We start from the raw sequence: 56605 nt of genomic DNA on the forward strand, positions 1-56605 counted from the left end.
GGCTCCCTTGAGGGGCCAAAGGAGCCCGGCACGTTCTGGGGGATGAAATCCTCCTTGGCGCCCGGCACGCTGTAATCATAGGCCCAGCGATAGACGATCGGCAGGTCCTTGCCGAAATTGCCGTGGGCCGGCGGTGTTTGCGGGGTCTGCCATTCGAGCGTCGTGGCCCGCCACGGATTGCCGCCGGCCTCGCGGCCATGGCGGATGCTCCAGATCAGATTGAACAGGAACACCATTTGGGCAAAGCCGACGATGAAGGCCATGATGCTGATGAACGAGTTCAGGTGGTGGGCCGACTCCGTCATGATGGTCATGTCGGTCAGTTCAGCGTAGCGCCGCGGCACGCCCATCAGGCCGAGATAGTGCATGGGGAAGAAAATCAGGTAGGCACCGAGGAACGTGACCCAGAAATGGAACCGGCCCAACGTCTCGTCGAGCATCCGGCCGGTGACCTTCGGATACCAATGGTAGATCGCGCCAAAAACCACGACGATGGGGGCGACACCCATGACCATATGGAAATGGGCGACGACGAACATCGTGTCGGACAGCGGAACATCGACGACGACATTGCCGAGAAACAACCCAGTCAGCCCGCCGTTTACAAAGGTGACGATGAAGGCCAGGGCAAAGAGCATCGGTATGGTGAGATGGATGTCGCCGCGCCATAGGGTCAGCACCCAATTGTAGACCTTGATGGCGGTCGGAATGGCGATGATCAGCGTCGTGGTGGCGAAGAAGAAGCCAAAATACGGATGCATACCGCTGACATACATGTGGTGCGCCCACACCACGAAGCTCAGCGCACCAATGCCGACGATGGCCCAGACCATCATCCGGTAGCCGAAGATGTTCTTGCGTGCATGGGTGCTGATCAGGTCGGATACGATGCCGAACGCCGGCAGCGCCACGATGTAGACCTCGGGGTGGCCGAAGAACCAGAACAGGTGCTGGAACAGGATCGGGCTGCCGCCATTGTGCTGCAGTTGCTCGCCCATCTCGGAGATTGCCGGCATGAAGAAGCTGGTGCCGAGGGCGCGGTCGAGCAGCATCATCACGCAGGCGACGAACAGCGCCGGAAAGGCGAGCAGCGCCATGACGGTCGCGGTGAAGATGCCCCATACGGTCAGCGGCAAGCGCATCATCGTCATGCCGCGCGTGCGGCCCTGCAGCACCGTCACCACATAGTTCAGGCCGCCCATCGTGAAGCCGATGATGAACAGGATCAGCGAGGACAGCATCAGGATGATGCCCCAGTCCTGGCCGCCTGGTGTGCCGCTCATGATGGCTTGCGGCGGGTAGAGGGTCCAGCCGGCGCCCGTCGGTCCGCCGGGCGCAAAGAAGCTCGACACCAGAACCAGCACGGCGAGCAGGTAGATCCAGTAGCTCAGCATGTTGACATAGGGAAAGACCATGTCGCGCGCGCCGACCATTAATGGAATCAGATAGTTGCCGAAGCCGCCGAGGAAGAGGGCGGTGAGCAGATAGATCACCATGATCATGCCGTGCATGGTGATGAACTGGTAGTAGGCTTCCGGGGTGATGAAGTCGAACGTGCCGGGGAAGCCGAGCTGCAGCCGCATCAGCCAGGAGAGCACCAGGGCGACCAGGCCGATTGCCGTTGCTGTCGCCGAATACTGGATGGCGATGACCTTGGCGTCCTGCGAGAAGACGTATTTCGTCCACCAACTGTGCGGATGGTAGAGCTCCACTTCCGCGACTTCGGCCGGCGGGATGCCATCTGCAGGCGTGATGTCGACCATAGGAACACCTCCGTGTCCTTTTCAGCGAGACCCGACCGTTTCGAGCTTTGCTGCAATTTTCAAACCTGACGCCATCGTGTTGCCAGGCGCCTGGTCTGCCGAGCCCGTTTGCTGGGGTGCCGACAGCTGCGCGAAAGTCTGCTGCTGGCCAAGCCAGGCCAGGTAGTCCTGCTGTGTGTCGACCATAACCACACCGTGCATCAAAGGATGCCCTTGGCCGCAAAGTTCGGCGCACAGGACCTGAAAGGTCCCGGTCTTGGTCGGTGTGAACCAGAAATAGGTGACCGAGCCCGGGATCATGTCCATCTTGGCGCGGAATTCCGGCACATAGAAATCATGCAGCACATCGATCGAGCGAAGCAGCATCTTGACCGGTTTGCCGACCGGCAGATGCAGGTCAGCCGCTTCGACCACGACATCGTCCTGACCATTGGGATCGCTGGCGATCACGCCCAGCGGATTTTCAGCGGTGACGTCGCGGGTATCGGATGTGCCAAGCTTGCCGTCCTTGCCGGGCAGACGGAAACTCCACTGCCATTGCTGGCCGACGACTTCGACGTCGGTTGCGTCGCTCGGGACGTTGACAAACCGGCTCCAGACGAACAGGCCGGGAACCAGCAACGCCGTGACCCCGACCGCGGTGGCGATCGTAAGCCACGATTCGAGCCGCTTGTTCTCCGGTTCGTAGGCAGCCCGGCTCCCGTCCTGATGACGGAAGCGGAAGACGCAATAGGCCATGAATAGAACCACGGCGGCGAAGACGACGCCCGTGATCCAGAAGGTGATAATGATGGTGTTGTCGATATAGTCCCAGTTCGAGGCAATCGGAGTCCACCACCATGGGCTCAGGAGGTGAAACAACACCGAGCCCACGACGATTAAAACGAGTACAAGCGCTACGGCCATGTCCCGTTCCTCCCGGCATTCGAGGGCGCGTGAAGCTGTCCCAGGAAAAACCAAGCGCATCATGCTTGATTTGCGATCGAAATTCCAGAGCCGACTATGGGAGGGGAAAAAAAGCCACTTTTGGTTCAGGATCACGCCAGATCAGCCGCAGGCCTTCATGCTGGAATGGCCTTCCAACCGATGATGATGATGATGATGTGGTCGTGCACGGCGACGCCGAGGCATTGTCCATTCGCCCCGTCGTGTTGCCGCCGTTAGCGGCACCATTTCTCGACGGCGATTGCAATCGCCTTTGTGCAATCGACGAGATCACGCACCGAGACGCGCTCGTTCGGCTGATGCGCCTGCGCCGGATCGCCGGGACCGAAGTTGACGGTCGGGGTGTTGCCAAGGCCGGTCGGCAGGCCGATGTCGCTATGCGCGCCAAAGCCACTCAGGACCGGCGACAGGTTGGCTTGCTTGACGGCCTGCTGGAAGACGCCGACGAAAGGATTGTCCGACGGGATCTCGGCGCAATCCGCATCGAGGATCCACTCGACCCGGGCAGGATGCTGGCGCAGATAGGGATCTGCCTGGCAGACATTGGCGATATGCTCTTCGATTTCGCGCTTGACGTTGCCGCCCAGTTTGAACTCGTCATGCTCGCTTGGCAGATACTGCGCGTCGATGATGATCTCGCCGCGGCCCGCCATGGAGGAGGGATGTTCGCCAGCACTCATCTGGGTGACGATGATCTGGTTCGGCAGATCCATCAAAGGATGGTTCTTCTTCGGATCGAACATCCAGCGCCGGTTGAGAATGTCGATGCCGTCGAGAATTTGCCGGCAAAGCTGGACAGCATCGACCGGACCGCTCGAATACCAGGCATTCGGCGTCAGTTCCGCATGCCCGCCTATGCCGTCGATGATGATCTTTCCCCACAGAATGCCATGACAGAGCGGCGCGATCTTGTTCGCCGTCGGTTCTGTCATGATGCCGGCGTCGGCATGAAAGCCGCGATCGACCATGGCCAGCGACCCCATGCCACCGATTTCCTCATCGACGACGGTGGTGAAGACGACGTCGCCGGAGAGAGGAATGTCGAGTTCCCTGAGGATCTCGACGGCCATCAGCATACAGGCGACGCCACCTTTCATGTCGACCGTGCCGCGACCGTGCAGAAATCCGTCCTTGAGGACTGGTTGGAACGGGTCGGTCATCCAATGGCTGGCGGCGCCCGGCGGGACGACGTCGATATGGCCGGTCAGCATGATGGAGCGTCCGCCGCCGGTGCCCTTCAGGACGCCGCCGAGATTGGGCCTGCCGTCGAACGTCCTGCCCTTGTTGGCGCCGGCGCGCCCCTTGTATTTTTCATAGAGCGCCGGGCCATCCGGATCCCACAGATCGGTCGAGAAGCCGAGCGCCTCCAGGCGCTTTTGCAGATACAGCTGGCAATCACGCTCGCCGGGGCCGGCGTCCTTGGGATTGGATTTCACGATCGAGGGGAAGGCAACGAGATCGCTCAACGTTTCGACGATGCGATCGGCGGTTGCCTCGACGCGCGCGGCAATGATCTCTTCCATGGACGGCATTATGATCTCCAACGTTGGGAAAGTCGGTCGGCGAGAAGGACGAAAACCAGAAGGGCGCCGACAATTCCCACCTGCCAGACCGTGTTGATGTTCAGTTGCAGAAGACCGGTCTTCAGCGTGACCAGCAGCAGGACGGCCGCGAACACGCCACCAACGCCACCACGTCCGCCGGTGATGGCGATGCCCCCAAGCATGGCGGCAGTCAGCGATTCGAGTTCGAGGTTCTGGCCGATATTGGGCCTGCCGCTGCCGAGCCAGGCGATCGAGACGAGACCGGCGGCGCCGGCCAGTGCACCGCTCAGGGAGTAGAGAATGAAGCGAACGCGGTCGACCGGAATGCCGACCAGTCTGGCGGAACGTTCGTTGAAGCCCATCGCGTAGATCCAGCGCCCCCAGGCCGTCGAGAGCAGCACCAGGCCGGCAAGTGCGAAGCACGGAATGGCAAGGGTGAGAAAAGGCACCGGAATGCCCATCACGACGCCGCGCCCCCACAGGAGCAGCCAGGCGGGCACGCCCGCCTGCGCCGCGCCGCCTGTGATGGCGAGCGCTGTACCGGAATAGACGAAGAATGTGCCGAGTGTCGCGATGAAGGGCAGGAGGGCGAGCCCGTTGACCAGCCATCCGTTCAATGCGCCGAGCATCGCGCCGGCCAAAATGCAGACGACGGGCAGCAGAACGGGTGGCAAGCCCAGCTTGAGGGAAAGCATTGCAACGATGGCGGAGAGCGAGACCGCGCCGCCGACCGACAGGTCGATGCCCGCGCCACCGGCCAGGATGACCAACCCTTGTCCAAGTCCAACCAGGGCCAGGATGGTCGAGAATTGCAGGATGGTGGTGACGGTGCCGAGATTATAGACCGAAGGCTTGAGCACCAGCAGGCCCAAGACCACGATCAACCACAGCCCGCACAGCAAGGCCAGGGTGAGGGCCGGGCCCTGCAGCTTCCCGAGCGTCTTCATGCGCGGGCCTGCAGCAGTTGGACCAGAGGGAAGCGGTTGGAAACGGCTTCGAAGCCAAGCACTCCGATGATGAGAATGCCGGTGACGACGGGCTGCCAGAGGGATGGGACACCAATCAGAAGCAATCCGTTTTGGAGAATTCGCAGGAGAAGCACGCCAAGCACGGTGCCGATCAGGCTGCATCTACCGCCCAATATGCTTGTGCCGCCGAGAATGACCGCGGCAATGGCATCGAGCGCCAGCGTGCTGCCGATCGTCATTTCGACATTGCGGTAGGTGGCGACATAGAAAGTGGCGGCAATGCCGGTCAGAACGCCGCTGATGACAAAGGTCATGAAGCGGGTCTTGATCACCGGGATGCCTGACAGCCGCGCCTTTTCCTCCGAATTGCCGATCGCCAGCAAGTGCAACCCATAAGGGGTTCGCCGCAACGCCAGCCAAACGGCCAGATAGGCAATCGCAATCACCAGGGCGGGGACGGGGACGCCAAGCACGGTGGTTGCCAACAGATCGGTGAGGCTCGAGGGCAGGCCGGAAAGCCATTGCCCGCCGAGGAGAACAAAGACAGCGGTGCGGTAGACGCCGAGCAGGCCGAGCGTCCCGACAATCGCCGGAACGCGGCTGATGACGACGACGGTGGCGGTCACACACCCCAGCAGTGCACCGACCAGGGGGCCTGCAACAAGCGCCAGCAGCGGATTGCCGCCGGCACCAAGCACGCGACCGATGGCGATGGCCGCAAGACCCATGACGATGCCGATCGACACATCGATGCCGCCCATGGCGAGCAGCAAGGTCATGCCCAGGCCGATCAGCAGCAGTTCGACGCTGTTGCGCAGGACCGTGGCCGCATTGCCAGAGGTCGCGTAGTGGGGCGATGCGACAGAAAAGAGGATGATCGCCAGCAGACAGGCGACAAGCAGAGACCATTCCCGCCCGTTCATGGAGAAAATACCGTTTCCAATCTGTCGCACCGCGTTCATGCCGGAGCTCAGAAGTTGAACTTGTCGACATTGTCCTTGGTGAAGACGGCCGGCGGCCCGAGCAGCAGAATGCCCTTTGTGGCGTCGTAGGTGACCGGTTTGTCGAGGCCGGCAATCTTGTTTTCCGCCTCGAAGGTCTTGCCGTCGATCAGCTGCTTGCCGGCCCAGACGGTGAGATAGCCAAGCTGCTCGGGATCCCACAGCACGGTGAAGCCAAAGGCGCCGCTCTTGAGGTAGGAGCGTGCTGTGTTCGGGCTGCAATAGCCCGCGCCGATGACGGAGCCGATCTTGCCGGCGGTTTCGATTGCCTGGGCAACGCCCGGGCATGTCGAGGATGCGACGGCGATAATGGCCTTGATATTGGGGTTGGCGGCCATGAGATCGCCGGAGATCTGCGCGGCACGCTCGGCGGTGCCACCGGCGAACTGCGGCGCGAGCAGCTTCAGTTTCGGATACTTGGCGGCGGCTTCTTTCTGCATGAAGCCGATCCAGGCATTGAGATTGGATGCCGTCGCTTCGCCGGAAACGATGCCGATCGTTGCGTCCTCGCCAACGCGCTTGACGAGCTCGTCGACGATGGTCGTGCCGAGGCCTTCGTCGGTCGCCTGGGCCACATACACCGCGCGGCCGCTGTCGGGCGCATCGCTGTCGCTGGTGAACAGCTTGATGCCCTTTGCCTTGGCGCTCTCGACAACGGGGGCGATGCTGGAGGCATCGAGGACGCTGACCGAGATCGCCTCGACGCCCTGATCGATCAGGTTCTGGACGATCTGCAACTGGTCGACCGGATTGGTGTCGACCGGACCGGAATAGATGAAGTCGACGCCCAGATCCTTGGCGGCGCGATTGCCGCCGGCTTCCATGGCGTTGAAATAGGGGATGCCGATCAACTGCGGGACGAAGGCGACCTTGTGCTTGTCCGCGGCGTGCGCTGCCGTCGCAACAACGAGTGACAGTGCGGAGGCTGCGAGCACTTTCTTGACCTGTGAAAGCATTGTGGTTTGATCCTCTCTGGAAATGACGTGCGTTTCAGTTTGTTTTTTCGAGCGCCCGCACGTCGGGATGGGCGCCTGTTATGAGCGAAACGACTTCCTCGTGATTGGTCTCGGCGGCCAGCCGTTCGGCCACCTTGCGGCCGCGCCGGAACACCACGATGCGGTCGGCAACCTCGAAGACTTCGGAAATGTTGTGGCTGATGAGAACAACGGCACAGCCGCGCGCGGCGAGCCGCCGGGTCAGCGCCAGAACCTTGCGTGTCTCGGCGACGGCAAGGGCTGCCGTCGGCTCATCCATGATGACCAGCCTGGCATTGAGATTGAGCGCCCGGCAGATGGCCACAGCCTGGCGTTGGCCGCCCGACAGGCTGCCGACGGGTGCTTCCGGATCGGAAATATGGGCGTCGAGTTCTTTCAGCAGGCAATCGACGCGCTGCCGCATTTCCTTACGCTTGAGAAAAGGAATGCCAAAAATGGAGCGTTTCAATTCGCGGCCGAGAAAGACATTTTCGGCAATCGACAGGTTCTCCGAGAGCGCCAGTTCCTGGAAGATCGTGGCGATCCCCGACGACGCTGCATCCTTGGGCGAGGAAAAAGCCACCGGACTGCCCTCGATGACGAGTTCGCCATCGCTGGGCGGATGAGCGCCGGCCAGGATCTTGATGAAGGTCGATTTGCCCGCGCCGTTGTCGCCGAGCAGCGCCAGCACCTCGCCGGAGCGAATTTCCAGGTCGACATTGGCAAGCGCAGTCAGCGCGCCAAAGCGTTTGGCGATGTTCCTTGCCACAAGAAACGGTTCGGTCATGGCGGTTCCCCGGCGACTACGGTTGGCTAGACGGCCTTGCTGACCCAGCGAAGCACGTTGGTCCACAGGCGGGCGTAGCCGGGCCATTCGACAAAGCTGTTGGGCAGCCAGTGCGGGCCGATATCCGACGTCCAGACCAGCGTGCGCCCTTCGCCATGACGTCCGGTGACCAGCAGGGGATGATTGCCCTGGTCCTGCGGCAGCCGCGCCAGAACCTCGATATCGTCCCGATCGCGGGCAATGACCTCGTTAGCGCCGAGCAGCAGCGGCCAGTCACCTTCGATGCCGGCAAAAATCGGATGATCCCTGGGGCCAGTGATCGAAGGCCGGAACCCTTCGGGAATTTCAAGCCGGTCATCGTTGGGAAGGCAGGTCACCGGCAAGGCATCCTCCACAGCCGTGCGATGCCAGCGGGCCTTGCCGTCGATGCCCTGGAAGCTGAAGTAGCCACCGATCATGATCAGACCGCCGCCAGCCAGCGTCCAGTCGCGCAGCAGCTTGAGCCGGTTGGGGACGGTCTTGCCGTGCAGCCAGACATCGGGATGGAGCAGGAGCGAGTTCGCACCAATGTCGGACAGGATGATCGCCTTGTATTGCGACAGGCCCTCCATGGTGAAAGGCAGCTTCTCGACAGCCTCGTGGGCGGGCATGTAGTCGAGATCGAATTCACTGTCTTTCAAGGCGTCGACCAGAGGCGTTGCCCCGAGATGAAAGGTGACGCTGCCGAACTGATCGAACCCCTTGTAGTGGGTCGCCGAACTCACCCAGCTCTCGCCGACCAGAAGGACCTTTGTTTTCGCCATGATCATATTCTCCTGATGTCGTCACTGGGACGGCTGTCTGCGGATGTCTAAGCGTCAATAAGCCATTGATTCAGCTTGCCATCATGGCGTTGTTCGCCAGGGCGGCAGCCTTCAGTGTCGCAAAGTCCGCGATGTATCCCTGCGCGCCTTCGACCGTTGTCGTCAGGCTTGCGCCAATCGCCGCATGGCGGGCGGCATCGGCCAGCGGCGCGCCATGCAGCCACAGGCTGAGGAAGATGCCGGCAAAGCTGTCGCCGGCGCCCGTGGCATCGACGCGATTGACGGGCAGTGCCGGCACCTCGATCTGCGGGCCGCCGTTTGCCGGAAACACGACCGCGCCAAATTCGCCGAGGGTGAGCACAACCGTTCCGCGCCGCTTGATGCGTGACAGCATCAGCCGCACCTCCTCGATCATTGTCGCCATCCGGGAGCGGAAGTCGAAAATCTCCCGCATCATCACGTCGTTGATGAAGGTCAAGTCGATCTGCCTGACCATCTGCGTGAAGGTTTCCGGCGTGCGCGCGCTTTTGGGCAGGCCGGCCGAATGCAGGCTCACCTTCCATCCGGCATGGTGAAAGCGCCCGATGGAAGCGGTCATCGTTTCATAGTGAAAGCCCTCGATGTGAAGGCAGGCCGGACGTTGCTCGGGCTGGATATCCAGATTGGCGGTCAAATCGACCTCGCCAAGCTCAAACGGTTCGCTGATGATCGTGCGGCTGCCATTGCGCTCGATGATCACGATCGCCTGCGAGAGGCGGTTGTTGGGCGTGCTGCGGATCGGCAGGGCGTGGACGCCCAGTTTCGAAAGCGCGCCGAGCGCCCAGTCGCTTTCGGCATCCTCGCCGACCGCTGTCGCCAACTCGACGTCAAGAGCGTAGGGCGCTCCGACACCGGCGGCAGCAACAGCGAGATTGGCCGCAGGCCCGCCCAACGCCTTTTCGATATGGCTGGCGGTGATCCGGTCGTCGCGATGCGGCAATACGTCGACCCGGCACAGGAAGTCGACGCTCACCCGGCCAGCAACGAGAAGCCTTGGCAGATGGTCGAGATTTTTTGGCCTGCGCGGCGCGCGGCCCGGCAGCGAGCGCGCAAACGAGCTCGGCCGGTACATCAGCGTGGCAACCGCCTTCTCGATGCGGTCGCGCGTGCCGTCCTTGAGGCCGGCCGTCCCATTGATGAAGTTCGACACCGTTCCGATGGAAACACCGGCGGTTCGTGCGACATCCGCTATGGTTGGGCGCTTGCGTTGCAATTGCCTGGTTCCGATTGAAGCGTTTCAAACGGTAACAGCGGAAATGCCGCCCCTCAACGAAACTGTCTTCTAAAGAATGGGAGATTGTTCCTCTTTATTAGAAGATTGTCCCGAATGATGGCTTATTCGGAGATCGTTCTTTCCGAAGTTGAACAATTTTCAAATTTTCGGCAAAAAAGATTGTGCATGCGAATTTTCTGCACCTTATTCAATCGGCGAGGCCCGTTCGGGCATTGGCGCAGGTCCGATTGTCGCGCAATGGATCACGCCGGGTGGGCGCGTTGGCGACCGGCTTTCTTCTCAATGGCCTGGAAACAGCAATGCCGCCGGGCTAGCCCGGCGGCATTTTCTTTGACTGCAGTCGTTCGGGACGCGATGCCTACGGCGTCGCCTCCGCTTGAAGTGCGGCGGCCGCTTGGTCAATCTTGTCGGCAAGGACGCCCTCGGCCCAAGTCGTGACCTCGGCGTCGACGGGCTTGTTGGCCATCTCCGTCAGCGCCGCGTTGAGCGACGCCGGATCGGTGCCGACCGTTGCCGCCTTAGCGTCCGCCTCGGCCTGGGCCGCCTTCGCATCGGCGGCGTCGACAACGTCCTGCTGAGCGGTGATCTGATCGTTCAGAGCCTGGATTTGTGCAGTCGTGGCGGACGGATCCGCCTGCAGCTTGGTCAGATCTGCCTTCAGGCCATCCAGTTCGGCCTGGGCGGCTTCTGCCGTCGCGTCAGCCGCGGCAGCTGCGGCCTCGGCGTTCTGGGCTATCGCGGACTGCGTCACGAAGGCCTGAATGGCAGCGAACTTCTTGCTCTTGGAGTTCATGTAGGCGTTGATGTTGCGCTGCAGCGAGTTCAGCCGCCCAAGCTTGGCATGGATGTTCTTGTCCTTGGGCACGGACTTCGTATTGACCGTGATATCGGTCGTCGTGTCCGTTTCCGCCTTGGCCACCTTTCCTCGGGCCGACGCAGACTTGCCATGCGAGGCCCCGCTCTTGCCATTGCCGTTGCCGCCGGCGTTGCCATTGCCACCGCCATTGCCGTTGCCGCCAGCATTGCCGCCGCCGTTGCCGTGCCCGTTGCCGCCTCCGGCGAGCGCCGGAGACGCCAGAAGCGCCAATGCGGCAAGCGCCGCGAAAAGAGTTTTTCGGTTTGTCATGGTGTCTCCTCGGGGAATCGCCACCTGCGCCCAACCGCTAGAGCAGCGTCGTATGAGGAATTACTAAATGTGCGGAGTAAACTTTAGACAAAAGCGGTTTCAATCCGCGAGCCTGGCACTCGCGTTGGCCTTAACTATTTGATATTGCATATAAATATACCGCCTCGGCACTGAAGTCCCATGCCGGCCAGACCATGGTCCTAGTTGCCAACCAGCGGTACTACAGCGGTCGTCGACTGATTTGTCGGAAAGGGGCGTTGAAAACCAGGGAAGTCGGTGACGAAAGCACAGGTCCCGGCCAGATGCGCGATGCTGAAGCCGCCGCTTTGCGGATCGGTGGCAGTCCGGAGACCGCTGCGATTTCTGCGTCGCCATCGACTGGATGTCGGCCTGGTCAGCGTATTCTGGAGCAGCGGCGGTCGCCGCCCTAGATCAGCAGCAGGCCTTTCATGCTGGAATGGCCTTTCCGCCCGATGATGATGTGATCATGCACGGCGATGCCCAGTCGCTTGGCCGCGTCGACAATCTCCTTGGTCATCTCGATGTCGGCGCGCGATGGCGTCGGGTCGCCCGACGGGTGGTTGTGGACCAGAATGATCGCGGTCGCCGAGAGGTCGAGCGCGCGCTTGATCACCTCGCGCGGGTAGACAGGCGTGTGGTCGACGGTGCCGACCTGTTGCACCTCGTCGGCGATCAGCGCGTTCTTCTTGTCGAGGAACAGGATGCGGAACTGCTCGCGCTCCTCGAACGCCATTGCCGAGCGGCAATAGTCGAGAAGCTGCGTCCATGAGGAAAGGACTTCGCGGCCACGGACCTCGCCGCGCGCCATGCGCTGCGCGGTCGCCGCGACGACCTTAAGGTCGAGCGCCACAGCCGGGCCAATGCCCTTGACCTCCTGCAGCAGGCCAACCGGGGCGCCAAGCACTTCAGCCAGCGTACCGAAGCGCGCCAGCAATGCCTTGGCGACCGGTTTGGTGTCGGCGCGGGGGATCAGGCGAAAGAGCAGAAGCTCCAGCAGTTCATAGTCGGGCAGGGCGTCTGGACCGGCGATGGCAAAGCGCTCGCGCAAGCGGTCGCGATGGCCGAGATAATGCGGCTTTTCCTCGCTCGGCTTGGCCTTCGCAGGAGGCCGGATCGGCACTTCGGAGAAGAAGCCTCGCTCGTCGTCGCTTCCTGTCCCCACAAGCTGCTCCGCATTTTTCTGGCCGGAAGAACCGGCGGAACGAGTTTAAGCCGGCAGGCCGGGGCGGTCGAGCTTGTTGGGCGACAGCGTGAAAATCTCGCAGCCGGTGTCGGTCACGCCGATCGTATGCTCATACTGGGCCGACAGCGAGCGGTCACGCGTCACAGCGGTCCAGCCGTCCGACAGGACCTTCACATGCGGGCGGCCGAGATTGATCATCGGCTCGACGGTGAAGATCATGCCGGGCCGCATCTCGACGCCTTCATTGGCGCTGCCATAGTGCAGGATGTTCGGCGCGTCATGGAAAAGCTGGCCGACACCGTGGCCGCAGAAGTCGCGCACCACCGAGCAACGCTCAGCCTCTGCATAGGTCTGAATGGCGGCGCCGATGGCGCCGGTGCGGGCACCGGGCCGGATCGCGGCGATGCCGCGCATCAGGCATTCATGAGTGACCTCCAGCAAGCGCTCGGCGGCGCGCTTGATTGTGCCGACCGGGTACATGCGCGAGGAATCGCCGTGCCAGCCATCGAGGATATAGGTGACGTCGATGTTGACGATGTCGCCATCCTTGAGCGGCTTGTTGTCGGGGATGCCATGGCAGACGACATGGTTGATCGAGGTGCAGGACGATTTGGTATAGCCGCGATAGTTGAGCGTCGCCGGCAACGCGCCATGGTCCATGCCGAACTCGAAGACGAAGCGGTCTATGGCTTCGGTGGTGACGCCGGGCTCGACTATCGGCACCATCTCGTCGAGGCAGCGCGCGGTGAGATCACATGCCTTGCGCATGCCGGCAAAGCCTTCCTCGCCGTAGAGGCGGATCTGGCCGGTGTTTCTGAGTGGTGCCGTGGCGGCGTCGAGATAGGTGACCATTTTGTCCGTATAGCCGGTAGGGCGCTGCAAGAGAGCCAACGTGAAAATCTCCCCAGATTTGGCACTTGAAGGCAAAAGGTTCAAGGAAGAACTGCCTGATGCAGCCGCGCACTTCGGGATATTCGCCTGTATGGAGTGATGTCTTGCCGGTTTTTGCCCGGCTTGCTTTCCTTTCCGGCCATCCTGCGTTAGGGCGAGTGATGTTTTCGAGACGTCCCTTCACGGCGGCCAAGCGTTCCAGATTGCTTGCAGCGCCGCTGACGGCGGCCTGCTCATGCCTGATGGGCATGGTGCTGCTGGCGATGCTGTGCCTCGGCCGCCCGGACGTGCCAGCCTTCGCGGGCGCCGCGCACGGCGGTGCCAGCGTCGGTCTGGAACGGTCTGGCGAGGTGGCGGCGCTGCTGCGTGTCTCCGGCAAGGCGCAAGCGCTGGAAGTTCGCGCCGTTCGACCGGCCGTGGTCAAGTTCGCCAGCGGCCATCCCGCCTTGCCGATTCTCGACGCTGTTTTTCTTTGGGTTGAGCGGGCTTCGCCGAAAGCGGTTGTTTCGAGATATGGAGCGCCGTCGGGCCCCAGCGCAAATGCCCACCAGCCGCGTGCACCGCCGACCATCGTGGCCTGAGCGGTCCAGACCCGCACCTTCACCTTATAGCTATCCCTGTTCGCGTCGTGACCGTGCGGCGGCTGTCAGCCGCGCACCGGTTGCGCGGCGCGCCATTTCCGGACCATTTCAATGCAACGCATCAAGACATTCAAAACCCTGTCGCGCGGGGCCTCGGCTGCCACGTTCCTCTCCGTCCAGGCGCTCATCTGCATCGGCACCGTCTATTGGGCGGTCGCCGAGACGCTCGGCCTGTCGGCAATGGCGGCACTCGTTCTCGGCGGCATCTTCGCCGTGCCGACGGCATTTGTGCTGATCAAGGCCGTTCGCATGGCTTTCGACGCGGAGACAGATCCGGCGAACCAGTGAGCCCGATGTCGCCCAAAAGCGCGCAGCGGTTTTGGGACGACGGCATGCATGAAACAGAGACTCAAAGCGCGTCGCAGACGGCCGCGCTTTGACAGCTCTTGGCCTCGTCATGGCGCGGTGGTTCCTGACCGCAGTGACGACACATTTCTGCGCCAAAGCCGGTCAAAGCAACTTTTGACGACGAACGGCGTTGCGTCGGTTGATGCCGGTTCGGGAGATATGGAATGGACAGACTGCAATTCGAGGTGCCGGTGCGGATCGCACCCGCGCCCGGCCTGCCAGTCGAGGAGATTTATGGCGTCGAACAGGCGCTCGATATTCTCCAGGACTGGCCTGTGCGCCGTCAGGGCCCGATCTATCAGAAGGCGTTCAATGCCTGCTTCGGCGCCACGGTGGACGTGGTCAAGACCGAGGAAGCCTGCCGGGCGTTCATGGCGTTTTGTCGTGCCAGCGGTTTAATGGCCAAGGACATGATGATGCCGCGCAAGCGTGGCGGTGAGGCGAGAACGCTGCAGGCCTGAAGGCCGTCGACCGCTTCGTCCGTCCGTTTGAAACGCCAACGATCGCCTTTGAACCCACACGGCGATGTCGTGATCGGACTGTTGCGTCCGATTGCACGAAGCTGCGTCAATGTCTGCGTCGTTAAGCTTCCGTTTCCACCTTCGCGGCTACGCCAGTGCTTGTTCAGCAATGGTTGATTCGTTGCGTCAGTTCATGGTTCGGAAGATGTCTCCAGAAAAAGTCCGTGCGTTCCCCATCGACCGTCAGGTATTTTTGGTCAGAGAGGTTGCCGCCAAGCTCGGCAATCTGCATGGCGAGCCGGCCACCTCGTTCTGGAGGGCAAAGGCGTCGGAGTTGCTCGATCTCGTTGTCGGATCCGGCCGGGACAGAACTGCCGCCAGCGATGAAGTGCGCAGGTTCTTCCTGGCCGTGCAGAGGGAAATGTCGGCCGGCGCTAACGCTGAGTCGACACCAATTCTTTCCGCCTGAGAGCAAAACCGCTCTACAAGGTTACGCTCTTTTACGCCAAATGCGCGTAAACGGTGTCAGTTGCCGCGACCGTGCGACGATGCCGATAGCTCCGCCAGACGGACTTGGTGTCAGTTTGCCGGCGCACAAATCTTGTCGCGAACACAGGCCGTCCGATCCATGCTCCATGGCGGATCACTGGCCGCCCGTCGTCGCCGTTGCGCTGTTAGCGAATGGTAAACTATCCCCCGCTTTTGTTCTTCTGGCTGCCTTGCACAGGCTTCGAACAGCCAACGAACCTTTCTTTTGCAAACCAATAGCTTACTGATCAAAAATGAACTGAACTTTTTAGCCATTCGTTCATACATGCGTGTTTTCTAATCCATCTCATGGTCTTCAGTGGCTTTACCCGAATTTGGCTTATAGCGAACGGCATATGCCGGGGTACGAACGCTAATGTTGCCACCATTTTCGCCCTGACCTTGCCGATCGTTGTCGGCGCCGCAGGCTTCGGGGTGGAGACCTCCTACTGGTATTACAACAGCCTGAGACTGCAGGCGACGGCCGATGCCGCGGCCTATGCCGGCGCGCTCGAACAGATCTCAGGGTCCGACAAGCCGACAATCGTCGCGGCCGCGACCCAGTCGGCAGCGACAAATGGGCTGGGCTCCGGGACGATCGTCGTCAATACGCCACCAGCGTCCGGTCCGAATACGGCGAAGAAGGCGGTCGAGGTTATTGTCCGCCAGAACCTCGACCGGATGTTCACCGCAATCTTTACGCAGGGCCAGGTTCCCGAACAGGCGAGGGCGGTGGCCCTCATCATCAATGCCTCGAAGTCCTGCATGACCGCGCTCGATCAGACCGCCTCGCAGGCGGCGTTGTTTTCCGGCAACACCACCGTGAAGGTCACCGGCTGCGTGATCATGTCCAATTCAAACGCCACGGACTCCATCCAGCTTCAGGGCTCGGCGAGCCTCCAGGTCGATTGCCTGATAGCGGCGGGCGGCGTCTCTCTCAGCAATCCCGTCACCACCGTCTGCGCGGCCCCGATCACCCAGGCGCTGCCTGCCGCCGATCCATTTGCCGACCTGCCGACCCCGGCGGCCTCCAATCCTTGCCAGAACGACAACAAGGCGACGCTGAGCCCAGGCACCTATTGCAGCGGCATGACGCTGAAGGGCAATGTCACCCTCTCGCCCGGCGTCTATGTCGTTCAGGGCGATCTCAAGATAAACGCCAACGCGGCCATCATCGGCAGCGGGGTGACCATCTTCATGTCGGGCAGTTCGACCGTCAGCATGAATGGCACCGCCTCCGTGAAGCTCAGCGCGCCGACCTCGGGCGCCTATTCCGGTGTGCTGTTCTACGGCGACAGGACCGGCAACAGCGCATCCAGCACATTCAACGGTACGGCGGATTCGCTGCTGACCGGGGCCATTTACTTCCCCAAACAGCGAGTGAACTATCTAGGCAACTTCTCGGGCAACAGCGGCTGCACCCAGGTCGTAGCCAATACGATTCAATGGTCCGGCAGCACAACCATCAACCAGGATTGCACGAGCCTCGGAATGCGCGACATTCCGGCGGCGCAGTCCGTGGCGCTGGTAGAGTAGCCTCCGTGGAACGCCCATCGACTCCGATGCTGAGCGATGATGCGGGCGTTGCCTCGGTCGAGTTCGCGATGGTCCTGCCCTTCCTGTGCCTGGCGTTGCTCGGTATCATCGACGGCTGGTCTTACATGACGAGCTCGCTGTCGATGCGCGCCGGTGTGAAGACCGCAGCGAATCTTATCATGGCAGGATCGACCAATGATACGGCGACCCAGGCCGTTGCCATTTCAAGCTGGGAGAAGCGGCCGGCGGATGGCCAGGTCACGCTAAGCCGGATCTACAAGTGCGGGACGACCGTGGTCGGCGCTGCCACATTGTGCAGTGGGCCGAAGGTGCCATCGGTCTATGTCCAGATCCAGGCATCGGCAACCTGGACGCCGCCCTTCACCTTCGGAGTCTTTTCCGCCCCCAGTGTCATTGGCCACCAGGAGGTGATCCGTGTCCGCTAGGGCAGGCGCGTTCAGGTGGGATCGATCCGGCGGGGCAGGGTTGGAATTCGCGCTGATCGCGCCCTTCCTCATCATCCTGCTGTTCGGGATCTTCGCCTTCGGCTGGTCGATGAACTCCGTGTCCAGCGTTCGCTATGCGTTGGAGACATCATCACGCTCGCTGCAGCTTCAGAACACGCTGACCCAGGCCGACATCCAAACGATCGCCACACAGAAATTGCAGGCCTTGGGTTTGAAGGATGTGAATGTCACGATCGCCATCGATCCGGCGAGCGGTGGCTTCCGCATGGCGCATCTGACCGCCACCTATGCCTTCGTCATCGACTTCCCCTACCTCAGCTCCTACCCGATCAACTACGCGACCACCGTTACCGTGCCGCTGGTCGGCAGCTAGGCATGTGGCCTGCCTGGGTGTGGGCTTTGGCGGTCAAGTGACGCAAGCCTGGTCACTTGCTATTCAGGGATCATCGGAAGTCAGGGACACGGTGGCGGCAGGCCGCCGAAGACGCGGTTGCCGTCAACGCCGGTGTCAACAAGGCCCAACTTGACCCATTGTGTTGCCGGGCGCTTCATTATCTGCAGGGCACTTTGAACACTCCAGAACTCAATGAATTGGCAAGCCTGTTGGGGGCAGACAAGCTCTCGTATCGACTCCGGTCGAAGAGAATTCCGCAATAGTCAGGCAACCACTTCAAGATTTTTTCTATGGGACCGTCTGTCACTCGTTCGTTGGTAACCTGCAATGCGATGCGCCTAAGGGAGACACCAGGGCCAAAAGTCGCCTCGAGGTTGCGAGGGTCGACCTCTTTCACCGACTTTGGGTCGGAAAGATCATCAAAAGTCAGGAGTTGCGGGTAATAAATGTACGGTACGAAGCCTGTCCCACGCTTGGTGTCCAATGCACTGAAAATCTGGGAATTTGTGGCGCCCTTCTGGAAATGGAAGGAAACGACCGCGCGCTCGGCCTCATCTTGGGCGCGAATCACCGCGAAGAGATATCTGCCAGGCGAGACCTCCACGAAGGACGCTTCCCCTCTGATCTCGCTATGAATACCGCCCGCCGCTGAAATCGGGATCCATTTCGGCTCCGTGTTGGCGTAGATTGCAACGGTGCTGCCGCCTGTTTTGGTGCCGGCCGGAGTGTCGACCTCCAGCACGAGCTTCTGATGCCATTCCCAGCTTCTGAATCCAAGCAGTCTCGGACCCAGGAACCAGATAGCAAGAGCGGCGGCGACAACAATGGCGATAGTCTTGTTGCTACGTGTCAACAGCAGGCCTCCGCCGATAGTCACCCAATTCGACTATAGATTCGATTCATGAAGGAAGACTTGGGTCGGCGCCGGCAGCCGTGCCTATGCCGCCATCAAGCGCAATGGCGTCGCTGGCCTCGCGCCCAAAGCCAGGATCGGACGCCCGCTGTTCGCAGGCGTGTATTTGCCGGATATTCGACACATCCGAACAAACGACAACAAGTGCTTGAAATCTCTGGTACGCCCAAGGGGAATCGAACCCCTGTTACCGCCGTGAAAGGGCGGTGTCCTGACCGCTAGACGATGGGCGCGCTCAGATGAAAGCGGCTTATACTGACGTTGCGCGCAACCGGCAACCCGTCAGTTGCCGCCTTGGACAACTTTTTTCCAGCCTTTTCAATCAGGGATTTCGCCAGGTCCGGCATGGTTCCGGTATCCCGCGAGCCATGCCGCGTGGCCGGCCTGCAAATCTGGGCAGAATGGGTAAGACTAGCCGTCGCCGCCGCTGCGCCTACGGCAGCGCCAGTTCCAGTCGCGCTCGGGGCCGACGTCGACGTGCACGGATTCGGTGTGGCAGTAGGTGCCGACGCCGCCGCGGCCCGGCATGGTCCTGATGTAGCTCGCCAGCTCCCATTTCGAAACGCCGGGGACCTGGATGTCGGCAGCGGCGCAATACATGTGCAGCGAATTCTTGGCGCCATTGGCGCGGCGGTTGCGGGCCGGGTCGCGATAACCCGAGGTCACCACCATCTTGCGGCCGTAATGGCCTTCGATCGTCTTCAGCACCCGAACCAGCGACGGCTTCAGGCAAGCCACATCGACGCTTTCGTTCTGCTTGAGCAATCCGTTGGGCGCCAGTCGGGCAAGGCCGGCGGCGGACGCAACCTGATAGGAGCCGCCGATCGGACCCTCGTCCTCATTGAGGTCGACGTCGCTCTCATCATCGAGGCCGGACTTGCGCTTGATCTCGAACAGGGCCGTCTGGCGCACGCCGGGCAGTGCATCGCTACCGGTTATGTGGCCGGTATCGCCGCCGATCGAAGCCAGTTGCACAGGTTTTGCCGTGGAACTGGCCGAGGCCAGCGTGATGATCGGTTTTGCCGCTGCTGGCTCCGGCTTGGCTTGCGCCGCGGGCGACTCGCCCGACCTTGTGTTGATAAGCGGCGCCGGTGCTGCCGAAGCGGGCGTGGCGCCAAACATCGAGGCCAGGAAGCCCCTTTTCTTCGGCGCGTCGGCCTGCGGCATCTCACCTGCCGTCACATAGACCGGATTGTCCATCGCCGGAGCAGCTGTCGGCTTCGGCGCGTTCACGCCGGCATCGGCGGCGGCAATCTGTTGGGAAACCGCGTCGGTCTGCTGCGCCGTCTGCGCCGGCTGCTGCAGGGATTGCGGGGTGTTGCCGGCGATCGTCTCGGTGCCTGTCGGCGTGGTCAGCGGAAAGGCGGCCTGCGGCTTGGCTATCGGAACGTAGGCGACCTTCTCGGGAAGCGCAGTATCGCTCGCCGTCATCACGATCGTCTGCTCGGTCGTGGTCTGCGTCGAATCGACGACAGCAGTCGACTTGCCACTCGAGGCAGCGCTTATGTCCGATGCAGTGGCATTGTAGCCGGGCATTCCAACCGACATTGTCGGGTCGCCGGCCGAGGTGCAGGAAGCCAGAAGCACAGAGCAGAGCGCTGCCACGACGGCGCGGCGTTCTCCCTTTGCGAGGCTCCAACCTGCTGGTTTCAAACTCAAATTCCCCCTCGATGTCCGGTCGGTATATCCTCGTGCAGCACTGACGTCAGCGCCGAGGTGACCTTTGTCTCCGATCCGGAAACGAGACCTGTGTCAAATCCGCAAGCCTGGAAGTATATTTGAAGAGATTGCCGAATTACGACTGCTTGATGGTTGACGACACCATTTCGCCCGCTTTTACCGGCCCGTCAACTCACCAGACATTACAGTCCGTTACACACGCACTTTCACATAGGTGCCGGGAGCATCTCCCAAGGTTTTCATATGCTTGCCGGGTTTGCGGGCCGGCACGCGGGTGTTGTCCTTGGCCTCTATCCAGTTTTGCCAGTGCGGCCACCAGGATCCGGGATGGTCGGTGGCCTTGGCTATCCACTGGCCGAAGTCGCCCGTCGGCGTCCCCCCGGTCCAGTACTGGTACTTATTGGATGCCGGTGGATTGACGACTCCGGCGATATGGCCCGATCCCGCCATCACGTAGTCGACCTTGCCGCCGAAGTATTTCGAGCCGAGGAACACGGAAAGTGCCGGCGCGATGTGATCTTCCTTGGCGGCGAGGTTGTAGATCGGGATGGTGATATCCCCGAGTGAGACCGTGTGCCCCGCCAGTTCCATCATGCCTTGCGACAGGTTGTTCTCGAGATAGCAGTTGCGCAGGTAGAAAGAATGATTGGCCGCGCCCATGCGGGTCGAATCGGCATTCCAGTAGAGCAGGTCGAAGGGCAGGGGATCCTTGCCACGCATGTAGTTGTTGATGACATAGGGCCAGATCAGGTCACCGGAGCGCAGCATGTTGAAGGCGGTCGCCATCTTGGTGCCGTCGAGGTAGCCCTTTTCGCTCATCGACTTTTCCACCGCCGTGACCTGCTCCTCGTCGACGAACACTTTCAGGTCGCCGGCGTGGGTGAAATCGACCTGCGTGGTGAAGAAGGTGGCCGATTTGATGCGGTCGTCACCCTCTTGCGCCATCAGCGCCAGTGCCGCCGCCAGCAGCGTGCCGCCGACGCAATAGCCGATCGCGTTGACGTCGCGTTCGCCGGTGGCCTTCTCGATCGTGTCGAGGCCGTATTGCAGGCCCTCGCGGATATAGGCTTCCCAACCCTTGGTGCCGTGGCGCTCGTCGGGATTGATCCAGGAGATGACGAACACGGTGTGGCCCTGTTCGATCGCCCAGCGGATGAAGGATTTCTGCGGGTTGAGGTCGAGGATGTAGAACTTGTTGATCCATGGCGGGCAGATCAGCAGCGGCCGCTTGAGCACAGTCTCGGTCGCCGGATCGTACTGGATGATCTCGGCGACATCGCTGCGGCCGACCACCTTGCCGGGGGTGGTGGCGATGTTCCTACCGATCTCGAAGGGCGAGTAGTCGGCCTGGCGCAGCTTCAGGTCGCCTTTGCCAGCGGCGATGTCCTCGGCCAGCATCTTCATGCCGCGCACCAGGTTTTCGCCGTTCGAGGCGACGGTTTCGCGAAACAGTTCCGGATTGGTCAGGATGAAATTCGACGGCGAGATGGCGTTGGCCACCTGCTTCACGTAGAAGCCGGCCTTGTGGCGGGTGTGTTCGTCCAGGCCATCGGCGTGCTCGACCAGGTCGGCCGCCCAGCGCGAGGTGACGAGATAGGCCTGCTTGAGAAAATCGAAGAAGGCGTTTCGGCCCCATTCGGGATCGAGGAAGCGCTTGTCGCCACGCTCCGGCTTGACGGCATCCTCCGTAGCTTCCGCGGCGTTGCTGGTACGCTGAATGGCGTTGGCCCAGACGGACATATAGCCGGAGAACAGCCGCGTCTGCGCTTCCAGCGCGCGCTGCGGATCGGACAGCCAGTATTCGCTGAGCTTGGAGAAGGTCTTGACCATGTCGACCACCGGCTCGGCGACGTGATCGCGCACGTCGCCTTTTTCGCGCGGCTCGGCCCATGCGGAGGCCGCCTTGCCGGCTTGCTCGATCATGCGCGCCATGTTCAGGGCGAAGCGTTCCGGGTCCTTCACCAGATATTGCTCGACGGTCGAAGGCTCGTCATCTTCCGCTTTGCCCGAATCGGGTGTTTTGGACATGGTTCGCGGGGTTCCTCCCGAGGCCTTTTCTTGACATATTAACATGGGACATCCGACCGGGTCCAATCTCGCTCTACCCCGGCTGCCAAGGAAACAATATGACGATTAACATTGGCGAGACTGTTTTTTTCGGTGCTGGACGTTTTTGCCGCATCGGTGCGGCAATCGTCGTGCTGGCGATTGCCGGATGCTCGAGCACCAGCGGCACGACGTCGGTCGCGGCGGGCACCGGTCCGAAGGATACCGGGACCTTTCCGAACCTGAACATCAAGCCGCAAGTGGCGGCGCCGCAGTTCACCGATGCCGAGAAGAACGCCAAGCTTGCGCAATTGAAGGCGGATGAGAGCGCGCAGGGGGCAAAAAACGCCAGCCCCGACGTGGCCGACCAGGCGGCGCTCACCGATCTCGCCAAAAAGCATGGCGACGAAACACTGAAGCAGATCGAAGGCAAATGCGACCCCGCCCTCGACCCTACCTGCAAATAAGTATATAGCGCGCGCCCAAAGCCTCAGATATCTGGGCCCCCTTTCGCTGTCTGGAACTGCCATGGAAGAATTTCACAAGGTTCGTCGGCTTCCGCCTTACGTCTTCGAGCAGGTCAACCGGCTCAAGGCCAGCGCCCGTTCGCGCGGCGCCGACATCATCGACCTCGGCATGGGCAATCCGGACCTGCCGACGCCCAAGGCCATCGTCGACAAATTGTGCGAGGTCGTGCGCGATCCGCGCACACATCGCTATTCCTCGTCGCGCGGCATTCCGGGCCTGCGCCGCGCCCAGGCCGCCTACTATAGCAGGCGCTTTGGCGTGAAGCTCAACCCCGACACGCAAGTGGTGGCGACGCTCGGCTCGAAAGAGGGCTTCGCCAACATGGCGCAGGCGATCACCGCCCCCGGCGACGTGATCCTGTGCCCCAATCCGACCTATCCGATCCACGCTTTCGGCTTCATCATGTCGGGTGGTGTCATCCGTTCGCTGCAGGTGGAGCCGGACGACGGTTTCATTCCGGCGCTCGAGCGTGGCGTCCGTCACTCGATCCCGAAGCCGCTGGCGCTGATCCTCAACTATCCGTCGAACCCGACGGCCCTGGTCGCTTCGCTCGATTTCTACAAGGACGTGGTGGCGTTTGCGAAGAAGAACGACATCATCATCCTGTCCGACCTTGCCTATTCGGAGATCTATTTCGACGGCGATCCGCCGCCCTCGGTGCTGCAGGTTCCAGGCGCCATCGACGTCTGCGTCGAGTTCACCTCGATGTCGAAGACGTTCTCCATGCCCGGCTGGCGCATGGGCTTCGCCGTCGGCAATGAGCGGCTGATCTCGGCGCTGACGCGGGTGAAGTCCTATCTCGACTATGGCGCCTTCACGCCGATCCAGGTTGCGGCAGCACACGCGCTAAACGGCGACGGCGCCGACATTGCCGAGGTGCGCGACATCTATCACAAGCGCCGCGATGTGATGGTCGACTCCTTCGGCCGCGCCGGCTGGGCCATTCCGGCACCCGCGGCATCGATGTTCGCCTGGGCGCCGATCCCGGAACCGTTCCGGCATCTCGGCTCGCTCGAATTCTCCAAGCTGCTCATCGAACATGCCGACGTGGCGGTGGCGCCCGGTGTCGGCTTCGGCGAACATGGCGACGATTTCGTGCGCGTGGCGCTGGTTGAGAACGAGCACCGGATCCGGCAGGCGGCGCGCAACATCAAGCGCTTCCTGTCGAGCAGTGCAAAGCAACCCAACAATGTGGTGCCGCTTTCCGCTCACCGGTAAGTTTGCCGTACACAATTTGATCGAATTTTGAGGACGTCGCCGGCCATGGCTGAAGCACTGCGTGTTGGAATTGCCGGCCTCGGCACGGTCGGCGCGTCGGTGGCGCGCGTGCTGCGCGACAAAGCGGCGGAACTGACCCGGCAATGCGGACGCGACATCGTCGTCACCGCGGTCTCGGCACGCGACCGGAAACGCGATCGCGGCGTCGATGTCAGCTCGGCAAAATGGTTCGACGATCCGGTCAAGATGGCGCAGACCGCCGATATCGATGTGCTCGTCGAGTTGATCGGCGGCGACGAGGGCCCGGCGCGGTCGTCGGTGAAGGCGGCACTCGAAGCCGGCCGTCACGTCGTCACAGCCAACAAGGCGCTGCTGGCCAAGCATGGCGTGGCGCTGGCCGAAATCGCCGAGAAGCGCGGCGTCCTGCTCAACTACGAGGCGGCGGTTGCCGGCGGCATCCCGGTCATCAAGACGATGCGCGAGGCGATGGCCGGCAATTCGGTCACCCGCGTGTTCGGCATTCTCAACGGCACCTGCAACTATATCCTGACCCGCATGGAGGCCGAGGGCATCTCGTTCGACGCCTGCCTGAAGGACGCGCAGCGGCTCGGCTATGCCGAGGCCGATCCGACCTTCGACATCGAGGGTCACGACACGGCGCACAAATTGTCGATCCTGACCAGCCTTGCCTTCGGCACCAGGATCGCCGCCAACGATATCTACATGGAAGGCATTTCCAACATCACCCAGGCCGATATCCGCGCGGCCGGCGATCTCGGCTACCGGATCAAGCTGCTGGGTGTCGCGCAGCGCACCGACAGCGGCATCGAACAGCGCGTGCACCCGACCATGGTGCCGACCGCCTCGGTCATCGCGCAGGTGCATGGTGTCACCAATGCGGTGGCGATCGAGACCGATATACTGGGCGAACTGCTGCTTTCCGGTCCGGGCGCCGGCGGCAACGCCACTGCCTCGGCCGTCATCGGCGACATCGCCGATATCGCCAAGAGCCGGCCCGGCTTCCAGCACGGTCCGGTCTTCGGCCGGCCGGCCAAGGAGCTGAAACCCTACAAGAAGGCACAGATGCGCAGCCATGCCGGCGGCTACTTCATCCGGCTGACCGTGCATGACCGCATCGGCGTGTTTGCCGCGATCGCCAAGCGCATGGCCGACAATGACATTTCGCTCGAATCGATCGTCCAGCATGCGGTCAATGGTGAAGCGGCGGCGCAGAAGACGGTGATCCTCGTCACCCACGAGACGACCGAAGCCGCCGTGCGCAAGGCCGTCGACGGCATCACCAAGGATGGCCATCTGACCGACAAGCCGCAGGTCATTCGCATCGAGCGGGCAGGATAGCTCCCGTCTGGTCGCCGCGCCGAGGCAAAAATCCCGCCGGTATTGCGCGTCAGTTGATGGCAATGAGCCACGACCCGACCGGAACGAATTGGCGTCGCCGCCGTTCTCTTGGTCAGCAACCAAAGGAACCGCTTCATGGCCGATACCAGCAAATCCGATAACCCCCACATCGACGACATCCAGAAAACGCTGGAAAAACAGATCGCTGAACTGCGCAAGGAGATCACGAAGATCAACAAGAGCATTTCGGCGCGGGGTGCGGAAATGCTCGATGACGCCAGCGAGCAGGCTTCGGATTTCTACGAAACGGCCGCAGCCCGCGCGTCGCGGACCACTCAGCAGTTGCGCAGCCAGGCCCAGGCAGTGTCGGAAGTCGCGCGCGAAAACCCCGGTACGACGACCGCCGTGGTCGGCGTGATCGGTCTGCTCGGCTTTCTGGCCGGTCTAGCCATTGGCCAGTCGATGAACGACACGCAGCAGCGCCGCTGGTATTGATCGCGTCGTGACGGAACCGGCCCCGCCGGCTCATTTCTCTGTTTTCAAAAACATCATTTCCAGGAGGGCATTATGGCTTCATCCATGTTGATCGGCATCCTGATCACATTCCTCGTCATCATCCTCGTTCTCTATCTGGTTCAGCGTCTGCCGCTCGACGCCCGGATGAGACAGATCGCCCAGATTATCGTCATCATCATCGGCATCATTTCCCTGCTCAAATATCTTGCGGTTTTCTAGGCCAGAAGGGTATCGAGTTTCACTTTTCAAGCCGGCCCGGTTCTTTGCGACCGGGCCGGCTTCGTTTCAAGAATGCGATTTAATCGATTGATATTGCTGGCTATTTGATAAAATTTTCGCCAGGTCTTGCCGTTGTCATGCTCGTTTGACAAAAGGGATGCGCCTCCGGCGGGAGGCCGCATATCAACGAGGAAATTGCCAAATGAATGTGGCCCAGAACATTGTCGCCGGCCTTGACCGGATACTCACCATGGAGCTGGTGCGCGTCACCGAACGGGCCGCCGTCGCGGCCGCCAGGCTGCGCGGTCGGGGCGACGAAAAGGCCGCCGACCAGGTCGCCGTCGACGCCATGCGCGAGGAGCTCAACCGGCTTGCCATCAAGGGCACGGTGGTGATCGGCGAGGGCGAGCGGGACCAGGCGCCGATGCTCTATATCGGCGAGGAAGTCGGCACGGGCAAAGGCCCGGCGGTCGATATCGCACTCGATCCGCTCGAAGGCACGACGATCTGCGCCAAGAACCTGCCCAATGCGCTTGCCGTCATCGCAATCGCCGAGAAGGGCAGCCTGCTGTTCGCGCCCGACGTCTACATGGAAAAGATCGCCATCGGCCCGGGCTATGCCTACGGCGTCATCGACATCGATGCCTCGCCGGCCGAGAACATCGCCAGCCTCGCCCGCGCCAAGGGTGTCGCGGTATCGGACATCACCGCCTGTATCCTCGACCGGCCACGCCACAGCAAGCTGATCGACGCCGTGCGCGGCACTGGCGCCGCGATCCGGCTCATCGGCGACGGCGATGTCGCCGGTGTCATCCACACCACGGACCCTGAGGAAACCGGCATCGACATCTATCTCGGCACTGGCGGTGCACCGGAAGGCGTGCTGGCCGCGGCGGCGCTGCGCTGCACCGGCGGCCAGATGCAGGGCCGGCTGATCCTCGACACGCCGGAAAAGGTCGCGCGCGCCGCGAAGATGGGTATTTCCAATCCGAAACGGGTCTATCAGGCGGAAGACATGGCGCGCGGCGACGTGCTGTTCGCGGCCACCGGTGTCACCGACGGCAACATGCTGGCCGGCGTCAAGTTCGGCCGCAACACCATCAACACCCACACGATCGTGCTGCGCTCGTCGTCGCGAACGGTGCGCGAGATCAAGGCGCGCCATCAGGATCTGGACAAGTTCTAGTCTCTGTTGTTGGCTCGGGTGCTTGCGGACCGGCATCGCAGTTGTTAGCCCTGTGGCTGCATCGGATGATGCCGGCCGCAAGGAATTGACGATGAACCCGTTCGACTGGCACGCGGATCCGATTTCGCGCGCCACCGCCATTACGAAATCCTATCGCAATACCCAGAACGTGCGCCGCTTCTTCATCCGCGAATGCGGCGATGCGTTCAGGTTCGATCGGCCTTTCATGGCTTGGCTCAAGGACAGTGCGGAGAAGACGATGGGCGATGCGGCCGACGAATGGCTTCGGCGCCAGGCTGAAAAGCGGAAGGCGTCGTTTTCTTGAAATCTCCCGCGACGGCGCATCACCGCGAACCGCTTGGCTTTGCCTGCCTTTGGCCTAGAGCTTTGTTTTGGCGCAATTCCGGACGGAAAACCGTTTCACACTTTTCCTGGAATTGCTCTAAAGCGCGGCGCGCTCACGCGACGCGCTTTACGTTGTTGTTTGTGCATGTGGTTGTCCCAAAACCGCTGCACACTTTTTGGGCGACATGCATTATCCTGCGGCCAATTATGAGTTGGCAAACCGCATGACAGGCGAGAAACGCCTCTTCCTCGATATAAGGCAGTCGGCTACCGGGGTTTCCTGGGAGCACCGGCTGACTGAACGGCAGGACATGATTGCGCTCGCCATCGCGCAGGGCCACGGTGTGCCCGACATCGTCGCGCGGGTGCTTGCCGGTCGCGGCGTCTCCGCCGAGCAGACCGAGCGGTTTCTCGACCCGACGATCCGTGACCTTCTGCCGGATCCGGCATCGCTGACCGACATGGACAAGGCTGCGGCCCGCATCGCCGCTGCCGTGATGGCCAGGGAAAAGGTGGCGATCTTCGGCGACTATGACGTCGACGGCGCCGCCTCGTCGGCCTTGCTGAAGCGGTTCCTGGCGCATTTCTCGGTGCCGTCGGAAATCTACATTCCGGACCGTATTTTCGAGGGCTACGGTCCCAATCCGGAAGCCATGCGCGAACTCGTTTCGCGCGGCGCGACACTGATCGTCACTGTCGATTGCGGCACCAACAGCGCCGTTTCCATCGATGCCGCCAATGCTGTCGGCGCCGATGTCGTCGTGCTCGATCACCACCAGGTCGGCGGTGCTTTGCCGGCGGCAATCGCTGTCGTCAATCCGAACCGCGACGACGATCTTTCCGGGCAGGGTCATCTCTGCGCCGCCGGCGTGGTCTTTCTCGCCCTGGTGCAGACGGCCAGGATCCTGCGCGGGCGCATGGCCGATGCCACGCCGCCGGACCTGCTTTCGCTGCTCGATCTCGTCGCGCTCGCCACCGTCTGCGACGTGGTGCCGCTTGCCGGCGTCAACCGCGCCTTCGTCGTCAAGGGGCTGCAGATGGCGCGCCAGCAGAAGAACGAAGGGCTGGCAGCGCTGGCGCGAGTGTCGCGCATCGGCGAGCCGATCAGCACCTTCCATCTCGCCTATCTGATCGGCCCGCGCATCAATGCCGGCGGGCGCATCGGCGATGCCGCACTCGGCAGCCGCCTGCTTGCAACCGACGATCCGGTCGAGGCGCGCACCATTGCCGAAACGCTCGACCGCCTCAACCAGGAGCGGCAGTTGATGGAGCAGGAGATGCTGGCGGCGGCGCGCGCCGAGGCGGATGCCGAGCTTGCCGGCGGCAATGGCCCGGCGATCGTCGTCACCGCCAGCAACAACTGGCATCCGGGCATTGTCGGCCTGCTCGCGTCACGGCTGAAGGATCACGCGCGCCGGCCGGCCTTCGCCATCGCCTTCAACGCCAATGGCATCGGCACCGGTTCGGGCCGCTCGGTGTCGGGCTTCGACCTTGGCCGGCTGGTGCGCGAAGCGGCCGATGCCGGGCTGATCGTCAAGGGCGGCGGCCACGGCATGGCGGCCGGCATCACGGTGGAGCGGGCGAAGCTAGGCGAGCTCAGGGCGTTTTTCGAAGAGCGGGCGGCGGCCGATGTGTTCCGCCTGCAAGGCGAGGAAAGCCTGGCGATCGATGGTGCGCTTGCCGCCGAAGGCGCGACGCTTGGCTTGCTCGACGCGCTGGAGAAGGCCGGACCCTTCGGCGCCGGGCATGCAGCACCGGTCTTCGTGCTGCCGCGTCATCGGCTGGCCGATGCACGGCCGGTTGGCACCAACCACATCCGCATCGACCTGCAGTCGGAAAGCGGCGGCCGCATCCAGGCGATCGCGTTTCGCGCGGTCGATACCGCACTTGGCGAATTCCTGTTCAAGAACCGGGGCAAGACAATCCATGTCGCCGGCTCGCTTTCAGGCAATCACTGGAACGGCAACCGCACGGTTCAGTTTCGCATCACCGATGCGGCGCGTGCTTAGTCGCGCCAACTCAGCTTGCTGGCGCGTAACGCAGCAGTGTCACGCTCTGGGCAAGGCTTTCCGTGCCGAGCGGCCTCAATGTCAACAATGGGCCGGACTGGAAGTACGGCTTGCAGCGCCCAGCAAACGAGCATAACCAATTGCATCTTGCAATCGGGTTATGGCGAAGCGAACGAAATTGGAAGTGCGCAGCAGCATGCCCTGCACGGCGAACGGCAGATAGGCCTAGGCCAGAACGGACTGCAGCCGGGTCAGTTCGCCGATCTGCGCCATCGTCGCCTGATAGCCGATATTGATCGCCTCGTCGGCGCGGTGGAATTCGGTCAGGCCGATATGGCTGAGCTTCGGCTGCAGCGACATGTCGGGCGGATCGCCGGCAAGCCGGGCGCGGGAAATGCGGTCCTGGATGATGTTGAAGGCCTCGACCATGACGCCGGTGATGCCGAGCCGCGTCTGATGCGACTGGTGCTGGGGGTCGATGTGGCCGGGCCGCGGTGCGTCCTTTTCGACGACCAGTTCGCCGGCGCTGTGCTTGATGACGGCAGCGCGGCCGAACAGATCATAGTGAAGGTTGACCGCCACCACGAGGGGCTGCTCATAGGCGCGGCAGACCGAGACGGGAACCGGGTTGACCAGCGCACCGTCGACCAGCACGCGGCCATTGCAATTCACCGGCTCGAACACGCCGGGCAGCGCATAGGAGGCGCGCATGGCGGTGATCAATGAGCCGCTCGACAGCCAGATTTCGTGACCGGTGCGGATTTCGGAAGTGACTGCGACGAACGGCTTGACCAGGTCCTCGAAACGAATGCCGGCCATATGCTCGCGCAGCCGGGCGTCGAGCTTCATGCCACCGAACAGGCCGCTGCCGCGCAGGTTAAGATCGAGCAGGCCGAAGATGCGCCGCTTGGTCAGGCTGCGGGCGAATTCTTCCAGTTCGTCCAGTTTGCCGGCAAGGTAGCAGCCGCCGACCAGCGCCCCGATCGAGGTGCCGGCGATCATCGAGACTTCGATGCCGGCTTCGTCAAGTGCGCGCAGCACGCCGATATGTGCCCAGCCTCTGGCGCAACCGCCACCCAAGGCGAGCGAAATGCCGGTTTTCCCTGGCGGTGTTGTTTCGGATGCGCCGCCTGACGAGGACAGGCCATTGGCCTCCCTGACATCTGGTCTGTTACGCAATGACGCCCACTCGAGCATCATGATCTCCCTTGTCCCACGGCTAATATACAGGCGGGCCGTATCGAAATGATGAATTTATGTCGCTGATGTCAGGCAGAAGGTTCAAGCTGATGGTTTCCGATAGATGTTTTCCGCATCGAACAGCGGCTTGCTGCCGTCGTCGGCAAGCGTCCCCTTGCCGTCAACCAGGCCCACCGTCCGATAAAAGCATGAACGTCGGCCCGTGTGACAGGTTGCGTCGTGGCCCAACACTTTGACGCGCAGCCACAATGCATCCTGATCGCAATCGGCGCGCATCTCGACGACATGCTGAAAATTACCCGAGGTTTCGCCCTTTTTCCACAACGCGTTGCGGGAGCGCGACCAGTAGTGGGCGATGCCTGTCTCCAGCGTCAACGCCAACGCTTGCGCATTCATGTGCGCAACCATCAGCAGCATGCCGTCTTTGGCATCGGTGACGACGACCGTGACGAGGCCGGCTGCGTCGAAGCGCGGTGAAAACACCGCGCCTTCCTCGAGCGCCTTCTTGTCTGACGAAGCTTTGGGAAATTCCAGTGCCGACATCGCCGGTCTATTTTCCTCTTTGACCATGATCTTGTCCGAAAACCGGTCTCCACTTTTCGGGATCATGGTCTGGCGATATGGGCGAGGGCTTACACCCCGCCGCCGCGCACCATGGTGACGAAACGAACCTGTTCTTCGGGCGTGTCCTTGAAGACGCCGGTGAAGGTCGAAGTGAGGGTGGTTGAACCCTGCTTGCGGATACCGCGCATGGCCATGCACATGTGCTCGGCCTCGATCATGACGGCAACGCCGCGGGGATTGAGCACATCCTGGATGACGCCGGCGATCTGTGCAGTCAGGGCCTCCTGGGTTTGCAGCCGGTGGGCAAAGATATCGACCACGCGCGCGATCTTGGACAGGCCGACGACCTTGCCGTCCGGCAGGTAGCCGACATGCGCCTTGCCGATGATCGGCACCATGTGGTGTTCGCAATGCGAGTGGAACTGGATGTCCTTGACGATGACCAGGTCGTCATAGCCGGCCACCTCCTCGAAGGTGCGGCCAAGCTCCTCCGCCGGGCACATGTCGTAGCCGCCGAACATTTCGCGAAACGCCTTGGCCACCCGCTTCGGCGTGTCGACCAGCCCTTCGCGGTCCGGATTGTCGCCAGTCCAGCGCAAAAGCGTGCGCACGGCGGCCTCGACTTCGGCTTCGCTCGGCCGGTCGGTGACCGGCTTCTCCATATAGGCTGACTGGGGCATGAGTTTCTTGATGACGGCATCCATAAAAGGCGTCTCCCGTAGTTCCTCTCGGCGGAGGAACGAGTTGAACGGACCACGACCTTTCGGTGTCGGAAACTCGCCCCGTTTCCAGCCCCGCAAGTGGCGTGAACTTCCCGGCTAGGACACTGGCTTTCGTTGTCTTGTCGATACCGGACTGCCAGCATTATATATGGTCATGACGAGCGAAAGGAAGACACGACAGCGGCAATCGCTGTTCGCTTGGCGGCGACGGATTGGAAAATAATGATCAACGACGTCTACAATGCGAAAATTCTCGGTTTTGCCGGAAACATCGCCCGCATCGGCCGCCTCGAGCATCCTGACGCGACCGCGAAAGCGCATTCCAAGCTGTGCGGCTCGACCGTCACCGTCGATCTCAAGATGGAGGACGGCGTGGTCACCGACTTCGCTCATGACGTGAAGGCGTGTGCGCTCGGCCAGGCGTCATCCTCGATCATGGCACAGCATGTCGTCGGCGCGAGTGCCGAAGAGTTGCGAGCCGTGCGCGACATTATGCTGAAGATGCTGAAGGAAAATGGCACCCCGCCCGACGGCCGCTTCGCGGACCTGAAATATCTGGAGCCGGTGCGCGACTACAAGGCGCGGCATGCGTCGACCATGCTCACCTTCGACGCGGTCGTCGATGCCATCGGCCAGATCGAGAAAAAGCGCGCCGAACAAGCGGCCTGATGGCAAGCTGGCGAGAGTGCCGCCTAGGAAGCTCCGCCTTAAGCCCGCGCTTCCAGCGTCCGTCTGCTTTCGGCAAATTCGCTTCTCAGCCAGTCGGCGAAGGCCGCGGCCGGCTCAGAGAGGTCGCGCAAGCTCCTGGCCACCAGCCAATAGGCGCCGGATGCGACGTCGATGTCGAACGGCTTGATCAGCGCGCCGGATGCGATTTCCCCACCGATCTGCAAGAGATCGCCCAGCGCCACGCCATGTCCGAGCACGGCGGCCTGTCTTGAAAGCGACGTATCAGCCAGGATAGGGCCGCGCGCGGGCACGGCATCGGCGGGTACGCCAGCCGCTTCGAACCAGCGTGCCCAACCCTGACGGTTTTCCTCGTGCAACAGCGTGTAGCGGCCAAGGTCGATCGGCTTCTCGAGGGCAGGGCCCGAGGCGAGCAGCGCCGGCGACAGCACCGGTGAATCGGCTGTCGAGGCAAGCCGCTCAGCTTCGCTGCGTGGCCACGAGGTGGCATGCGCGCTGAAGCGCAAAGCCAGTTCGGGCTGATCGCTGCGGAACTCGATCGGCCTTGGATCGACTTCGAGAGAGACGTCGATATCGGGCCGCAATTCGCGAAACCGATTGAGTCGGGGTACCAACCACATGGACGCAAGTGATGGCTCGACACTGACACGAACCACGGACTGCGCCGGTGTTGCCACCAATTCCCCGAGCAAGGTGTCGATGGCGTCGAAACTCTTGACCAGCTGATCCAGAAGCCGGCGGCCGGTATCGGTCAGTTCGACGCGGCGATGGTGACGTTCGAACAGGGGCCGGTGCAGGAAGATCTCGAGCTCGCGGATCTGCCGGCTGATCGCCGCCTGCGAGACGAAAAGCTCTTCGGCGGCCCTGCTGAAGCTCAGATGCCGGCCCGCCGCCTCGAAGCTCCTCAATGCCGTCAGCGGCAGGCGTCCGCGCTTCATTCGCATAACCCAGGATTATCCGAAGTGGAAATTATACTCGTTTGAAGGCGAAGGCCAGCGGCGGTCTAATCGCGCCAAAGGAGACATGACCATGATCCAGTTCCTGAGCATCTTCGGCGATGTCATGCGGATCGTAACGTTTCAATGGCGTGACGACAGGGGGCATGCAAGGCGCCGCGAAGGGCCGGTCAGTCCTGGCCGCTGGGCGCCTTCGGTTGACAGGCAGCCGTCTCGCCGCTCCCGCCCGTGACGACAGGGAGGGTAAGTGTGGGGATTGCGTTCTCAGGGAGAAGCTCACATCTATCGCTTTGGAACGCGATACGGAGAAAACGGTGGGCCACCAGCATAGGCACGCGCATAGTGCCGGACCGCCAAAGCGCGGCCGCAACTGGCCAGGCCCGTGGCGCAAGACGCCGGGCCGGGTCCTTGGTACTTCGTTGGTCAGACTCTATCAGCTGACGCTGTCGGGCTTTGTCGGCAATTCCTGCCGGCACCTGCCGACCTGTTCCGAATATGCGCATGAGGCGATCGCCCGTCATGGCCTGTGGGCCGGCGGCTGGATGGGATTTTTCCGGGTGCTGCGCTGCGGGCCGTTCGGCACGCATGGCATTGACCGCGTGCCGGAGGTGTTGGCGGATCGTTATGCCTGGTTCGCGCCGTGGCGGTACTGGCGGATCGGCGGCAAGCGCGGCCAGGCGCAAGGCTGATCGAGCCTAACAAGCCTGTGCGGCCTTGCCGTTTACGATCTGGTAGGGTTAACGCCAGCCTGCACAAAGACTGCGCATTTGAGACAAAATCGAGACAAGAGACTTCGCTAAGCCGCTCGCGAACACCCCCTCTGGAGCGAGCATCAAATGCGTAACGTCGACCGTCTTCCCTTCATCTTTGCTGGGATCCTGTTCCTGCTCGCCTGGCTGCTGGGATTTCCGCTGCGCGCACAATCGGCGCCGCTTGGGGTTGTGCAGTGCACGCTCATCGTCAATGCCGGGAGCGGCAAGACGCTTTGCCAGGACGGCCAGAGGTTAAGCCCGGCTTCGACGTTCAAGGTGCCACTGTCGCTGATCGGCGCGCGCGGATGATATGACCACCGAAGTTGGTCGTCGTTCCCTTCGATGACCCGGAAAGGCGGGCGGCGATATCGCCGCTCTCGAGGTCTTCGATCTCATCGAATCCGAGGTCGCGCAGAGATTTCGCCAGTTCGCCGGGAACGAAGAAGCTGATCCATGGCTCCCCGAGAGCTGCGACGCGCGCCGCATAAAAAGCCAGGGCGGCTTGCCCCGCCGCATCGCGATGCTCAGACGGTTCGCTATAGTCGAATACGACTTCCGACCCGGGGGTGCCTGCGATGTAGGACAGCGTGCTGTGGATCGCGTCTGTCGTCAGGTAGGGCACGACCCCCAGCCACATGAAAAAGCTTGGCTCGGTCGATTTCAACCCGGCCGAGGCCAGTTCATCGGCCAGACGCTGCCGTTCGAAATTGACCGGCACAAAGGTGGTGGCCGGCGGTTCGGCAAGACCGGCATCGGCGATACATCTGCGTTTCCAGGCTTGGGTTGCCGGGTGATCGACCTCGAACACTGCGAGTTCAGGGTACGGATTGCGCAGTGAAAACGTGTCGAGGCCGGCGCCAAGCACGACGAGCTGGCGGACGCCAAGGCGCACCGCTGCTGCCAGCCAATCCTCGGCAAAGCGGGCGCGCGCCGCCACGAACAGACGCATACGCCGGCCGCGGGCATCTTCTTGCGCAAGTTGCTGATCGGCGGGACCACCTTCGCCGAGAATCGCAATCGCGTATGGGTCACGAAACAGCGCCGCCTGCGGCGAGATCTGATGGAGCGCTCTCAAGCGCGCGACTCGCAGGGCGGTTTGGCTGGGGGATGCGTCTTCCATGTCGATAATTCCACCCGATGCCGGCGATGCTCGCAAGACTCGACGACCGGCCTGCGACATCTCTGGCGACATTTCCTGACAGCCAGGCCAATCAGCGCTCTTTACCTGACGCGGCGCTGCCTCTAAAACCCGCCCGCTGCCGGACGCATCCGGCTTTACCCACGACCACCCGCGCTCGTTTGCGGGACTGGATAGGAGAACCCCGTGCTGAATTCCATTTCCCTGACATTTCCCGATGGCTCCATCCGCGACTACGACGCGGCGATGACCGGTGCCGGCCTTGCCGAATCGATCTCGAAATCTCTGGCCAAGAAAGCGGTCGCCTACAGCATCGACGGCGTCGTGCGCGATCTTTCCGACCCGCTGGGCAAGTCCGGCAAGGTCGAGATCGTCACCCGCGATGACCCGCGCGCGCTGGAGCTCATCCGCCACGATACGGCACACGTGCTGGCAGAGGCCGTGCAGGAGCTGTGGCCGGGGACGCAGGTGACCATCGGGCCGGTGATCGAGAACGGCTTCTACTATGACTTCGCCCGCAACGAGCCGTTCACACCCGACGATTTCCCGGTGATCGAGAAGAAGATGCGCGAGATCATCGCGCGCAACAAGCCGTTCACCAAGGAAGTCTGGTCGCGTGACAGAGCGAAAAAGGTGTTTGCCGACAAGGGCGAGCGCTACAAGCTGGAACTGATCGACGCCATCCCCGCGGATCAGGACCTCAAGATCTACGCGCAGGGCGAGTGGTTCGACCTCTGCCGTGGCCCGCACATGGCCTCGACCGGGCAGATCGGCAACGCCTTCAAGCTGATGAAGGTGGCTGGTGCCTATTGGCGCGGCGACAGCAACAATCCGATGCTGACGCGCATCTACGGCACCGCCTGGGCAGACCAGGCGCAGCTCGAAGCCTATCAGACGATGCTGGAAGAAGCCGAGAAGCGCGACCACAGGAAACTCGGCCGCGAGATGGACCTGTTCCATTTCCAGGAGGAGGGACCGGGCGTCGTCTTCTGGCACGCCAAAGGCTGGAAGATGTTCCAAAACCTGGTCAACTATATGCGCCGCCGCCTCGACGAGCAGGGCTACCAGGAGGTCAACGCGCCGCAGGTGCTCGACAAGAGCCTATGGGAGACCTCAGGCCACTGGGGCTGGTATCGCGACGCCATGTTCAAGGTAACGGTCGCCGGCGACGATACCGATGATGATCGTGTCTTCGCGCTGAAGCCGATGAACTGTCCGGGCCATGTGCAGATTTTCAAGCATGGGTTGAAGTCTTATCGCGATCTGCCCGTAAAACTTGCAGAATTTGGCAACGTGCATCGCTACGAACCATCGGGCGCGCTGCATGGCCTGATGCGGGTGCGCGGCTTCACGCAGGACGATGCGCATATCTTCTGCACCGAGGAGCAGCTGGCGTCGGAGTGCCTGCGCATCAACGATCTGATCCTGTCGACCTATGCCGATTTCGGCTTCGACGAGATCAGCGTCAAGCTGTCGACGCGGCCAGACAAGCGGGTCGGCACCGACGAGGCCTGGGATCACGCCGAGGCGATCATGGGCAGCGTGCTGGAGACGATCAGGACGCGGTCCGGCAATCGGATCAAGACCTCGATCAATCCGGGCGAGGGCGCCTTCTACGGGCCGAAATTCGAATATGTGCTGAAGGATGCCATCGGCCGCGAATGGCAGTGCGGCACGACGCAGGTCGACTTCAACCTGCCGGAGCGTTTTGGCGCCTTCTACATCGGCTCGGATTCCGAGAAGAAGCAGCCTGTCATGGTGCATCGCGCCATCTGCGGTTCGATGGAGCGTTTTCTTGGCATCCTGATCGAGAACTATTCCGGCCATTTCCCGCTGTGGTTCGCACCGCTGCAGGTGGTGGTGGCGACGATCACGTCGGACGCCGACGGCTATGCGACCGAGGTGGTGGCAAAACTGAAGGCCGCCGGGCTGTTGGCGGAAGCCGATCTGCGCAACGAGAAGATCAACTACAAGGTCCGCGAACACTCACTCGCCAAAGTTCCGGTCATTCTCGTCTGCGGCAAGCGCGAGGCGGAGGAGCAGACGGTCAACATGCGCCGGCTCGGCTCGCGCGACCAGGAATCGCTTGGCCTTGCCGAGGCGATCGCGCAATTGACCGAAGAGGCGATCACGCCTGATCGCCGGCGCAAGCGCGCTGCCTGATCGGCATGGTCCCGACGAAAGGGCGGTGGAGCGATCCACCGCCCTTTTCATATCCCTGTCACGCCGACCTTGTAACGAGCCCTTATGCTCAAGCTGAAATTGCGCGAACGACCCTTTCCCGAGCTGTCCTATGCCAATCCGCGCCAGCCGGCGCTGACGCGCTGGTTCATTCATTCGGTCGAAGGCCTGTCGGGCCGCGACCGCTACACCGCACTCTATGATTTCTGGCGCCGCCAGGTCGTGCCGACCGGCGAGCGGGTGTTCAGCGGCATGCTCGACCTGATCGTGCGGACCGCGGATCAGTGGCCGCCAGTGCGATTGCCGGATACCCCGCTGGTCATCGTCGCCAACCATCCGTTCGGCATCGGTGACGGCATTGCCGTGCTGTCGCTGGCCGAGCAACTGGGGCGACCGTTCCGGGTGATGATCCACAAGGACCTGCTCAAGATCCGCGAGATGGAACCTTACTCGCTGCCAATCGACTTTTCCGAGACCAAGGACGCCCTGAAGAACAACATGGCCGTGCGCCACGAGGCGGTGCGGCTGCTGAAAGAGGGCGTCGCCATCGTGGTGTTTCCGGCCGGCGGCGTCGCCACCGCGCCGAAAGGTTTTGGCCGGGCGCGCGACCTGCCGTGGAAGATGTTTCCGGCCCGTCTCGTCCAGGACGCCAGGGCGTCGGTCATTCCGATGTATTTTCACGGGCAGAACGGCCGGCTGTTCCACCTGGTCAGTGGCCCGATGAACATGGCCGAGAGCGATGGCCGCCTGGCGAAATTCGTCGGCAAGGCCTCGCTGACGCTGCGCACGTCACTGCTCACCCGCGAATTCGCGCGGCTGTCTGGCAAGGCGATCGACGTGCGCGTCGGCGATGTGCTGAGCTGGAGCGAGTTGGAGCCGCTGCGCGACCGCAAGGCCTTGCTTGATCGTCTCTATCGCGGTGTTTTCGACATGGCGCCAATTGTGGCGCGTCGCCGGCTTCCGTTTCTCCCCGCTCGGAGCAAGCTGGCGGCCTGAAATCAGCCAATCTGCGGTGGAAGGTTAGTCGGCGCCTTCCTCGGGGTCCATCGCCGCGGCCTCGGTGGCCAGAACCTCGATTTCCTGGTTCTGCCCGGCCACGACCGTAAAATCCTTTTGGTAGATGCGGTCGCGGTTCTTGGCGATAATGGTGTAGTCGCCCTCGGCGAGCACCATCGAGGCGAAGGCGCCAACGCTTTCCTTTATCGGATCGCCGGATTCGTTAAGCAGCGACCAGGACGTGTCGGCGATCGCCTCGCCGCCGGTCTCGCGCACCAGCTTCATCGTGATCTCGGCGGCGTGATGCTCGACGGTGGCTTCGGTCAGCTTGCCGGCCTCGACGCGGATGTCGGAGCGGATGACCGCGTTGACCGCGCCATAGGTCGAGACGACGTGGTAGGTGCCGGCGTTGAGCCGCACGACACTGTTGGGCTCGACATCGGGTATGATCAGCGCGCGCTCGCCATTCGGCTCGGCGGTGCCTTCGTAGATCGAGAAGCGCAGATTCTTCGGCGGAATGCGCACGCCGCCAGACAGGACGGCGTCGAGCTTGAGGCCGCCGGCGTCGAGCACAAGGCTTTCGCGCTTGGCGTCCTTGCCGACAACGGTGATGCGCTTGGTGGCGCCGGCCCGGCCATAGGAGGCATGAACCAGGTAACTGCCCGGTTCGAGCTGGAAGACGGCGGTGCCGCCATGCGCGGTGGCGACCATCGGCAATTTGCCGTTGACGGCCTCGGGCTTGAAGACGCGCCAGACGATGCCACGGGTGATCTCGGCGCCCTTGTCGGTCAACTGGGCGGACAAGGTGATGGCACCGCCGCTCCCGAGCGCCAGCGACCTCTCGCTTTTCGGCGTCGCGTAGCTCGAAATTCCGGGAAGCTTGAGATTGCCAACACCGTCCGCGTTCTGCGCCAAGGCGAGCGAAAACGGCGCCATGAACAGCAAGGCGACCAACCAGACCAGGAAAAGACGCAGTGTCCCCTCAAACATGCCTTGCGTTGAAGCCCATGGCAGTGGCAATTTCAAGGCTTAAGAGTCCGAGTGATACGACTCTTCCGTCCGGCGCGCGCCGCGCCATTGCCCGAGCCGCCCGAATTCCCGATGGTGCGCTTCAGCTCAAAACAGAGTGTGTTAGGAGACTTTGCGCCCATGGCGTCGCCGATCATCGACTTCCTGCTGACCCGAAACTCCGCACCGATCCCCGATTTGAAGGAGCCGGCGCCGAGCGATGCGGAGATCGCGACGATGATCGCCGCCGCCTCGCGGGTGCCAGACCATGGCCGGCTCGAACCCTGGCGCTTCATCCTCTACCGTGGCGACGCCCGCGTCGAGATCGGCAGACAGCTGGCGGCGCTTGCCGAGCAGCGGGAGGGGCCGTTGCCGGAAGGCCGCCGCAACCAGGAACTGGCGCGGTTCTCGCGTGCGCCGCTGGTGATCGGCGTGGTGTCGATCGCCAGGGAGAATCCAAAGATCCCGCAATGGGAGATGTTCCTGTCGGGCGGCATGGCGGCAATGAACCTGATGATATCGGCCAATGCTTTGGGTTATGGTACCAACATGATCAGCAACTGGTATTCGGACGTGCCGGAGGGCAGGGCGCTGCTCGGGCTGGCACCGCAGGAGCGCGTCATTGGCTTCATTCATATCGGCTCCTATGCGGGGCCGGCGCCGGAGCGGCCCCGGCCCGATCCGGAAAAGCTCTATGCCGATTATTCGGGGCCGTGGAACGGCTGAATGTTCTACGAGCCGTCAAAGGGTCATGGGCTGCCGCACGACCCGTCGAAAGCGATCGTGGCGCCGCGCCCGATCGGCTGGATATCGACAATGAACCGAGCAGGCGAGATCAACCTCTCGCCATACTCCTTCTTCAACGCCGTTTCGACGCGGCCGTTCATCGTCTGGTTTTCCTCTGAAGGCGAGAAGGACAGCGCTGCCTTCGCCCAGGAAACCGGTGAGTTCGTTGCCAACCTCGTCAGCCGCGATCTCGCCGAGAAGATGAACCGCACGTCCGTCAACGCGCCGCGCGGCGTCAATGAGTTCACCCATGCCGATCTTGCCATGGCACCCTCGCGTCTCGTGAAACCGCCGCGCGTGGCGGCAGCGCCTGCGGCGCTCGAATGCCGGGTGACAGAGGTCTTCCGGCCAAAGGCACTGGATGGATCGCCGACGAGCGCGGTCGTCGTCGCCGGCGAAGTGGTCGGCGTGTACATCGACGATGCCTTCCTGAAGGATGGCCTGTTCGATATCACCAAGGCCGGCAACGTCGCTCGCCTCGGCTATATGGACTATGCCAGCGTCAGCGAGGTTTTTTCGATGCGCCGGCCGCACTGGGGTAAAGACTAAGCCGAAATCCCGGCTGCCTTGGCACGGGCCAGAAGCCGCTCGGCCAACCGCAAATGCGGGCGGTCGTACATCTTGCCGTCGATGCCGACCACGCCGGGATTCCCCGCCGCCGCGAACGCCGCGACGATTGCCGCCGATTGTTTGACGGCCTCGGCCGAAGGCGTGAAAGCGGCGTTGATGACGGGCACCTGGTCGGGATGGATCGCCATCTTGCCTGTGAAGCCATCCCGCTCGGCCTCGGCGCATTCCGCTTCGAAGGCCGCCATGTCGCGAAAATTCGGGAATACGGTGTCGATCGCCGCGACCTCAGCCTCGCCCGCGGCAAGGAGGGTCATGGTTCGGGCGAAGCGGAACACATCAGTGTAGCGGCCGCGCTCGTCGCGGGCATTGCGCGCGCCGATCGCCGCCGACAGATCCTCGGCGCCCCAGGTGAGACCGGCAAGCCGTGCACTCGTCCCGGCATAGGTCGCCGCCGCCAGCACCCCCGCCGGTGTTTCGGTGATGATCGGCAGGATCTTGATCGCGCCGTCAGCGAAGCCGCTTTCGGCCTCGCGAACCCTGAGCTTTGCCGAGAGATGCTGCACGTCCTGGCCGCTGTTCGACTTGGGCAGCATGATGCCGTCGGGCTTGGCTGAAACAAGCGCCGCCAGATCGTCATCCGTCATGCCGGACGACAGATCGTTGACGCGCACGTAGATCGCCGAGCCGGTTTGCGCCCGGCGTTCAAGGATGAAGCGCGCCGCGATCTCGCGCGCCCGCGTCTTGTTCTGCGGCGCCACGGAATCTTCAAGGTCGACGATGATCACGTCGGCACCGGCACCAAAACTCTTTTCCAGCTTCCTTTCGGAATCGCCGGGGACGAACAGCAGAGAACGCATTCGTCAGCTGGCCTTCTTCAGCATCATTGCTTGCCTGGTGCATTTGGCGACGAGATCGCCGTTCTGGTTGTAGGCGCGATGTTCGAATTCGACGATGCCGCGATCCGGTTTCGACCTGGACTCGCGCACCGAAAGCACCGTCGTTTCCACCCGAATGGTGTCGCCATGGAAGACCGGATGCGGAAACACGGTCTCCTTCATGCCGAGATTGGCGACCGTGGTGCCGACGGTGATGTCGTTGACCGAAATGCCGATCATCAGACCTAGCGTGAAAAGCGAGTTGACCAGCGGCTTGCCCCATTCGCTCTTCGCCGCGAAGTCGAAGTCGATGTGCAGCGGCTGCGGATTCAGCGTCATGACCGAAAACAGCATGTTGTCGCTCTCGGTGACGGTCTTGCGCAGTGTGTGCTGGAAGACATGACCGACGACGAACTCCTGGAGATAAAGTCCGGCCATATCCTGCTCCTCTGCTGCGTATGGGGTTGATAGGCGCTGCATCCAGGGCTCGCAAGCCAGTTAATGAACATGGTGAACCGTTCGTAAACCATTTCTGCCTACCGTCTGCACGGGGCCAGGAGCATTCTGGCAAGGGGCGTAAGCAGGCGGTATGGTTGTTTCGCATTTTTTGAGATGGATTTGCACGGCCAGGGTCTCGGAGCGGGCCGCCGCGGCCAATGCTCTGGCTCGAGCGTACGTCAATTCCGACCTGCCTTTCGAGGACCGCTGCGCGGCCGAGGCGGCGCTGACACTCCTGCTTGATGACGCTTCCTCGAAGGTGCGGCTGGCGATGGCCGAGGCGCTGTCCATGAGCCTCCATGCGCCCTTGCAGATCATCAGCGCACTGGCCTCCGACCAGCCGGAAGTCGCCGGCGTGGTGCTGGCGCGCTCGCCGCTGCTGACCGACGCTGATCTGATCAACCGCGTGGCCAGCAGTCCGAAGGTGACGCAAAAGCTGATCGCCGACCGGCCGCTGGTTTCTATGGCCTTGTCGGCGGCCATCGCCGAGATCGGCGAGGCGGAAGCCTGCGCCGTGCTGCTCGCCAACAGCGGCGCCGACATCGCGTCGCTCAGCTTCCGCCGCATGGCCGAACGCCACGGCCATCTGCCCCTGGTGCGCGAGGCGCTGATATCGGACGCCCGCCTGCCTGCCGACTGCCGGCATATGCTGCTCGTCAAGCTTGGCGAGATGCTGAAAACGTCGCCGCTGGTTATGGCGTTGATGGGTGCGGCACGAGCCGACCGCGTCATGCGCGACGCCTGCGTCAAGGCTTCGGTGACGCTGATCGAAGGCACGCGCCAGGTAGAACATCCGGCGCTGATCGAGCATCTCAGGCTGCGCGGCGATCTCACCGCCAGCTTCCTCATCCGCACCATTACGCACGGCAAGGTCGATTTCTTCGGCTCGGCGCTGGTCGCGCTCAGCCAGCAGTCCGAACAAAGGGTGAGGACGCTGCTTGCCGGCGGGCACGATGTGGCTCTGGAGGCGCTGTTCCGCAGCGCCGGTCTCGCCGCCGTGACGCATGCCATCATCCTGCGTGCGCTCAAAATCTGGCGCGAGGTAGCCAATGGCAAGCGCGTCGCTGGTGTGCAGGAGGTCAGCTGGCTGATGCTCAAGGAATTGGGCGGACAGTCTGCCGAAGGCGATCTCGCCGCGCTGGTCAAGTCGATCCATCTCGATGCGCTGCGTGAAAATGCACGGGGCCATGCGCTGGCGATCGCCGCGGCCTGAAGTGCATGGATATTCAGCTGATGCCGGCGTGCAAATGGCTGAATACGCTTAGCCACTCTAGCTCCGATCCTTCGCAAAAAAGTCCGGAAAATCCTCCATCGCGGCGGCAATGATGCGCAGCGATGCCGCGATCTGCAGCATCTCGCCAGTGCCGTTGCGCTGCGCGATGCTCGCCGCATAGTCACGGGCGACAGTGATGGTCGACGTCTGCGGATCGCCGGGGGCGCGAAAGAGCAGTTCGCGAGCCAGCCCCCTCAGGAAGTTGGCGATCGACAGCGCGGTCTCGGATGGAATGGCATGGCCCTGGCTTGCGCCGCGCAGCCGCAGGATCTCCAGGCCGACCGTGACGGCGACGACGCCGCCGCCGAGAACCGCATCGCCTTTCCTGCCGGCATTCTGCACCAGCGGCATCAGCTGGTTGATGCGGTCATAGGCGAGGCTCTCGAAGGCCGAACGCCTCGGCACGCGCTCATGCAGGCAAAGCCGCGCCAGGTCCTCGCGCATGGCGCGCACGATGCGGTTGGCCGCGAGCCACGGATCGGCGGGCAGCACGAGGATGAAGACACCTATCGCCAGCAGGATGCCGACCAGGACCGACGCCGAACCGGCGAAGAATGGGCCAGGATCATAGGTCATCCCCTGATGCGGACTGAGGAAGGCAAGGAAGTTGATGGCGAAGGCCGTCGCCACGCCGACATAGCGTGGATTGGCCATGGCCAGCGCCGTAGGCACCAGGATAGGCACGACAAACAGCATGAACCAGCCGAAGCCGGGCAAAGCGGGCAATGCGATCTGGCCGACAAGAAAGGCAAAGGGTAGAGCGAGCAGCGTTCCCTTGAAGAAGCCCCAGGACACTTGCACGGGGTCGGGGCGGGCGGCAAACAGGCTCGACACCACGGCAACGAGAATGACCGTACCGGCCGCCTCTGACCATTTCGTCGTCAGCCAGAAGGCCGCGACCAGCAACGTGGCCAAGGCAGCGCGCACCGCATTGCGCGATGCGCCGGGGTAATCGCGATGCACCACCAGCGCGGGTTGCCTGCTGCCCCGCGCCGGGCGCGTGACAGGCGCGCGCAAGGCGTCGAGGCCGCGCAGCACCTGCTTGAGTGCCTCGGCGAAATCGGCGGCGATGGTGAGGCGGGTGATGGTACCGACCCTGTCGTCGCCCTGATCTGTCGATGCATCGGGCATTTGCCGTGCCTTGACCGCGATCGCGTCGAGCCGGGCCACCCAGAGTGAGGTGTCGTCCAGCGCGCCGGGTTTGGCCGCCAGCTCGCTGACAAGGGCCTGCAGCTCCGAGCGCACCGGAATGAGCGCCGCGTTTTTCGGGGCAGCGTGGGAATGCAGCGCACGTGCCGCCGACAGGGCGGAGAGAAGTTGTCCAATGGTGCGCCGGACCGGATGCGCGCGCGGCGCGAAGCTCGGTGCTTCGAGCCGGGCATAGGCGCGCATCTCGCCAAGCGTCTGGGTGTCGGCGACCAGCTTTCGGTGCTGGCCCGACAGTGTTGCCGGATCACCACCGGAGAATGCACCACCGGCATAGGTGGCAAGATCGAGGATGCAGTGTTTCAGCCGCGAGATGATGGCGTCGCTGGCGAGTTTTGGCAGGATCAGCCGGCTGGTCAGGCCGGCGCAGACAATGCCGAGCACGATCTCGGCACAGCGTGCGACCGCGACATCGACGACGAGGTGCGGCTGTCCGAAGGCAGGCAGGCCGATGATCATCGCGGTGTAGCCGGCAAGGGCTGCACCATAGGCTTCGGGATTGCGCAGCAGCGATGAGACGAAGGTGCAGATGCCGATCCAGACGGCAAGCACCGTCACCACCACCCAGGGGCCGGTGCCGACCACCGTCGTGATGCCGATCGCAGCTATGCCGCCAGCGAGCGTGCCGAGCAGCCGGTAGAAGCCTTTCGCCAGCACCATGCCGGCGACCGGCTGGGCGACGATGAACACCGTCATCATGGCCCATTGCGGGTGGTCGAGCTTGAGGGCGTAGGCGGCCAGAAGCGCGATCAAGCCGGCCGAAACGGTGCGCAGGGCGAAAATCCAGTCCGAGCGCGTCGGTTGCGTTAGTCCGGTCAAACTGGTCTCGAAATAGCCCTTCAGCCGCTCCCAGCTCACATGCCCGTCTCCGCAAGTTGAGCCTGTTATGGACCGGCGGGCGCCTAGATATCCAGCACTTCCGTTGCGGCGAATTCGGCGCGTTCCTGGATGAAGCGGAAGCGGGCTTCCGGCTTGGTGCCCATCAGCGCGTCGACGGCGTCTTTGGTCGCGGCCTCGGCATCGATGACATCGATGCGAAGCAAAGTGCGCTTCCTCGGATCCATGGTCGTTTCCTTGAGCTGTGCGGCCATCATCTCACCCAGACCCTTGAAGCGGCCAAGTTCGACCTTGCCGCGACCTGTGAATTCGGTGCGCAGCAGCTCATCTTTGTGCGCGTCGTCGCGGGCATAGGCGACCTTGCCGCCTTGCCGGATCGAGTAGAGCGGCGGCACCGCCAGATAGAGGTGGCCGCCACGCACTAGCGCCGGCATCTCCTGGTAGAAGAAGGTGATCAGCAGCGAGGCGATGTGGGCGCCGTCGACGTCGGCATCGGTCATGATGATGACGCGGTCGTAGCGCAAATCCTCGTCGCGATATTTCGACCGCGTGCCGCAGCCGAGCGCCTGGATCAGGTCCGAAATCTGCTGGTTGCCCGCGAGCTTGTCGTTGCCGGCGCTAGCGACGTTGAGGATTTTTCCGCGCAGCGGCAACACGGCCTGGCTGGCGCGGTCGCGTGCCTGCTTGGCCGAGCCGCCAGCCGAGTCACCTTCGACAATGAACAGTTCGGCGCCGGCCGCGGCATTTTGCGTGCAGTCGGCGAGCTTGCCCGGCAGCCGCAATTTGCGCACCGCGCTCTTGCGCGACACTTCTTTTTCCTGGCGCCGGCGAACCCGCTCGTCGGCGCGCGCGATCACCCATTCGAGCAGCTTCGAGGCCTCCTGCGGATTGTCGGCCAGCCAATGGTCGAACGGATCGCGGATCGCTGTCTCGACAATGCGGATTGCCTCGATGGTCGCCAGCCGGTCCTTGGTCTGGCCGACGAATTCCGGCTCGCGGATGAACACCGACAGCATGCCCGCCGCCGAGATCATGACGTCTTCCGAGGTGACGATCGAGGCGCGCTTGTTGCCGACGAGATCGGCATAGGCGCGCAGGCCCCGTGTCAGCACGTTGCGGAAGCCGGCCTCGTGGGTGCCGCCTTCGCCGGTCGGGATGGTGTTGCAGTAGGAATTGATGAAGCCGTCGCCGCCAAACCAGGTCACCGCCCATTCGAGCGAGCCATGGCCGCCTTGTTTGTCGCTCTTGCCGGCGAAGATTTCGCGCGTCACCTGGAACTCGTCGCCGAGCGATGCCTTGAGATAGTCCTTCAGGCCGCCGGGAAAATGGAACTCGGCCTTGGCCGGCGTCTGGTCTTTTTCCTTGATCAGCGACGGATCGCAGGTCCAGCGGATTTCGACGCCGCCGAACAGATAGGCTTTCGAGCGCGTCATGCGGTAGAGCCGCGCCGGTTCGAATGCCGCGCCCTTGCCGAAAATCTGCTCGTCGGGATGGAAGCGGATTTTTGTGCCGCGCCGGTTGTGCACCTCGCCCAGCTGCTCCAGGCCGGTTACCGGCACGCCGCGCGAAAAGCGCTGGCGATAAAGTTGGCGGCCACGCGCGACCTCGACCTCGAGATGGTCCGACAGCGCATTGACCACGGAAACGCCGACGCCGTGCAGGCCGCCTGATGTTTCGTAGACCTTCGAGTCGAACTTGCCGCCCGAATGCAGCGTCGTCATGATCACTTCGAGCGCCGGCTTCTTGAATTTCGGATGCGGATCGACGGGGATGCCGCGGCCATTGTCGGTGACGGCGAGATAGCCGTCGGCCGAGAGTTCGACATCGATGAAGGTGGCATGGCCAGCGACCGCCTCGTCCATCGAATTGTCGATGACCTCGGCGAACAGGTGGTGCATCGCCTTGTCGTCGGTGCCGCCGATATACATGCCTGGCCGGCGGCGCACCGGCTCCAGCCCTTCCAGCACCTCGATGTCGGCGGCGCTATAGCCCTCGCTGCCATCCTTGGTCGCGGCAGGACGCTTGGTGGCTTGCACCAGCGGATCGGCCGGGCGCGCCGGCGTGCGCACCGGCGGCGGCTGCTTGTCCAGATTGCCGAAAAGGTCGTTGTTGTCGTCCATGCCTGCCATAGAGTCCGATGCTGCGAATCACCTCGCGATACTGCCACGCTTTTCAGCGCCAAGCGACGGAGGTTCCTGTTCCGTTCGGGGGATTGCCCCGTCTTAACCCAAAACCATTCGATAACCAAGCCGGCGGAAATAGGTCAAATGCCGCCGCACAAGATTCCTGATTCTTTAACAATGCCGCCTAGCGTGAGCCCAACAAAACAAGAAACTGCGGGCATCAGGGGTTTTCGGCGTGAGGGGCAAGGCCATATCGATGATCGGCATCGCCGCCGTTTTCGGCGCGATCTCGATCTTTGCCGCAGATTTCTGGGTCAAGAGCCAGGCCAGGGCCGATAGCGAAGAGAAGACGGCGTCGATCGCCGCTCCCGCGGCACCCAAAATCGAGTTCAAGACCATCGTGGTGGCCAATGCCCCGTTGCGCTATGGCATGGAGCTCGACCGCACTAAGCTCAGCGAAATCCCCTGGCCACAGGATTCCCTGCCGCAGGGCGCCTTCCCGACCATCGATGGGCTGCTTGGCGACGGCAATCGCGTGGTGCTGACGCCGATCGAAGTCAACGAACCGGTGCTGCTCACCAAGCTGTCCGGGCCCAATGGCCGCGCGACACTTTCCAACATGCTGACGCCCGGAATGCGGGCGGTGACCATTCGCACCGACGAGATTGCCGGTGTCGGCGGCTTCGTGACGCCGGGGGACCGGGTCGATGTCGTGCTGACACGCGATGCCGGTGAAATCCAGGAAGTGGCCAAGAACGCGCAAGGCGCTGCCGGTTCGACCGTCACTTCAGAGATCGTCGTCTCCGATGCCAAGGTGCTGAGCGTCGGTCAGGGCGCCGACTCGCGCCAGACCACGCCGCAGATTGCCAATTCCGTGACCATCGAGGTGACGACCGAAGGCGCGCAGAAAGTGGCGCTTGCCCGCACCGTCGGCACGCTGTCGCTGTCGCTTCGCTCTGCCAGCGAAGGCGGTGACAGCAAGAACGGCGTCACCACCATCTCTTCCTTCGGCGGATCGGTCGCCTCGAATGTGCAGGCGGCGGCCAGTTCGCTGTTCGATGCCGTGGCGAAAGGGCCGGAGAAACCGAAATTCAAGACGGTCATCGTGACACGCGGCACAAAGGCCGAGGAATACCAGGTTCCTTCGCCGGACCAGAAATAGAAGCCAGTGGGGACTGGGTGAGGGACGGGACAATGTTCGGGCTGATCACATATCGGGTCGTGGGACGGTCGCGCGTTTTGCGCACCATAGCTGTCGCGGCTTCGCTGGCTGCTGCCGGGATGCTGGCGTTCGGCACCTCGGCCAGGGCCGACAACGACATCGTCTACGTGTCGTCGACCAAGAATGCCTCGATCAAGGTGGCCAAGGGCAAGCCGAAGACGATCATGACCAACGCCGCCTTCTACCAGATCGTCATCGGCGATCCGGAGATCGCCAACGTCAATCCGTTGACCGACAAATCCTTCTACGTGCTTGGCAACAATCTCGGCACCACCGGCATCGCGCTGTTCGATGAGAAGAAGCAGCTTGTCGGCACCGTCGACATCGAGGTGACGCTCGACACCGACCAGCTGGCCAGCACCATCCGCGCCAGCGTGCCGGACGCCAGGATCAAGGTCGGCTCGGCCAATGGCCGTGTCGTGCTGTCGGGCGAGGCGGATGACGCGGTCGCCGCCGAAAAGGCAAACAAGATCGCGACGCGCTTTTCCGGCACCGAGGAGGTGATCAACTCGGTCAACATCTCGTCGTCGCAGCAGGTTCAGCTCAACGTCCGCTTCGTCGAGATCAACCGCCAGGCGGGCCAGGATCTCGGGGCCAAATACAGCGCCAATTTCGCCTACGGCCTCGGCGGACGCGATGTCTCGATCGAACCGGGCACGGTGCCGGCGGCCGGCACCGGCGAGATCATCGGCCGGCTGCTGTCGGACGGTGTGTCGATCGATATCGCCATCAAGGCGCTGGAAGAGCGCGGCCTGGCGCGTCGGTTGGCCGAACCTAACCTGATCGCCCGTTCGGGCCAGACGGCAAGCTTCCTCGCCGGTGGCGAATTCCCGATCCCGGTTTCCGAGGACAACGGCAAGATCTCCGTCAGCTACAAGAAATACGGCGTCAGCCTGGATTTCACCCCGACGGTGCTGAAGGACGGGTTGGTCAGCCTGGACATCGCGCCGGAAGTCTCGTCGATCGACGCGTCATCCTCCTACAATATCGGCAGCATTTCGGTGCCCGGCTTCATCGTGCGCCGCGCCAGGACGTCGGTCGACCTGAAGAACGGCCAGAGCTTCATGATCGCCGGACTGCTGCAGTCGCAAAACGACATCACCACGTCGCGCATTCCCGGCCTCGGCAAGATGCCCGTGCTTGGAGCGCTGTTTTCGTCGAAATCCTATCAGCGGCGAGAGACCGACCTGGTCATCATCGTCACCCCCTATCTGGTCAAGCCGGTCGACCCGTCAAAGAAGCTCGTCGAACCGACCGATGGTACGCAGCCGGCCAGCAACGTCGACTATTTTCTCAACAACACCGAGGAAGTGAAGACGTCCGACACCAATCGCGCGCTGGCCATGGCCGGCGGCAGTGTCGCGCAGCCGGCTGCCGTTACCACGGTCGGGCATTTCCTCGACCTGCCCAAGGATTGAAACCATGCGTCTGGTCTTGAGATCGAGCATCGCCTTGCTGCTGGCCGGCCTCGCCGCCGGCTGCACCAGCGACGACTATGTGCGCACCGAAGGGGTGTCGTCCGCCGCTGGCAATGCGCAAGCCGCCAACACCGCCATGCAGATGGTCGATCCCTGGAAATACGGTGTCCAGAACACAAAACTTCTTGTTCCCGCCCAGCGCGGCGAAGCGGCGGTCATCACCCCCGATCAGGCGGCCAGCGCGAAGGCGTCGCAATCCACCACAAGCAACTGATCTCGCGGGCAACTGATTCAACGGTCGATCGACCTGACAGGCTGACAGAATGGCAAACGGCACCAAGACCAGGAAGATCCTGCTCGTATCGACCGACAGGACCTTTGTGCAGGATACGCGGACCGCATTCGCCGCCTCCGAGATCATCCAGCTCTCGACAGTGGAAAAGAGTATCACGGAGCTGCGCGGCGAGATCCAGGAAGCTGACTTCGGCGCCATCATCGTCGACATGGATGCGGCAAGGCTGGAGGAGGTCGAGTCGCTGCAGCGCATCATGCGCCGGCTGGAGGACAAGGTCCCGGTCGTCGTCGTCACCCAGGAGTTCAATGCCGCCGCCGTGCGTATCCTGGTGCAGCTCAAGGTCGCGGATTTCCTGGTCAAGCCGATCACCACCGCTGACCTGGTGCGCTCCGTGGTGCGGGCGCTGCAAGGCCCCGGGCGCGAGGAGAACACCGAGTCGCAGATCTACACCTTCATGCCGGCCGCGGGCGGTGTCGGCACCACGACGCTGGCCCTGCAGACCGCCTTCCAGCTGCATCACTCGGTGACGCGCGGCGCGTCGACTTGCGTGGTCGACCTCAATTTCCAGCAGGGCGCCTGTGCCGAATATCTCGACCTCGAACCGCGTTTCGACATCACCGAGATCGAAAACCAGCCCGAACGCCTCGACCGGCAACTGCTCGACGTGATGCTGTCGAAGCATGCCAGCGGGCTTTGCGTGCTGGCGGCGCCGACGCATCCGGCGGAAATGCGCTCGTTCAAGACCGACGTCGTGGTGCGCATGCTGGACCTTGTTTCGGCCTATTTCGACAATGTCGTCATCGACATGCCGCGCACCTGGTTTCCATGGACGGAGACCGTGCTGCTCGGTTCCAACAAGCTCTATATCGTCGCCGAAATGACGGTGCCGTGTCTGCGCCACACGCAGCGCCTGATCCAGGCGGTCTACGAGACCGCCGGCAAGGAAGTGAAGCCGAACGTCATCGTCAACCGTTTCGAGCAGAAGATGTTCGACAACGGCATCAAGCAGGCGGACGTCCAGGAAATCCTCGGTGAGCATTTCGTCGGCGGCATCGCCAACAACTACCGGCTGGTGCGCGAGGCGGTCGATCGCGGCGTGCCGCTGCACGAGATCGACCCGAACGCCAATGTCATCAACGATCTGAAGAAGATCATCCTGCCGGAGGAAGCAGTCCAACCGCGGGCGAAGTCGCGCTCGCTGTTTGGCATGGGCCGGGGATTGCTGAAGAGGAAGGCCGGATGACCAGCCGCTTTTCCACCCTGCAGAACCGCGATGCGCGCCCGCAGCGCGCCGCCGAACCAATGCCGATCCCGCATCATGCGGTCGTCATTCCGACGAACCGAAAGGCGCTGCCGGCAAAGCCGGAAGCAACACCGGCAAAGAATGCCAACAAGGTGCTCGATGCGCGCGTGCGTATCCACCGATTGCTGCTCGAGGAGATCAATCTTGTCGCGCTGGAGCGTTTGCCCAAGGATGAGATGCGCCGGCAAGTGCATGATTTCGTGTCGGAAAAGACCAAGCAGGAGCGGATGGCGATCAATACCGTCGAGCTTGACGCGCTGGTCGACGACATTGTCGACGAGATGGTCGGCCTCGGTCCGCTGGAGCCGTTGCTCAAGGACCCCGATATCAACGACATCCTGATCAACGGCCACCAGAACTGCTTTGTCGAAAAGAAGGGCAAGCTGACGCCGGTCCATATTCCTTTCAAGGACGAGGCGCATCTGCTGCGCATCATCAACAAGATCGTTGCCGCGGTCGGTCGCCGGGTCGACGAATCGCAGCCGATGGTCGATGCGCGCATGCTGGACGGTTCGCGTTTCAACGCGGCGATCCGCCCGGTCGCGGTCGACGGGCCGCTGGTGTCGATCCGCAAGTTCTCCAAGAACAAGCTCGGCCTGCACAAGCTGGTTGAATTCGGCGCCATCACCCAGAACATGGCTGAAGTGCTGGCGGCGGCCGTGCATGCCCGCAAGACGACGATTATTTCGGGCGGCACCGGCACCGGCAAGACGACCATGCTCAACGCGCTGTCGGCCTTCATCCCGGAAGATGAGCGGTTGATCACCATCGAGGATGCAGCCGAGCTTCAGCTGCAGCAGCCGCATGTGGCGCGCATGGAGACGCGTCCCGCCAACATCGAAGGCCATGGCGAGCTGAAGCAGCGCGATCTGGTCAAGAACGCGCTGCGCATGCGCCCAGATCGCGTCATCCTCGGCGAGTGCCGTGGCGAGGAAGCCTTCGACATGCTGCAGGCGATGAACACCGGCCATGAGGGATCGATGGCGACCATCCATGCCAACACGCCTCGCGACGCCATTTCACGCCTCGAGCAGATGCTCGGCATGACCGGCATGCCGATGACGGTGCAGTCGATCCGCAGCCAGATCGCCAGTGCGCTCGACCTCATCGTGCAGCTGACGCGCCTGTCCGACGGCAAGCGCAAGGTGACCAGCGTCGCCGAGGTGACCGGCATGGAAGGCGACGTCATCCAGATGCAGGAGATCTTCCGCTTCGTGCGCACCGGCATGGAGGCCGATGGCAAGATCCTCGGCCACTACGAGGCGACCGGCATCCGGCCGCGTTTCCTCGAGGATTTGCGCGCCATGGGCATCGAGTTCCCCGGACGATACTTCGAACCCGGCCGGCCGCAGGAGTAGCCCAGGTGTTCGACGGACTCAGCGCGATCTACGTCGTCTATGCCGCGGCAGCGCTTACCGGCATCCTGATCGCCGAAGCCTGCTACCTGCTTTTTGCCGGCCGCAGCGACAAGCGTACCGCGATCAACCGGCGCATGAAACTGCAGGACAAAAGGATCAGCCAGGAGCAAGTGCTTGTCCAGCTGCGCAAGGAGCGCGGCCTGGATGCGGGCACGTCGCTGTTTTCGCCGGACCGGTTCCGCGCCCTGCGAACCCAGTCGGGCATGATCATGCCGCTGCCGAAATTCCTGATGATCACCTGTGGCGTGGCATTCGCCGCGGCTCTGGCGGCCATCTGGTACGGCATGCCGCCACTGCTCGGGCTTATCCTGTTTGTCATGCTTGTGCCGGTGCTGTCGGTGATGGCGCTGCGCTTCAAACGCGGCCGCAGGCTGAAGCGGTTCGGCACGCAATTGCCGGAGGCGCTGGAATTGATCACGCGTGGCCTGAAGGCCGGCCATCCGGTGCCGGTGGCGATCGCCATGGTGTCGCGCGAAATGCCCGACCCGATCGGCACCGAGTTCGGCGTCATCGCCGACGAGGTGACCTATGGGTCGGATCTGGTTACGGCCTTGAATTCGCTGTTCGACCGGGTCGGCCATGAGGACCTGCCGCTGTTCGTTACCGCCGTCTCGATCCAGAGCAGTTCGGGCGGCAATCTGCGCGAAATCCTCGACGGCCTGGCGTTGACGATCCGCGAGCGCGGCAAGCTGCGCCGCAAGGTGCGCGCCATTTCGACTGAAGGCCGCATGTCGGCCTACATCCTGACGGCGATACCGGCGCTGCTGTTTGCCGCCATCATGGCACTGATGCCGGGCTTCTACCGCGACGTCTGGGGTGAGCCGAAGACCTGGTACCTGATTGGCGGCTCAATCGCCTGGCTGATGCTGGGCAATCTGATGATGTTCAAGATGTCGAATTTCAGGTTCTGACATGCAAGGCTTCATCGAATTCCTCGCTTCGCTTGCGCCGACCTCGCTGATGCCGGCGGCCGTCCTGCTGCTGGCTCTGGGCGCTGTCGCCGTTGCATGGCCAATGGTGACGGCGAAGAGCGATCACAACGAGGTCAAGCGCCGACTCAAGGTGGATGACGGTCCGGTGGCCGCGAAGCCCGAGCCGGTGCAGAAGAAGAATGCCGGCATCGTGCGCGAGAAGGCGGTGAAGAGGGCGCAGGAATTCTACGCCAAGAGCGATCCGGAAAATGTCGCCCGGCTGCGCATGAAGCTCATCCAGGCGGGCTACATGGAGCCGCGTGCGGTCGGCATGTTCTTTCTCGTACGCTTCGCCGCGATGGTCGGCTCAGCGATCTGCGCATTTGTGCTCAATCAATGGCTCGGCAGCCCCGACTCGACGATGGCCAGCCGCTGGGCCTTCGTCATCTTGTCGGGAGTGGCGGGCTATTTCTTCCCTGGCCTCGTGCTGAGCCAGAGGGGGCGGGAAAAGCGGCGCGAATACCGCAACGGTTTTCCCGATTTCATGGACCTGATGATCGTCTGCTCGGATGCCGGCATGAGCATGGAGGCTGGCATCGAGCGCGTCTCCAAGGAACTCGCCAAGACCTATCCCGCGCTCAGCCAGAACCTGCAGCTCGTGTCGCTGGAACTGCGGGCCGGGCGCAGCCTCGACGATGCGCTGAAGGCGCTGGCCGACCGCCTCAGCCTTGACGAGGTGCGGTCCTTCGCCACGCTGCTGCAGCAATCGAAGGAGCTCGGCACCAGCCTGTCGGGGGCGCTGCGCGTCTTTTCCGATGAAATGCGCCACAAGCGCATGTCGCTGGCCGAGGAGAAGGCGCACGCCCTGCCGGCCAAGATGTCGGTGCCGGTGACGGTGTGCATCCTGCCGGTGGTGCTGATGATTGCGATCATTCCGATCATCGTCAAAATGACGACGCACTAGGAAATGCTGATATTCAGGTGGGCCCGGCCTGAACAGCCCTACATCGGGATCGGCAAAGTCCGCAAATGAGTGAGAAGCCCATGCGAATGCTGTTGCGCACCCTCTTCCTCGGTCTCGCTACAGCCAGTCTGTCGCCAGCCTGGGCCGCGGCCGGCGATTGCGGCGATGTTGTCGCCCTCGTGCAGCAGGCCTATCCCAAGGCCCGGAAGAGCAGCGACAGCGCCGCGTTGACGCTCGAACCCGATATCAGCATCGCCCTGGCGCTCACGGATTACGATAGGCCGGGGGTGGTCTGCAAGATCTGGCCGGCGCATGACGACCTGCTGCTGGTTGCAGTGCCGCTGATCGACAGCGTCAAATCCGGCGACGGCGAGCATGTCGGCGATATCGAGATCCTGGTCGTCGACAGGACGAGCCGGCAGGTGCGCCAGCGCCTGCTGCAGCCAGGGCTGATGAACGATGATGCCGTCGCCATCCGCAAGATCGAATTCGATACCGGCCGCTACGCGCTGTCGCCGGCTGTCACCGCCTTTGGCCTGCGCATCGAAATGGCAAACAATTCGCTGCCCAACCCCTTCAGCGAAACCGACCTGCGGCTCTATGCCCTCGACGGCAATGCCCTGCGGTTGGTGCTCGACGGCCTCGTCGTGGCCGACAATGGCGGCGAAGGCGATACCAATTGCGCCGGGTCCTTTCATACCAGCCAGGTCAGCCTGGGGATGAGCTCGCCGAAACATCATGGCTACCACGACATCACCGTGGTCCAGCGGACGGATACCGACAATCCCTTGCCCGACAAGAATGGTGAGTGCCAGTCCCATCCCGGCAAGTCCGTAAAGCGGTCCTATCGGCTGCGCTATGACGGCAGCCGCTATCCGGTTCCGGCGGCGCTCAAAGCCCTGGGGCCGTGAGAACGCGGGAAAACAGGTCTTCACTCGGAGGTTCGCGGCCTGGTGGTTAATGGCCGGTGTGCCCGAAGCCTAATTTTAAGCGCATTTCGGCACCGAAGTTTAATCGCTCGGATGTAGT

At 62.6% G+C, this 56605-nt stretch carries 57 protein-coding genes, 1 tRNA gene and 1 pseudogene (1 of these 59 cut by a window edge); 31 read left to right on the plus strand and 28 right to left on the minus strand.

The genetic code is table 11. The annotated features are described in order from the left end of the window. The 12 genes from ctaD to map all read right to left on the minus strand — a co-directional run. Positions 1-1763 carry the 5' portion of a cytochrome c oxidase subunit I gene (ctaD, locus tag AC1D10_RS33160; protein ID WP_379104604.1) on the minus strand. The gene continues 7 nt to the left of window position 1, outside the view, so 1763 of the gene's 1770 nt are visible here — the first part of the coding sequence; its start codon is at positions 1761-1763; its stop codon lies off the left edge, out of view. A 21-nt stretch (positions 1764-1784) separates the two neighbouring features. Beyond that, a complete protein-coding gene (locus AC1D10_RS33165; RefSeq protein WP_477279297.1) occupies positions 1785-2669 on the minus strand; it encodes a cytochrome c oxidase subunit II in 885 nt (294 codons plus the stop codon). A gap of 254 nt (positions 2670-2923) precedes the next feature. Beyond that, positions 2924-4240 carry a M20 family metallopeptidase gene (locus AC1D10_RS33170; protein WP_477279176.1) on the minus strand — a complete coding sequence of 439 codons (1317 nt, stop codon included), beginning with the start codon at positions 4238-4240 and terminating at the stop codon, positions 2924-2926. Beyond that, complete coding sequence (locus tag AC1D10_RS33175; RefSeq protein ID WP_477279178.1) at positions 4240-5199, minus strand: ABC transporter permease; 960 nt, start codon at positions 5197-5199, stop codon at positions 4240-4242. The genes AC1D10_RS33170 and AC1D10_RS33175 overlap by 1 nt, the downstream gene beginning before the upstream one ends. Then, on the minus strand, positions 5196-6143 hold the full coding sequence (locus tag AC1D10_RS33180; protein ID WP_477279180.1) for an ABC transporter permease: 948 nt from the start codon (positions 6141-6143) through the stop codon (positions 5196-5198). The genes AC1D10_RS33175 and AC1D10_RS33180 overlap by 4 nt, the downstream gene beginning before the upstream one ends. A 47-nt stretch (positions 6144-6190) precedes the next feature. Continuing rightward, positions 6191-7177 carry an autoinducer 2 ABC transporter substrate-binding protein gene (locus AC1D10_RS33185; protein ID WP_477279182.1) on the minus strand — a complete coding sequence of 329 codons (987 nt, stop codon included), beginning with the start codon at positions 7175-7177 and terminating at the stop codon, positions 6191-6193. Between the two features lie 34 nt (positions 7178-7211). Further along, the gene (locus AC1D10_RS33190; protein WP_477279184.1) at positions 7212-7982 is read right to left on the minus strand and encodes an ATP-binding cassette domain-containing protein; all 771 of its coding nucleotides are present in this window, start codon (positions 7980-7982) and stop codon (positions 7212-7214) included. Between the two features lie 26 nt (positions 7983-8008). Beyond that, the gene (locus AC1D10_RS33195) at positions 8009-8785 is read right to left on the minus strand and encodes a glutamine amidotransferase (RefSeq protein WP_477279186.1); all 777 of its coding nucleotides are present in this window, start codon (positions 8783-8785) and stop codon (positions 8009-8011) included. 70 nt (positions 8786-8855) lie between these two features. Continuing rightward, on the minus strand, positions 8856-10037 hold the full coding sequence (locus AC1D10_RS33200) for a carbohydrate kinase family protein (RefSeq protein ID WP_477279188.1): 1182 nt from the start codon (positions 10035-10037) through the stop codon (positions 8856-8858). A gap of 379 nt (positions 10038-10416) precedes the next feature. Continuing rightward, positions 10417-11184, minus strand: coding sequence for a hypothetical protein (locus AC1D10_RS33205; protein WP_477279190.1), 768 nt, complete (start codon positions 11182-11184; stop codon positions 10417-10419). A gap of 427 nt (positions 11185-11611) precedes the next feature. After that, entirely contained in the window at positions 11612-12367 is a 756-nt protein-coding gene (gene radC, locus AC1D10_RS33210; protein ID WP_477279192.1) for a RadC family protein, read from the minus strand. A gap of 45 nt (positions 12368-12412) precedes the next feature. Further along, complete coding sequence (gene map / locus AC1D10_RS33215; RefSeq protein ID WP_477279299.1) at positions 12413-13240, minus strand: type I methionyl aminopeptidase; 828 nt, start codon at positions 13238-13240, stop codon at positions 12413-12415. A 200-nt stretch (positions 13241-13440) separates the two neighbouring features. Between map and AC1D10_RS33220 the strand changes: the two genes are divergently transcribed. The 7 genes from AC1D10_RS33220 (at position 13441) to AC1D10_RS33250 (ending at position 17633) form a co-directional block, all read left to right on the plus strand. Further along, positions 13441-13860: a hypothetical protein gene (locus AC1D10_RS33220; protein WP_477279194.1), complete on the plus strand. Its 420-nt coding sequence runs from the start codon at positions 13441-13443 to the stop codon at positions 13858-13860. Between the two features lie 111 nt (positions 13861-13971). Beyond that, complete coding sequence (locus AC1D10_RS33225) at positions 13972-14208, plus strand: hypothetical protein (RefSeq protein ID WP_477279196.1); 237 nt, start codon at positions 13972-13974, stop codon at positions 14206-14208. Between the two features lie 224 nt (positions 14209-14432). Further along, positions 14433-14729, plus strand: a complete 297-nt coding sequence (locus AC1D10_RS33230) for a DUF982 domain-containing protein (protein ID WP_477279198.1) — start codon at positions 14433-14435, stop codon at positions 14727-14729. 109 nt (positions 14730-14838) lie between these two features. Beyond that, the gene (locus tag AC1D10_RS33235) at positions 14839-15198 is read left to right on the plus strand and encodes a DUF6074 family protein (RefSeq protein ID WP_477279200.1); all 360 of its coding nucleotides are present in this window, start codon (positions 14839-14841) and stop codon (positions 15196-15198) included. 368 nt (positions 15199-15566) lie between these two features. Then, positions 15567-16793: a pilus assembly protein TadG-related protein gene (locus tag AC1D10_RS33240; protein ID WP_477279202.1), complete on the plus strand. Its 1227-nt coding sequence runs from the start codon at positions 15567-15569 to the stop codon at positions 16791-16793. A 5-nt stretch (positions 16794-16798) separates the two neighbouring features. Beyond that, a complete protein-coding gene (locus tag AC1D10_RS33245; RefSeq protein WP_477279204.1) occupies positions 16799-17239 on the plus strand; it encodes a TadE/TadG family type IV pilus assembly protein in 441 nt (146 codons plus the stop codon). Continuing rightward, the gene (locus AC1D10_RS33250) at positions 17229-17633 is read left to right on the plus strand and encodes a TadE/TadG family type IV pilus assembly protein (RefSeq protein WP_477279206.1); all 405 of its coding nucleotides are present in this window, start codon (positions 17229-17231) and stop codon (positions 17631-17633) included. The genes AC1D10_RS33245 and AC1D10_RS33250 overlap by 11 nt, the downstream gene beginning before the upstream one ends. 178 nt (positions 17634-17811) lie before the next feature. Here the strand turns inward: AC1D10_RS33250 and AC1D10_RS33255 are convergent, their stop codons facing one another. The 5 genes from AC1D10_RS33255 to AC1D10_RS33275 all read right to left on the minus strand — a co-directional run bounded on the left by AC1D10_RS33255 (position 17812) and on the right by AC1D10_RS33275 (position 22275). Then, positions 17812-18507, minus strand: coding sequence for a hypothetical protein (locus AC1D10_RS33255; protein WP_477279208.1), 696 nt, complete (start codon positions 18505-18507; stop codon positions 17812-17814). A gap of 218 nt (positions 18508-18725) precedes the next feature. Beyond that, positions 18726-18800, minus strand: a tRNA-Glu gene (locus AC1D10_RS33260). Next, positions 18786-18914, minus strand: coding sequence for a hypothetical protein (locus tag AC1D10_RS33265; protein ID WP_477279210.1), 129 nt, complete (start codon positions 18912-18914; stop codon positions 18786-18788). Before AC1D10_RS33265 ends, AC1D10_RS33260 begins: the two co-directional genes overlap by 15 nt. A gap of 64 nt (positions 18915-18978) precedes the next feature. Then, a complete protein-coding gene (locus tag AC1D10_RS33270) occupies positions 18979-20226 on the minus strand; it encodes a YcbK family protein (protein ID WP_477279212.1) in 1248 nt (415 codons plus the stop codon). Between the two features lie 213 nt (positions 20227-20439). Next, positions 20440-22275, minus strand: a complete 1836-nt coding sequence (locus AC1D10_RS33275) for a PHA/PHB synthase family protein (protein ID WP_477279214.1) — start codon at positions 22273-22275, stop codon at positions 20440-20442. A gap of 98 nt (positions 22276-22373) precedes the next feature. Here AC1D10_RS33275 and AC1D10_RS33280 point away from each other — a divergent pair, with 98 nt between their 5' ends. The 8 genes from AC1D10_RS33280 (at position 22374) to recJ (ending at position 29673) form a co-directional block, all read left to right on the plus strand. Beyond that, the gene (locus AC1D10_RS33280; protein ID WP_477279216.1) at positions 22374-22760 is read left to right on the plus strand and encodes a hypothetical protein; all 387 of its coding nucleotides are present in this window, start codon (positions 22374-22376) and stop codon (positions 22758-22760) included. A gap of 61 nt (positions 22761-22821) precedes the next feature. Continuing rightward, positions 22822-24039, plus strand: a complete 1218-nt coding sequence (locus AC1D10_RS33285) for an LL-diaminopimelate aminotransferase (protein WP_477279218.1) — start codon at positions 22822-22824, stop codon at positions 24037-24039. 45 nt (positions 24040-24084) lie between these two features. Next, on the plus strand, positions 24085-25398 hold the full coding sequence (locus AC1D10_RS33290; RefSeq protein WP_477279220.1) for a homoserine dehydrogenase: 1314 nt from the start codon (positions 24085-24087) through the stop codon (positions 25396-25398). A gap of 135 nt (positions 25399-25533) precedes the next feature. Further along, positions 25534-25893: a hypothetical protein gene (locus AC1D10_RS33295; RefSeq protein ID WP_477279222.1), complete on the plus strand. Its 360-nt coding sequence runs from the start codon at positions 25534-25536 to the stop codon at positions 25891-25893. 72 nt (positions 25894-25965) lie between these two features. Then, entirely contained in the window at positions 25966-26133 is a 168-nt protein-coding gene (locus AC1D10_RS33300) for a Thivi_2564 family membrane protein (protein ID WP_258593979.1), read from the plus strand. A gap of 202 nt (positions 26134-26335) precedes the next feature. Beyond that, on the plus strand, positions 26336-27319 hold the full coding sequence (glpX, locus tag AC1D10_RS33305) for a class II fructose-bisphosphatase (protein WP_477279224.1): 984 nt from the start codon (positions 26336-26338) through the stop codon (positions 27317-27319). A 91-nt stretch (positions 27320-27410) separates the two neighbouring features. Continuing rightward, positions 27411-27644: a DUF6434 domain-containing protein gene (locus AC1D10_RS33310; protein WP_477279226.1), complete on the plus strand. Its 234-nt coding sequence runs from the start codon at positions 27411-27413 to the stop codon at positions 27642-27644. A 244-nt stretch (positions 27645-27888) separates the two neighbouring features. Continuing rightward, positions 27889-29673 carry a single-stranded-DNA-specific exonuclease RecJ gene (recJ, locus tag AC1D10_RS33315; RefSeq protein ID WP_477279228.1) on the plus strand — a complete coding sequence of 595 codons (1785 nt, stop codon included), beginning with the start codon at positions 27889-27891 and terminating at the stop codon, positions 29671-29673. Positions 29674-29898: 225 nt separating this feature from the next. Here recJ and AC1D10_RS33320 read toward each other — a convergent pair whose 3' ends face one another. From AC1D10_RS33320 to folE, 3 genes are all read right to left on the minus strand, one after another. Then, complete coding sequence (locus AC1D10_RS33320) at positions 29899-30870, minus strand: patatin family protein (protein WP_477279230.1); 972 nt, start codon at positions 30868-30870, stop codon at positions 29899-29901. Between the two features lie 84 nt (positions 30871-30954). Continuing rightward, a complete protein-coding gene (gene hisI, locus AC1D10_RS33325; RefSeq protein WP_477279301.1) occupies positions 30955-31416 on the minus strand; it encodes a phosphoribosyl-AMP cyclohydrolase in 462 nt (153 codons plus the stop codon). An 89-nt stretch (positions 31417-31505) separates the two neighbouring features. Further along, complete coding sequence (gene folE, locus AC1D10_RS33330; RefSeq protein WP_477279232.1) at positions 31506-32141, minus strand: GTP cyclohydrolase I FolE; 636 nt, start codon at positions 32139-32141, stop codon at positions 31506-31508. A 240-nt stretch (positions 32142-32381) separates the two neighbouring features. On the opposite strand from folE, the gene AC1D10_RS33335 reads away from it, so the two are divergent. After that, the gene (locus AC1D10_RS33335) at positions 32382-32828 is read left to right on the plus strand and encodes an iron-sulfur cluster assembly scaffold protein (RefSeq protein WP_477279234.1); all 447 of its coding nucleotides are present in this window, start codon (positions 32382-32384) and stop codon (positions 32826-32828) included. A 38-nt stretch (positions 32829-32866) separates the two neighbouring features. On the opposite strand, the gene AC1D10_RS33340 is transcribed toward AC1D10_RS33335, so the two are convergent. Further along, positions 32867-33784 (minus strand): LysR substrate-binding domain-containing protein, encoded by a 918-nt coding sequence (locus AC1D10_RS33340; protein WP_477279236.1) that lies wholly within the window; start codon positions 33782-33784, stop codon positions 32867-32869. A gap of 31 nt (positions 33785-33815) precedes the next feature. Beyond that, positions 33816-33950 carry a hypothetical protein gene (locus tag AC1D10_RS33345; RefSeq protein ID WP_477279238.1) on the minus strand — a complete coding sequence of 45 codons (135 nt, stop codon included), beginning with the start codon at positions 33948-33950 and terminating at the stop codon, positions 33816-33818. A 166-nt stretch (positions 33951-34116) separates the two neighbouring features. Here AC1D10_RS33345 and yidD point away from each other — a divergent pair, with 166 nt between their 5' ends. Further along, positions 34117-34491, plus strand: coding sequence for a membrane protein insertion efficiency factor YidD (yidD, locus tag AC1D10_RS33350; RefSeq protein ID WP_477279240.1), 375 nt, complete (start codon positions 34117-34119; stop codon positions 34489-34491). A gap of 147 nt (positions 34492-34638) precedes the next feature. Then, positions 34639-34851: pseudogene (locus AC1D10_RS33355) on the plus strand (class D beta-lactamase); the annotation flags it as partial. Here AC1D10_RS33355 and AC1D10_RS33360 read toward each other — a convergent pair. Continuing rightward, entirely contained in the window at positions 34826-35674 is an 849-nt protein-coding gene (locus AC1D10_RS33360) for an SAM-dependent methyltransferase (protein WP_477279242.1), read from the minus strand. The pseudogene AC1D10_RS33355 and the gene AC1D10_RS33360 overlap by 26 nt on opposite strands. A 204-nt stretch (positions 35675-35878) precedes the next feature. Here AC1D10_RS33360 and thrS point away from each other — a divergent pair, with 204 nt between their 5' ends. Both thrS and AC1D10_RS33370 read left to right on the plus strand, forming a co-directional pair. Further along, a complete protein-coding gene (gene thrS / locus AC1D10_RS33365) occupies positions 35879-37855 on the plus strand; it encodes a threonine--tRNA ligase (protein ID WP_477279244.1) in 1977 nt (658 codons plus the stop codon). 84 nt (positions 37856-37939) lie between these two features. Beyond that, the gene (locus AC1D10_RS33370; RefSeq protein WP_477279246.1) at positions 37940-38869 is read left to right on the plus strand and encodes a lysophospholipid acyltransferase family protein; all 930 of its coding nucleotides are present in this window, start codon (positions 37940-37942) and stop codon (positions 38867-38869) included. Positions 38870-38893: 24 nt separating this feature from the next. Here the strand turns inward: AC1D10_RS33370 and AC1D10_RS33375 are convergent, their stop codons facing one another. Continuing rightward, positions 38894-39859 (minus strand): hypothetical protein, encoded by a 966-nt coding sequence (locus tag AC1D10_RS33375; RefSeq protein WP_477279303.1) that lies wholly within the window; start codon positions 39857-39859, stop codon positions 38894-38896. Between the two features lie 159 nt (positions 39860-40018). On the opposite strand from AC1D10_RS33375, the gene AC1D10_RS33380 reads away from it, so the two are divergent. Both AC1D10_RS33380 and AC1D10_RS33385 read left to right on the plus strand, forming a co-directional pair. Beyond that, on the plus strand, positions 40019-40603 hold the full coding sequence (locus tag AC1D10_RS33380; protein ID WP_477279248.1) for a nitroreductase family protein: 585 nt from the start codon (positions 40019-40021) through the stop codon (positions 40601-40603). After that, positions 40604-41212, plus strand: a complete 609-nt coding sequence (locus AC1D10_RS33385; protein WP_477279250.1) for a flavin reductase family protein — start codon at positions 40604-40606, stop codon at positions 41210-41212. On the opposite strand, the gene AC1D10_RS33390 is transcribed toward AC1D10_RS33385, so the two are convergent. Together AC1D10_RS33390 and AC1D10_RS33395 are read right to left on the minus strand one after the other, a co-directional pair. Further along, a complete protein-coding gene (locus AC1D10_RS33390; RefSeq protein ID WP_477279252.1) occupies positions 41209-42090 on the minus strand; it encodes an HpcH/HpaI aldolase/citrate lyase family protein in 882 nt (293 codons plus the stop codon). The two genes, AC1D10_RS33385 and AC1D10_RS33390, sit on opposite strands and share 4 nt — an antisense overlap. Positions 42091-42093: 3 nt before the next feature. Beyond that, positions 42094-42546 carry a MaoC family dehydratase gene (locus AC1D10_RS33395; protein WP_477279254.1) on the minus strand — a complete coding sequence of 151 codons (453 nt, stop codon included), beginning with the start codon at positions 42544-42546 and terminating at the stop codon, positions 42094-42096. Positions 42547-42697: 151 nt separating this feature from the next. On the opposite strand from AC1D10_RS33395, the gene AC1D10_RS33400 reads away from it, so the two are divergent. Further along, the gene (locus AC1D10_RS33400) at positions 42698-43819 is read left to right on the plus strand and encodes a DUF2336 domain-containing protein (RefSeq protein ID WP_477279256.1); all 1122 of its coding nucleotides are present in this window, start codon (positions 42698-42700) and stop codon (positions 43817-43819) included. A gap of 57 nt (positions 43820-43876) precedes the next feature. Here AC1D10_RS33400 and AC1D10_RS33405 read toward each other — a convergent pair whose 3' ends face one another. Continuing rightward, positions 43877-45943: an FUSC family protein gene (locus tag AC1D10_RS33405; RefSeq protein WP_477279258.1), complete on the minus strand. Its 2067-nt coding sequence runs from the start codon at positions 45941-45943 to the stop codon at positions 43877-43879. 44 nt (positions 45944-45987) lie between these two features. Further along, positions 45988-48042, minus strand: coding sequence for a DNA topoisomerase IV subunit B (gene parE / locus AC1D10_RS33410; RefSeq protein WP_477279260.1), 2055 nt, complete (start codon positions 48040-48042; stop codon positions 45988-45990). Between the two features lie 238 nt (positions 48043-48280). Here parE and cpaB point away from each other — a divergent pair, with 238 nt between their 5' ends. The 8 genes from cpaB (at position 48281) to AC1D10_RS33450 (ending at position 56487) form a co-directional block, all read left to right on the plus strand. Further along, positions 48281-49207, plus strand: coding sequence for a Flp pilus assembly protein CpaB (gene cpaB / locus AC1D10_RS33415; protein WP_477279262.1), 927 nt, complete (start codon positions 48281-48283; stop codon positions 49205-49207). A gap of 32 nt (positions 49208-49239) precedes the next feature. Beyond that, entirely contained in the window at positions 49240-50685 is a 1446-nt protein-coding gene (locus AC1D10_RS33420) for a type II and III secretion system protein family protein (protein ID WP_477279264.1), read from the plus strand. Between the two features lie 4 nt (positions 50686-50689). After that, a complete protein-coding gene (locus tag AC1D10_RS33425; RefSeq protein WP_477279266.1) occupies positions 50690-50959 on the plus strand; it encodes a hypothetical protein in 270 nt (89 codons plus the stop codon). A gap of 49 nt (positions 50960-51008) precedes the next feature. After that, entirely contained in the window at positions 51009-52223 is a 1215-nt protein-coding gene (locus tag AC1D10_RS33430) for a CpaE/TadZ family protein (RefSeq protein ID WP_477279268.1), read from the plus strand. Next, the gene (locus tag AC1D10_RS33435) at positions 52220-53641 is read left to right on the plus strand and encodes a CpaF family protein (protein ID WP_477279270.1); all 1422 of its coding nucleotides are present in this window, start codon (positions 52220-52222) and stop codon (positions 53639-53641) included. The genes AC1D10_RS33430 and AC1D10_RS33435 overlap by 4 nt, the downstream gene beginning before the upstream one ends. A 5-nt stretch (positions 53642-53646) precedes the next feature. Next, positions 53647-54612, plus strand: coding sequence for a type II secretion system F family protein (locus tag AC1D10_RS33440; RefSeq protein WP_477279272.1), 966 nt, complete (start codon positions 53647-53649; stop codon positions 54610-54612). A 1-nt stretch (position 54613) separates the two neighbouring features. Next, complete coding sequence (locus AC1D10_RS33445) at positions 54614-55576, plus strand: type II secretion system F family protein (RefSeq protein ID WP_477279274.1); 963 nt, start codon at positions 54614-54616, stop codon at positions 55574-55576. An 86-nt stretch (positions 55577-55662) separates the two neighbouring features. Beyond that, positions 55663-56487: a PA3715 family protein gene (locus tag AC1D10_RS33450; protein ID WP_477279276.1), complete on the plus strand. Its 825-nt coding sequence runs from the start codon at positions 55663-55665 to the stop codon at positions 56485-56487. The last annotated feature ends 118 nt before the right edge of the window (positions 56488-56605 follow it).

The sequence above is a fragment of the Mesorhizobium sp. P2_A8 genome, assembly GCF_056404935.1.

Coding starts and splice junctions, on each gene's coding strand:
- AC1D10_RS33165 (WP_477279297.1), bottom strand. CDS start 2,669: ATGGCCGTAGCGCTTGTACTCGTTTTAATCGTCGTGGGCTCGGTGTTG.
- AC1D10_RS33170 (WP_477279176.1), bottom strand. CDS start 4,240: ATGCCGTCCATGGAAGAGATCATTGCCGCGCGCGTCGAGGCAACCGCC.
- AC1D10_RS33175 (WP_477279178.1), bottom strand. CDS start 5,199: ATGAAGACGCTCGGGAAGCTGCAGGGCCCGGCCCTCACCCTGGCCTTG.
- AC1D10_RS33180 (WP_477279180.1), bottom strand. CDS start 6,143: ATGAACGGGCGGGAATGGTCTCTGCTTGTCGCCTGTCTGCTGGCGATC.
- AC1D10_RS33185 (WP_477279182.1), bottom strand. CDS start 7,177: ATGCTTTCACAGGTCAAGAAAGTGCTCGCAGCCTCCGCACTGTCACTC.
- AC1D10_RS33190 (WP_477279184.1), bottom strand. CDS start 7,982: ATGACCGAACCGTTTCTTGTGGCAAGGAACATCGCCAAACGCTTTGGC.
- AC1D10_RS33195 (WP_477279186.1), bottom strand. CDS start 8,785: ATGGCGAAAACAAAGGTCCTTCTGGTCGGCGAGAGCTGGGTGAGTTCG.
- AC1D10_RS33205 (WP_477279190.1), bottom strand. CDS start 11,184: ATGACAAACCGAAAAACTCTTTTCGCGGCGCTTGCCGCATTGGCGCTT.
- map (WP_477279299.1), bottom strand. CDS start 13,240: ATGGTCACCTATCTCGACGCCGCCACGGCACCACTCAGAAACACCGGC.
- AC1D10_RS33220 (WP_477279194.1), top strand. CDS start 13,441: ATGTTTTCGAGACGTCCCTTCACGGCGGCCAAGCGTTCCAGATTGCTT.
- AC1D10_RS33225 (WP_477279196.1), top strand. CDS start 13,972: ATGCAACGCATCAAGACATTCAAAACCCTGTCGCGCGGGGCCTCGGCT.
- AC1D10_RS33230 (WP_477279198.1), top strand. CDS start 14,433: ATGGACAGACTGCAATTCGAGGTGCCGGTGCGGATCGCACCCGCGCCC.
- AC1D10_RS33235 (WP_477279200.1), top strand. CDS start 14,839: ATGTCTGCGTCGTTAAGCTTCCGTTTCCACCTTCGCGGCTACGCCAGT.
- AC1D10_RS33240 (WP_477279202.1), top strand. CDS start 15,567: ATGGTCTTCAGTGGCTTTACCCGAATTTGGCTTATAGCGAACGGCATA.
- AC1D10_RS33265 (WP_477279210.1), bottom strand. CDS start 18,914: ATGCCGGACCTGGCGAAATCCCTGATTGAAAAGGCTGGAAAAAAGTTG.
- AC1D10_RS33275 (WP_477279214.1), bottom strand. CDS start 22,275: ATGTCCAAAACACCCGATTCGGGCAAAGCGGAAGATGACGAGCCTTCG.
- AC1D10_RS33280 (WP_477279216.1), top strand. CDS start 22,374: ATGACGATTAACATTGGCGAGACTGTTTTTTTCGGTGCTGGACGTTTT.
- AC1D10_RS33285 (WP_477279218.1), top strand. CDS start 22,822: ATGGAAGAATTTCACAAGGTTCGTCGGCTTCCGCCTTACGTCTTCGAG.
- AC1D10_RS33290 (WP_477279220.1), top strand. CDS start 24,085: ATGGCTGAAGCACTGCGTGTTGGAATTGCCGGCCTCGGCACGGTCGGC.
- AC1D10_RS33295 (WP_477279222.1), top strand. CDS start 25,534: ATGGCCGATACCAGCAAATCCGATAACCCCCACATCGACGACATCCAG.
- AC1D10_RS33300 (WP_258593979.1), top strand. CDS start 25,966: ATGGCTTCATCCATGTTGATCGGCATCCTGATCACATTCCTCGTCATC.
- glpX (WP_477279224.1), top strand. CDS start 26,336: ATGAATGTGGCCCAGAACATTGTCGCCGGCCTTGACCGGATACTCACC.
- AC1D10_RS33310 (WP_477279226.1), top strand. CDS start 27,411: ATGAACCCGTTCGACTGGCACGCGGATCCGATTTCGCGCGCCACCGCC.
- recJ (WP_477279228.1), top strand. CDS start 27,889: ATGACAGGCGAGAAACGCCTCTTCCTCGATATAAGGCAGTCGGCTACC.
- AC1D10_RS33320 (WP_477279230.1), bottom strand. CDS start 30,870: ATGCTCGAGTGGGCGTCATTGCGTAACAGACCAGATGTCAGGGAGGCC.
- hisI (WP_477279301.1), bottom strand. CDS start 31,416: ATGTCGGCACTGGAATTTCCCAAAGCTTCGTCAGACAAGAAGGCGCTC.
- folE (WP_477279232.1), bottom strand. CDS start 32,141: ATGGATGCCGTCATCAAGAAACTCATGCCCCAGTCAGCCTATATGGAG.
- AC1D10_RS33335 (WP_477279234.1), top strand. CDS start 32,382: ATGATCAACGACGTCTACAATGCGAAAATTCTCGGTTTTGCCGGAAAC.
- AC1D10_RS33340 (WP_477279236.1), bottom strand. CDS start 33,784: ATGAAGCGCGGACGCCTGCCGCTGACGGCATTGAGGAGCTTCGAGGCG.
- AC1D10_RS33345 (WP_477279238.1), bottom strand. CDS start 33,950: ATGCCCCCTGTCGTCACGCCATTGAAACGTTACGATCCGCATGACATC.
- AC1D10_RS33360 (WP_477279242.1), bottom strand. CDS start 35,674: ATGGAAGACGCATCCCCCAGCCAAACCGCCCTGCGAGTCGCGCGCTTG.
- AC1D10_RS33370 (WP_477279246.1), top strand. CDS start 37,940: ATGCTCAAGCTGAAATTGCGCGAACGACCCTTTCCCGAGCTGTCCTAT.
- AC1D10_RS33375 (WP_477279303.1), bottom strand. CDS start 39,859: ATGTTTGAGGGGACACTGCGTCTTTTCCTGGTCTGGTTGGTCGCCTTG.
- AC1D10_RS33380 (WP_477279248.1), top strand. CDS start 40,019: ATGGCGTCGCCGATCATCGACTTCCTGCTGACCCGAAACTCCGCACCG.
- AC1D10_RS33385 (WP_477279250.1), top strand. CDS start 40,604: ATGTTCTACGAGCCGTCAAAGGGTCATGGGCTGCCGCACGACCCGTCG.
- AC1D10_RS33390 (WP_477279252.1), bottom strand. CDS start 42,090: ATGCGTTCTCTGCTGTTCGTCCCCGGCGATTCCGAAAGGAAGCTGGAA.
- AC1D10_RS33395 (WP_477279254.1), bottom strand. CDS start 42,546: ATGGCCGGACTTTATCTCCAGGAGTTCGTCGTCGGTCATGTCTTCCAG.
- AC1D10_RS33400 (WP_477279256.1), top strand. CDS start 42,698: ATGGTTGTTTCGCATTTTTTGAGATGGATTTGCACGGCCAGGGTCTCG.
- parE (WP_477279260.1), bottom strand. CDS start 48,042: ATGGACGACAACAACGACCTTTTCGGCAATCTGGACAAGCAGCCGCCG.
- AC1D10_RS33420 (WP_477279264.1), top strand. CDS start 49,240: ATGTTCGGGCTGATCACATATCGGGTCGTGGGACGGTCGCGCGTTTTG.
- AC1D10_RS33425 (WP_477279266.1), top strand. CDS start 50,690: ATGCGTCTGGTCTTGAGATCGAGCATCGCCTTGCTGCTGGCCGGCCTC.
- AC1D10_RS33430 (WP_477279268.1), top strand. CDS start 51,009: ATGGCAAACGGCACCAAGACCAGGAAGATCCTGCTCGTATCGACCGAC.
- AC1D10_RS33435 (WP_477279270.1), top strand. CDS start 52,220: ATGACCAGCCGCTTTTCCACCCTGCAGAACCGCGATGCGCGCCCGCAG.
- AC1D10_RS33445 (WP_477279274.1), top strand. CDS start 54,614: ATGCAAGGCTTCATCGAATTCCTCGCTTCGCTTGCGCCGACCTCGCTG.
- AC1D10_RS33450 (WP_477279276.1), top strand. CDS start 55,663: ATGCTGTTGCGCACCCTCTTCCTCGGTCTCGCTACAGCCAGTCTGTCG.